Raw genomic sequence first — 43,973 nt, 5'->3', positions numbered from 1 at the left:
GTTGTGGCTGCTGCGAAAGCCGTGAAAGTGGGCAAAGCAGCAGCCACAACTCCATGATCGGCGCGTGCAGACCAGGGCGGGTGGCGGACCCTGCCTCGCGGTCCGGTTGAGGCAGCAGGATCAGGGATGTTGTGCGGATCTTTCCGGCCCGGGGGACACCGGCGAGCAGGGTCGGGCAGGTGAGGGCGGTCGGCCGGGCGGACACCGCGGGGCGTGGGCGGCCGGACGATCGCCCCTGGTCGGCGTCTGCGCCAGGTCGCCGGACCCGCCATGGACGTGTGGTGGCGGGGGGTCGGTCGGGGGAGGGCGGGGAGCGCGGGGGGCTGTCAGGATTGGCCCATGGTCATCCGACGGGTTGTCGCACCTCGCATCGACTTCGGCGGGCTGCGTCGTGAGTTGGGGCTGCCTGAGGCGTACCCCGAGCAGGCGCAGCGGGAGGCCGACGAGGCGGTCGCCGCGCCGCCCCGGCCGGCGGTGGACCGGACGGATGTTCCGCTGGTCACGGTGGACCCGCCGGGCTCGCGGGATCTGGACCAGGCGATGCACCTGAGCCGCCGTACGGGTGGCGGGTTCCGGGTGCGGTACGCGATCGCGGACGTGGCCGCGCACGTACGCCCGGGTGGTGCTCTGGAGGAGGAGACCTGGCGGCGGGGGCAGACGGTCTACCTGCCCGACGGCAACGTGCCGCTGCATCCGCACAGCCTCGGCGAGGGGGCGGCGAGCCTGCTGCCGGAGGTGGACCGGGCGGCGGTGCTGTGGACCATCGACCTGGACGCCGACGGCGCGACCACGGGGGTCTCGCTGGAACGGGCGCTGGTGCGCAGCCGGGCGCAGTTGGACTATCCGAGTGTGCAGGCCGACGCGGACGCGGGTCGGTTGCCGGAGCCGATCGCGTTGTTGCCGGAGATCGGTGCGCTGTTGACCGCCCGGGGTCTGCGCCGGGGTGCGATCAACCTGCCGATACCGGAGCAGGACGTGGAGGCCGACGGCGACGGGTGGCGGCTGGTGCTGCGGGCTCCGGTGCCGATGGAGGAGCACAACGCGCAGATCTCGCTGCTGACCGGGATGGCGGCGGCGGACCTGATGCTGGCCGGCGGGATCGGCCTGTTGCGGACGATGCCCGCGCCGAAGCCGGAGGCGGTGCAGCGGTTGCGGGCGGCGGCGGGGCCGCTGGGCGTGCACTGGCCCGAGGACATGGGCGTCGGGGAGTTGCTGCTGGGGCTGGACCCGGCGCAACCGAGGGCCGCTGCCTTCGTCGACCAGGCGGCGGAGCTGATGCGGTCGGCGGCGTACACGGCGTTCGACGGCGAGGTGCCCGAGCAGCCGGCGCACGGTGGGGTGGCGGCCGCGTACGCGCATGTGACGGCGCCGCTGCGACGACTGGCCGACCGGTACGCCACGGAGGTCTGCCTGGCCCTGCACGACGGCCGGACGGTGCCGGACTGGGCCCGGGAGGCGTTGCCCCGGCTGCCGGCGGTGATGTCGACGACGGACCGCGCCGCGTCGGCGGCGAGTCGGGGCGCGATCGACCTGGCCGAGGCGGTGTTGTTGGCGCACCGGGTGGGGGAGACGTTCGACGCGGCGGTGCTGGACGTCGACGCGCCGTCGAACGGCAAGGGGCGCGCGAACCGTCCGCCGGGCGGTGCGGTGGCCCTCGACGACCCGCCGGTACGGGCCCGGTGCACCGGCGAGTTGACGCCCGGCACCCGGGTCCGGGTCAGGCTGGTCACGGCCGACCCGACCACCCGTACCGTCACGTTCGACCTCGCCTGAACCGGCCCGGCCGTCGGCCGACGCGCGCGACAGCACGAACGGTTCAGGTCGACAGGCGCGGCGGTGCGTAGTCGAGGCGCTGCGGGCGGTCGTGGACGGACCCGCCCAGGGGAGTTTGTCACAGCTCAGGGCGCTGCTGCGGGGCCGCTGGATTTGCGAGGATGGCGACCATGGCATATGACGCGAGCGACCTGCCCGACGTTTCCGGGCTCACCGTCGGCATCATCGGTGGCACCGGTGACCAGGGCCGGGGGCTCGCCTACCGGTTCGCCCGGGCCGGTCAGACGGTGCTCATCGGATCCCGGTCCGCGCAGCGCGCGGCCGAGTCGGCCGCGGAGATCGCCGCCCTGCCCGGAGTGCCGGCCGAGGGCAGCGTGACCGGGGCGGACAACGAGGAGGTGGCGCGCCGCAGCGACGTGGTGATCATCGCGGTGCCGTGGGACGGGCACGCCGCCATCGTCGCCGCGCTCGCCGCACCGCTCGCCGGCAAGATCGTGGTCGACTGCGTGAACCCGCTCGGCTTCGACAAGCAGGGCCCGTACGCGCTGCCGGTGGCGGAGGGCAGCGCCGTCCAGCAGGCCGCCGCGCTGCTGCCCGACTCCCGGGTCTGCGCGGCGTTCAACCACGTCAGCGCGCCGCTGCTGGCCGACCCGGAGATCGACCGGATCGAGCTGGACGTGTTGATCTGCACCGAGGAGCGGGAGCTGGTCGGGGTCGTCGGCGCGCTCGCCGCCCGCATCCCGGGCATGCGGGGCATCTACGCCGGTCGGCTGCGCAACGCGCACCAGATCGAGGCGTTCACCGCCAACCTGATCGCGATCAACAAGCGCTACAAGGCGCACGCGGGCGTCCGCGTCACCGACGTCTGAGCAGACCGTACGAAGCAGCGGCCCGCCGGATCCCCGGCGGGCCGCTGACGTACGCAGGGTCAGAAGACGACCTCGACACCGGCCTTCTTGCAGGCGGCGGTCAGGTCCTCGCCGGCCTTGGTGAAGGTCGGGTTGTCGGCGGCGGTGGCCGGATCGGCGGCGGCTGCCGCCCGACCCGCCTCGGTGCTGAACTTGCCGAGCGCGGCGGCCACCTTGCTGTCGCCACCACCGGTGGCGGCGAGCGTGGTCATCTCCTTCTCCAGCCCGCCCAGGATCTTCTTGAACACGGCCGGGGTCGGCTCGCCGCCGGACTGCATGGCCTTGACGAGTTCGGCCCGCATGCCGTCACTGGCCTTCTTCGCCGACTGGCACAGCTTCTTGTCGCCCACCACGTCGGCGGCGCTGGCCGTCGACGGCGCGGAGGCGTCGGGGGCGGGCGGGGTGGCCGAGGACGGCGCGGCCGAGGAGGGCGGTACGACGGACGGGGCGGTGTCGGCGGCGGTGTCGGTCGAGTCCCCGCCGCAGGCGGTGAGCGCCAGCAGGCAGGCGCACGCCAGGGTCAGGACGGAGGTGTGCAATCGCTTCACGGGCCGGTACGTTAGCCGCCTTCCCACGATCTCGCTGCCCGGTTCCGACCGGCACCGCCGGAGGGCCGGGGCAGGTCAGCGCGCGTCACGGCCCGCGAGTGCGCCCCACGGGCCGTGACGACGCGCTCAGAAGGTGTGTTCGGCGCCGGGGAACTCCCCGCCGCGTACCTCGTCGGCGAAGCGTCGGGAGGCGTCGCCGAGCGCGCCCGCGAGGTCGGCGTAGCGCTTGACGAACCGGGGCGTCCGGCCGGTGCGCAGCCCCGCCATGTCCTGCCAGACCAGCACCTGGGCGTCGGTCTCCGGGCCGGCGCCGATGCCCACCGTCGGGATGCTCAGCTCGGCGGTGATCCGCTTGGCGACCTCGCCGGGCACCATCTCCAGCACCACCGCGAAGGCGCCCGCCTCGGCCACCGCCCGCGCGTCGGCGAGCACGTCCTCGGCGGTGTCGCCCCGGCCCTGCACCCGGTAGCCGCCGATGGTGTGTTCGCTCTGCGGCGTGAACCCGATGTGCGCCATCACCGGGATGCCGGCGCCGACGACGGCGGCGATCTGGTCGGCACAGCGCCGGCCGCCCTCCAGCTTCACCGCGTGGCAGCCGCCCTCCTTCATGAACCGGACGGCGGTGCGCAGGGCCTGGGTGGGGCCCTCCTCGTACGAGCCGAACGGCAGGTCGCCGACGACGAGGGCCTGCCGGGTCGCCCGGACGACGGCCCGGACCAGCGGCAGCAGCTCCTCGGCGGTCACCGGCAGGGTGGTCTCGTAGCCGAACACGTTGTTGGCGGCCGAGTCGCCGACCAGCAGCACCGGGATGCCGGCGGCGTCGAAGATCGAGGCGCTGTACTGGTCGTACGAGGTGAGCATGGGCCACTTCTCGCCGCGTTCCTTGGCGGCGATCAGATCGCGGGTGCGGACCCGTCGGGTGGCCGGGCCGCCGTAGAGGGCGGTCACCTCGGCCGGGCTGGACTCCACCATGACTGTCTCCTTCCTCGAGGCCGCGTACGCGGTCCCCGGGCTCTGCCGCGATCGTCGCACCGGCGGCCCCGGTCGCGGCAGGGCGCAGTGGAGGATGTCACTCGCCGGTGGTCAGCCGTCCTCACGCCAGCGGTTGGTGATCGGCAGACGGCGGTCCCGTCCGAACGCCTTCATCGAGATCTTCGCCCCGGGCGCGGACTGTCGGCGCTTGAACTCGGCGGTGTCCACCAGCCGGAGCACCCTGTCCACCGTCGCCGGGTCGTGCCCGGAGGCGACCAGGCCGTCGCGGCCCAGGTCACCGTCGACGTAGCCGATCAGGATCGGGTCGAGAACGTCGTAGTCCGGCAGCGCGTCGCTGTCGAGCTGGCCGGGGCTCAGCTCGGCGCTGGGCGGCTTGCCGATCGAGTTCTCCGGGATCGGCGGCGTCCCGCCCCGCCGGGTCGCCTCCGCGTTGCGCCAGGTGGCCAGCCGCCAGACCAGCGTCTTCCAGACGTCCTTGATCGGGTTGAAGCCGCCGACCGAGTCGCCGTAGAGGGTGGAGTAGCCGACCGCCAGTTCGCTCTTGTTGCCGGTGGTGAGCACCAGGTGGCCCTCCTGGTTGGACAGGGCCATCAGGATGACCGCGCGTACCCGGGCCTGGAGGTTCTCCACCGCCACCCCGGACAGCGACATGTTCGCCAGGAAGGTGTCCACCATCGGTTGGATGGGCTCGACCCGGTAGTCCAGGCCGGTGCGCTTGGCCAGGTCGGCGGCGTCGTCGCGGCTGTGCTCGGAGGAGTGCTGGCTGGGCATGGAGAGGGCGACCACCCGGTCGGGACCGAGGGCGTCCACCGCGATGGCGGCCACCACCGCCGAGTCGATGCCGCCGGAGAGCCCGAGCACCACCGAAGGGAAGCCGTTCTTGTCGACGTAGTCGCGCAGGCCCAGCACCAGGGCCTGCCACACCTCGGCCTCGTCGGCGACCGGCTCGATGGTCCCGCCGTGCACCGGCGGGCCGTCCGGTGTCGGGGGCAGGCCGTCGATCGCGCGCCGCACCATCCGCAGCCCGCCGGTGAGTTCCGCGCCGTCGCGGGCGCCGCCGAGGGTGGCGCCCGGACCGGTGCCCGTCTCCGGCAGGTCCACGTCGTGTACGAGCAGGTGCTCGACGAACTGGGGTGCCCGGGCCAGCAGCGTGCCGTCCGCCGCGACGATCATCGAGTCGCCCTCGAAGACCAGCTCGTCCTGGCCGCCGACCATGTTGACGTACGCGATGGTGGCCTCGGCCTCGGCGGCGCGTCGGCGGACCACCGGCAGCCGCAGGTCGTCCTTGTTCAGCTCGTACGGCGAGCCGTTGATGGTGACCACCAGCCCGACCCCGGCGTCGCGGGCGGCGGCGAACGGGCCGCCGGCCTGCCACAGGTCCTCGCAGATGGTCAGTGCCACGTCCACCCCGCCGAGCCGCACCACGGTCAGCGTGTCACCGGGCACGAAGTAGCGGTCCTCGTCGAAGACGCCGTAGTTGGGCAGGTGGTGCTTGAAGTAGGTGACCACGACCTCGCCCCGGTGCAGCAGGGCGGCGGCGTTGCGGGCTCCCCGGCCCGGCTCGGCGTCCGGGCTGACCTGGGGCGGACCGTCGGCGTCGAGGTAGCCCACCACGACCGGCAGGTCGCCCAGCCCGTCGGCGGCCAGGTCGGTGGCGAGACGGCGCAGCGCCGCCTGTGAGGCGGCGACGAAGGACCGCCGGAACACCAGGTCCTCGACCGGGTAGCCGGTCAGCGCCAGCTCCGGGAAGAGCGCGATCCGGGCACCGGCGTCGGCGGATCTCCGGGTCCACGAGCGGATCATCTCGGCGTTGCCGGTGATGTCGCCGACCCGGGGGTTGACCTGGCACAGAGCGAGACGCAGGGTGGGCATGTCCTCATCTTGCCCACGGTGGGCGGCCTCGACACGTGGTGTCCGTGCAGACCACACCACCCGGCGACCGTGGGTCGGGACTGGGCGGGACGCGATGGCCGCGGGTCGGTTAACGTCTGCGTAATCGGGTCGGTGGAGACTGGTCGGTCAGGTCGGGTAATCACCGTCCGAAGCCGGACATAGCGTGTCGCGGAAGGTTGGGGCAGTGGACCGTCAGCAGGAGTTCGTCCTCCGCACGCTCGAAGAGCGCGACATCCGTTTCGTCCGGCTCTGGTTCACCGACGTGCTCGGCACGCTCAAGAGCGTGTCCGTCGCCCCCGCCGAACTGGAGGCCGCCTTCGAGGAGGGCATCGGGTTCGACGGCTCGGCGATCGAGGGCTTCGCCCGGGTCTTCGAATCGGACATGGTCGCCATGCCCGACCCGACCACCTTCCAGGTCTTCCCGTTCGAGGGCGGGGTCAGCGGCGAGAGCGCCCGGATGTTCTGCGACATCCTGCTGCCCGACGGCGGGCCCTCCTGGGCCGACCCCCGGCACGTGCTGCGCCGGGCGTTGTCCCGGGCGGCGGAGAAGGGCTTCACCTTCTACACCCACCCGGAGATCGAGTTCTTCCTGCTGGAGAACGGCCCGATGGACGGCAGCGTGCCGGTGCCGGTGGACAGCGGCGGCTACTTCGAGCACACCACGCACGCGGTGGCCCGCGACTTCCGCCGCCAGGCGGTGCTGTCGTTGGAGCGGATCGGCATCTCGGTCGAGTTCAGCCACCACGAGGTCGCCCCCGGCCAGCAGGAGATCGACCTGCGCTACGCCGACGCGCTGACCACCGCCGACAACATCATGACCTTCCGGCACGTGGTCAAGGAGGTGGCGCTCTCCACCGGCGTGCAGGCCACCTTCATGCCCAAGCCTTTCACCGACCAGCCCGGCAGCGGCATGCACACGCACCTGTCGCTGTTCGAGGGGGAACGCAACGCGTTCCACGACGCGGGCGACCCGATGAAGCTCTCCAAGGTGGCCCGCGCGTTCATCGCCGGGCTGCTGGTGCACGCCCGGGAGTACACGGCGGTCACCAACCAGTGGGTCAACTCCTACAAGCGGCTCTTCCCGCAGGCGTTGCCGGACCGGGTCACCGAGAGCCCGGCGTACGTGTGCTGGGGGCACCTGAACCGCTCCGCGCTGGTCCGCGTCCCGGCGTACGGCAAGCCGAACTCGGCCCGGGTGGAGGTCCGCTCGCCCGACTCGGCCGCCAACCCTTACCTGGCCTTCGCGGTGCTGCTCGGTGCCGGGATGAAGGGCATCGAGGAGGGGTACGAGCTGCCGCCGGGCGCCGAGGACGACGTCTGGTCGCTGACCAGCGCCGAACGCCGCGCCATGGGGTACGAGCCGCTGCCGGAGAACCTCGCCGAGGCGATCGACGTGATGGCCGGCTCGGAGCTGGTCGCCGAGGTGCTCGGCGAGCACGTCTTCGACTTCTTCCTGCGCAACAAGCGCGCCGAGTGGGAGCAGTACCGCCGCGAGGTCACCCCGTACGAGCGCCAGCGGTACCTGTCGCTGTAGGACCGCCACCACCGCCCGGGTGGGCGTTGCGCGGTGCCGCTATCGTCTCGATCACCGTGCCGGCGCCCGCCGGCCGCAGACGGTGGGGAGGCAGTCGGTGCTGGAGGATCTGCTCAGCGGAGCCTGGCAGAGCGTGGTGTTCGGGGTGGTCGGCGTCGGGCTGATGGCCGCCGGTTTCGTCCTGGTCGACCTGCTGACCCCGGGCAAGCTGCGGGACCTGATCTGGATCCGCCGTAACGCCAACGCCGGTCTGCTGCTCGCCGCCAACCAGCTCGGCGTCGCCGGGATCGTCTTCACCGCGATCCTGACCAGCTACAGCGACTTCGCCAAGGGGCTGGCCTCGACGATCCTGTTCGGAGTGATCGGCCTAGGCATCATGGCGCTGGCCTTCTTCGTGCTGGACCTGCTCACCCCCGGCAAGCTGGGCGAGGTGATCTGCTCCGACGAGCCGCACCCGGTCGCCAAGGTCAGCGCCGCCACCCACTTCGGTGCCGCGCTGATCGTCTGCGCCTGTATCGCCTGAGTCGACCCATGCGACCGCGGGGCGGCATCCGGACGGATGCCGCCCCGCACGGTGTCACTTCCCGGGGGTCCCAGCGGGGCCGCCCCGGCCGGCCCAGCCGCCCGGCCCGCCGAACACGCCCGCCTCGACGGCCGCGGTGATCGCGTCGGCCTGTTCCTGGGTGAGCTTGCCGTCCTCGACCGCCTGCGCCAACCGCTCGGCCAGCGCCTCCTTGCGGTCCTCGGGGGAGCCCTTCGGCCCCCGGTCCCCATCGGGACGCTCGCGGCCCTCGCCGTCCGGGCGGCCCTGCGGCTTGTGCTCCTCGCGGAGCTTCTCCAGCGCGGCGGTCACCTTCTCGGTGGGTACGCCCAACTCCTCGGCCAGGGCCTCGGCGAACTGCGCCCGGTGCGCGCCCCGCTCCGGCCGCTTGTCGTCCTGCTGCTCGGCGCTCGCGCTGGCGCTCGGGGTGGCCTTGTCGTCGGCGAGCGCCACCGTGGGGGCGGCGATCCCCACGCCGAGCAGACCCGCGGCGGCCAGTCCGGCCAGCAGGTGCTTCTTCGAGATCGTGCGGGACATCGGTCCTCCAACTCGTCGGTGATGCGATGACGTCACCGACAGTGACCAGCCTGGCTGGGGTCGAGCCGTGGCGAACCTGTCAGCGAGCTGGCAAAGTCAGCAAAGATTCGGGACGAAACGGACGTTCGGCCGGTTCAGCGGACAGCCGGCTCCACGGTCACCGTGCCGGCGTCGGCGTCGAGGACGGCCCGGGTGCCCACCGGCACGCTGAGCTGACCGGGCCCGTGCCCGATCGGCAGCCCGCCCAGCACCGGCACGCCCAGGTCGCCGAGACGTTCGGTGAGCACGTCGGCGACGCCCACCGGCCAACCGTCGGCGCAGTCGGTGAACTGGCCGACCGCCACCCCGGCCAGCCCGTCCAACGCACCCGCCCGGCGCAACTGGGTCAGCATCCGGTCGACCTTGTACGGCGGCTCCTGGACGTCCTCCAGCAACAGCACCGCGCCGGTCAGGTCCGGCATGTCCGGGGTGCCCACCGAGGCCACCACCAGGCACAGGTTGCCGCCCAGCAACCGGCCGACCGCCCGGCCCGGAACGCGTACCGGGAAGGTGTCCTCGTGCTCGACCGCGCGCACGGTGACCGGTGCGGTGCTGGTCAGCGCCGCGTGCAGGGACTCGGCGGAGGCCAGCGGCGTGCGCTCGTCCCGCCAGGCCGCCCCCGGCCCGTGCACCCCGGCCAGCCGGGCGCCCCGCCACAGCGCCAGTTGCAGCGCGGTGATGTCGGAGAACCCGGCCACCACCTTGGGATCGCGGCGCACCGCCGCCATGTCGATCGCGTCCACCACCCGCTGCGCGCCGTACCCGCCCCGGGTGCAGATCACCCCGCGTACCGTCGGGTCGCCGAAGGCGGTGTTCAGGTCGGCCGCCCGCAGCGCGTCGGTGCCGGCCAGATAGCCCTGCCGCGCGTAGACGTGCGGGGCGGGCACCGGCCGCAGGCCCCAGCCGGTGAGCAGCTCGATGCCCCGGGCCACCCGTTCCGGACGGGTCGGCCCGGACGGCGAGACCAGCATCACGGTGTCGCCGGGGCGCAGCGCCGGTGGGCGTACGACGGGATCAGGTGCGATGTGGTGGGACACAGCGGCAGAGCCTAGTCCCGCGCGCCGGGCCGGTCGGCGAGACCGGATAGCCTCGACGGCGTGGCAACCGCGTTGGTGATCGAGAACGACCCGACCGACGATGCGCGACGGCTCGGCGAGTGGCTGACCGAGGCCGGTCTGGAGCTGTCCGTGGCGCGCCCGCACGCGGGCGACCCGCTCCCGGCCGACCTGGACGGGTACGCCGCGCTGGTGGTGCTCGGCGGCGACCAGCAGGCCTTCCCGTACCCGGACGGCAAGCCCGGCGCGCCCTGGCTGCCGGCGGTGGAGGGGCTGCTGCGCAAGGCCGTCCGGCACCGCGTCCCGACACTGGGGGTCTGTCTCGGCGCGCAACTGCTCGCCACCGCGCACGCCGGCACCGTCGAGCGCAGCACCTCCGGGCCGGAGGTGGGCCCCGGGGTGGTCGGCCGGCGCGACGCCGCCGAGAACGACCCGCTGTTCCGGTACGTCCCGCTGATCCCCGACGTGCTCCAGTGGCACACCGACGAGATCACCGAACTGCCGGCCGGGGCGACGCTGCTGGCCGCCTCCACCCGCTTCCCGCACCAGGCGTTCCGCCTCGGTGACCGGGCCTGGGGTCTGCAGTTCCACATCGAGTGCGACGCCGAGATGATCGCCGAGTGGGCGACCGACTCGGCGGTCCTGGCCGAACTCGACTACGACCCGGAACTGGTCGTCGCCGCCTGTGCCGAGGTGCTGGCCGACGTGGAGGACGTCTGGCAACCCTTCGCCGCCCGGTTCGCCGCGCTGGCCCTGGGTGAACTGGACGACAGCGGGTCGCGCCGCAGCCTGCCGCTGCTCGGGCACTGATGGGCCGCCCGAGCGCCACCGGCCGGCTCGCCCGGTACGGCTTCGGCATCACCGACGACGACGCCGGTGCCCGCGCCGCCGACCTGCTCGGCCCGGACGGGCTCGACCTGTGGCGGGCGCAGACCCAGGAACCCACCGGTGAGAAGGCCCAGGAACTGCTCACCGCGCTGTCCCGGGCCGCCGACCCGGATCTGGCGCTGCGCCAACTGCACCGGATGGTCGAGGCCGAGCGCCGTGCCGTGGCCCGCCCGAACGGCGGCACCGGCCCGGCGGCGCGTCAGCGCGGCGCCGGCCCCGGACAGGCCACCGCCGCCGAGGGCGGCCCGGTGGCCGCCGCACCGACCGGTGGCATCGGCGTCGGGTCGCCCCTGCTGGCCGCGCTGCACGACGACCCGGGACTGCGCCGTCGACTGATCGCCGTGCTGGGCGCCTCCTCGGCGCTGGGCGACCACCTGGTGGCCAACCCGGACCAGTGGGCGGTGCTGCGCACCGAGCCGGACGGGCTCGCCCCGACCGCCGACGGGCGGCTGGACCTGACCGGCGAGGGCAACCCGGTGGCGGTGCTGCGTCGGGCGTACCGGCTGGCGTTGCTGCGGGTCGCGGCGGCCGACCTGACCGGCGGGCGCGGCCTGGAGCAGACCATGGCGGCGCTCTCCGCGCTGGCCGACGCCACGCTCTCCGCCGCCTACGCGACCGCCGTGGCCGAGCTGCCCGAGGGCACCCGCAAGCCCCGCCTGGGCGTGGTGGCGATGGGCAAGTGCGGTGGCGGCGAGCTGAACTACGTCTCCGACGTCGACGTGATCTTCGTGGCCGCCGAGGACGACGACCTGGCGGCGGCCACCACCGTCGCCACTCGGCTGATCCACATCTGTGGGCTGGTCGCCTGGCCGGTCGACGCCGCGCTGCGCCCCGAGGGTAACCGGGGGCCGCTGGTGCGTACGCTCGCCAGCCACCTGGCGTACTACCGGCGCTGGGCCCGCACCTGGGAGTTCCAGGCGCTGCTCAAGGCCCGTCCGGCCGCCGGTGACCTGGCGCTCGGCCGGAAGTGGATCGACGAGCTGGCACCGCTGCTCTGGCACGCCGCCGAGCGGCCCGAGGCGGTCGAGGACGTCCGGGCCATGCGTCGGAAGATCATCGACAACATCCCGCCCAAGGAGCAGGAACGCGAGATCAAGCGCGGCCCCGGCGGCCTGCGCGACATCGAGTTCGCGGTGCAGTTGCTGCAACTGGTGCACGGCCGGGGCGACGAGTCCCTGCGCGTACCCGGCACCATCCCCGCCCTGCGGGCACTGGTCACCGGCGGTTACGTCGGCCGGGCCGACGGGGAGGCGCTGCTACGCGGCTACCGCTTCCTGCGCGGCGTCGAGCACCGCCTGCAACTCCAGGGCCTGCGGCGCACCCACACCGTGCCGACCGAACCGGGCGCGCTGCGCTGGCTCGCCACCGCGCTCGGCTACACCGCCACGCCGGGCCGCAGCGCCGTCGAGGAGTTCCGCGCCGAGTGGGTCACCCACGCCACCGAGGTACGCCGACTGCACGCCAAACTGCTCTACCGACCGCTGCTGGAGTCGGTGGCCCGGGTACCCGCCGACGGTCTGCGGCTGACCCCGGAGGCGGCCCGCAACCGGCTGGAGATCCTCGGCTTCGCCGACCCGGCCGGGGCCCTGCGTCACCTCCAGGCCCTCACCGGCGGGGTGAGTCGCACCGCCGCCATCCAGCGCACCCTGCTGCCGGTGCTGCTCAGCGAGTTCGCCGACGCCCCGGAACCCGACCGTGGCCTGCTCAACTACCGCCAGGTCTCGGACTCCCTCGGCAGCACCCCCTGGTATCTGCGGCTGCTGCGCGACTCCGGCCCGGTGGCCCGCCGGCTGGCCCGGGTGCTCTCGTCCTCCCGGTACGTCGCCGACCTGCTGACCCGGGAACCCGAGTCGCTGCGTCTGCTGGCCGAGGAGAGCGAGCTGACCCCCCGGCCCCGTGAGGTGCTCGGCGACGGGTTCGCCGCCGCGGCGGCCCGCCACACCGACCCGGTCGAGGCGATCCGGGCGGTCCGGGCGCTGCGCCGCCGGGAACTGCTCCGGCTCGCCTGCGCCGACGTGCTCAGCCACGCCGGTTCGCTGACCCCCACCCGCCCCGACACGGACCGCTCGACGCTCGGCGACGTCATCACCGTCGGCACCGCGCTGGCCGCCGTCACCGACGCCACCCTGGCCGCCGCGCTGCGGACCGCCCGCGCCGCCCAACCGACCATGCCCGACCTGAAGTTCGCGGTGATCGGCATGGGCCGCCTCGGCGGGTACGAGTCCAACTACCTCTCCGACGCCGACGTCCTCTTCGTCTACGAGGCACCCGAGGGCGTCGCCGAGAGCGCGGCGAGCGCCGCCGCCCACGCCATCGCCGAGGAGCTGCGCCGGTTGCTCGGCATGCCGGCACCCGACCCGGCGCTCGGCGTCGACGCCGACCTGCGCCCCGAGGGCCGGCAGGGGCCGCTGGTCCGCAGCCTCGCCGCCTACCAGCAGTACTACGCCCGCTGGTCCCGGGTGTGGGAGGCGCAGGCGCTGCTGCGGGCCCGCTGCGTCTGTGGCGACGCCGACCTGGGCACCCGCTTCGAGCAACTGGTCGACCCGGTCCGGTACCCGGCCGACGGCCTCACCCGGGAACAGGTCGTCGAGATCCGCCGGATCAAGGCCCGGGTGGAGACCGAACGACTGCCCCGGGGCGCCGACCCGGCCACCCACACCAAACTGGGCCGGGGCGGCCTCGCCGACGTCGAGTGGGCGGTGCAGTTGCTCCAGTTGCAGCACGCCGGTGCCCACGAGTCGCTGCGCGGCACCCGTACCCTCGACGCCCTCGCCGCCGCCCGCGACGCCGGGCTGATCGACCCGGTCGACGCCGAGGCGATGACGGCCGGCTGGACCCTGGCCGCCCAGGTCCGCAACGCCCTCATGCTGGTCCGGGGCCGGGCCGGTGACCAACTGCCCCGACACGGCGTGGAACTGGCCGGCGTGGTCCGGCTGCTCGGCCGCGACGACCCGGGCGAGTTCCTCGACGAGTACCTGCGCACCGGCCGCCGCTCCCGCACCGCCATGGAACGCGTCCTGGAGATGTAAGGAAGGGCACCTTATTAACGCCTGCGGTAGAGCCGGGGTCCCCTGCTAACGACCCGTCGACCGCAGCGCCCGCTCAACTGCCGAGGGTGTACGTGCCGGCGCGCGGCACCGTGACCGCCGTCCAGTCCCCGTCGGCCGAGACGGTGGCGCCGCCGGACGCGGTCAGCCAGCGGCTGTGCCGGACCCGGACCGGCACCGTACCCGCGTCCGAGATGCGGAAGGTGACCGAGGCGCCGCTCGCGTGAACCAGTTCGGCGGGGGCACCGACCAGGGGAGTCGGGTCGGTCACCGCGTACAGCCGCCAGTGCTCGTCGGACCAGACCTCGGTCAGGTACGGCAACCCCGCGCTCACCAGCTCGGCCTCGGCTCGGCCGACCCAGGACAGTGGCACGTCGGGCACCGCGATGTACTGCACCGCGTACTCGTCGAGCCAAGCCCGGTAGCTGTCGACGGTCAGCGGTACGCCGGTGCCCGCCGCGCCCGGCACGCTGGTGAAGAAGATCGGATTGCGGTCGATGTCCGCCTGCCGCAGCCAGCCCCGGGCCAGCGGCACGTCACCCATCCGGGCGGCCTCCCAATAGTTGCGGGTCGGTGGCACCTCCACCCGACCGGTCAACCCGCGCCGGTCGAGTTCGGCGCGCAGCGGGGCGAAGTAGCCGGGCGCACTGGTCGGGTCGCCGATGCTGCGCAGGTCGGCGGAGACCACCGGTGGCTGCCACCAGCACACCGCCGCCAGCAGCACGGCGAGTGCCACCGCCGCCCCGCCCCGCCGCCTCGGCCGCGTCGATGCTGCGGGAGGCGCGGTGTGGTCGGGCGGGGCCGGGGGACCGGCCTGGACCGATCGGCCGGGCTCGGTCGGGGCGGCGGATCGCGGTGCGATGCACAGGTGGCGCGCCGAGCGGGCCAGCCAGGCGGGGGGACGGGCGGCGGCGGCCAGGAGCGGCAGGGCGAACATGGTCGCCAGCCGGGTGGCGTTCAGCCCGACCGGGGTGTGCACCAGCGCCGCCGCGACGACCCCGCCCGCTGCCAGCACCGCACCCGACCGCACCGGGCGGTAGCCGACCAGCACGGCCACCAGCAGGGCGGTTACCGTCGCCCGGATCGTGTCGGTGCGGCTGATGTTCATCCAACCGCCGTCACCGAACAGCAACGCGGTCACGCCCAACGGCACCGCCGCCGCCACCGCGACGGTCAACCCGTCGGCGTACCGGCGGGACAGCACCAGGGCGACCCCGGCGAGGCCGACGAACAGCCCGGCCACCGGACTGGCCGCCGACGCCAGCAGCGCCGCCACCCCGGCCACCACGAGTGGTCGCCAGGCGCTGCCAACGCTCGCGCGGAAGCCGACACCTCCGGCGCGGGCTGCCCCGTCGGAGACGGACGAGCGGGCAGCCGGTCCGGTGTGCCAGGTGAGGGCGAGCAGGGCGGCGAGGCCGAAGGCCACCCCGAGGCCGTACGTCACCCGGCCGGAGACCAGGTTGCCGGTGATGGTGACCACCCCGACCAGGCTGCCGAGCAGCGGCCGGGGCACCCCGGCGCGGACCAGCAGTGCGGCGAAGAGGGCCGCTGCGGCGACCACCGCGATCACGCCGGTGAGGCGTACCCCGAGCAGGGCCATCACCGGCTGGGTCAGGAGGCTGTAGCCGAACTGCTGGACCCCGGCGTACCAGCGCAGGTCGACCGGGGTCGCGCCGTGGGTGGCGAAGAAGTCGGCCCGGGCCACCTGTGCCGCCAGGTCCGAACCCATCGCCGGGAGGATGAGGTACGCCACACCGAGCGCCCCGGCGCACGCGGCGGCCAGCGCCACCACCCGACTGCCCCGCATGCCCACCTCCGTACCGCGCTCACGGTACTGGCAGCATGTCGGACGTGCCCCATCACCTCGTGCGCTGGACCGGACTGGCCGGATCGATCATGCTCGCCGTGGCGGCGTTCCTCGGCGGCGCCCTGCCCGACGGCGACCTGCGGCCCACTCCGCTGCGCATCTGGCAGGGGCCGTACGGGCCGCTGATCATCGCGTTGTGGCTGTTCGGTACCGCCGCGATGGCGTTCGCGTGGTGGACGTTGCGGGACCGGGTGCCGTCGGCGCGGTGGGCACTGGTCACCGCCGGGCTCTGGCTCGTGCCGTTCCTGTTCACGCCGCCGCTGGGCAGCCGGGACGCCTACGCGTACGCCTGTCAGGGGGCGAGCTTCGCCAACGGCATCAGCCCGTACGAGTACGGCGTCTCCACGCTGCCGTGTCCGTGGCTGGACACCATGTCCTTCATCTGGCGGGACACCCCGGCGCCGTACGGGCCGCTGTTCGTGGTGCTCTCCGGCGCGATCGTCGCCGCGACCGGCTCGTTGATCGCCAGCATCGCGTTGTTCCGGGTACTCGCGGTGGCCGGTGTGCTGCTGACGGCGGTGAGCCTGCCGGTGCTGGCCCGCCACAGCGGGGTACCGGTCGGCCGGGCACTCTGGCTGGCGCTGGCCGGTCCGCTGGTGGGCGTACACCTGATCTCCGGGGTGCACAACGACGCGTTGATGGTCGGGTTCATGGTGGCCGGCCTGGCCATCGTGGTCAGTCGACCGGCCCGGCCGTGGCCGCTGCTGGCCGGTGGCGTCGTGCTCGGCCTGGCCGCCGGGATCAAGGTGACCGCACTGGTGGTGGTCCCGTTCGCGGCGCTGCTGGCGATCGGTGGCGGGTTCTCCCTGCGTGGGCTGCTGCGCCACGGCACCCCCGTGGTCGGCGGGGCGGTGGCGACGCTGATCGCGGTGACCCTCGGCGCCGGACTGAACCTCGGTTGGATCACCGGGCTGTCGCACGGCAACGAGGTGATCGCCTGGACCTCGCCGGCGACCGCCGTCGGGCAGACCGTCGGGTACGTGCTGCTGCCGTTCGGCCTGCACGTCGACGCGCTGCCGGTGACCCGGGGGATCGGCATGGCCGTGCTCGCGGCGCTGCTGGTGTGGCTGTGGTTCCGGGCGCGTCACCGGGAACCGCTCTGGCACGCCGCGCTGGCGCTGACCGCCACCGTCGCCCTCGCGCCGCTGTTCCACCCCTGGTACTGGTTCTGGCCGCTGGCGCTGCTCGCCGCCACCGCCCACCGCACCTGGTGGTTCAGCGCGGTGACGGTGTTCGCGGCGTTCCAGGTGCTGGCCGACGGCACCGGCCTGCCCCGGTACACCAAGACGGTCGGGGCGCCGCTGATGACGCTGTTCGTGATCTGGGTGGCGGTCCGCTTGGTACGGTCGGCTCGGGCGGCCCGCCGCCCGGTTCCCGTCGACTGAGGAGAGGCACGCCGGTGACCGAGACCGGCGTCCGACCCGCCTCCGCCCGGGACCGCCACGCACGGTACGTCGGCCTGCTGGGGGCGGTGGCCCTCACCGTCGCCGCGTACACCGGCGGTGCCCTGCCCGACGCCACCGCCCGGCTCTGGCACCCCGTCCCGACCGTGCTGCTCTGGCTGCTCGGCACCACCGCCATGGTGGGTGCCTGGTGGTCGTTGCGCGAGGACGCCCCGTCGACCGGGTGGGCGTTGCGGACCGCCGCGCTGTGGACCGTGCCGCTGCTGTTCAGCGCGCCGCTGGGCAGCCGGGACCTCTACTCGTACGCCTGCCAGGGCTGGGTCTACGCCGACGGCGGTGACCCGTACGCCACCGGGGTGGCCGAGGCGGGATGCCCGTGGCTGGACGCGGTCGCCCCGGTGTGGCGGGACACGGCGGCACCGTACGGCCCCTTCTTCGTCCTCCTCGCCGCGCTCGCGGTGGTCCTCGGCGGCAGCCTGGCCGGCACGCTGGTGGTGCTGCGGGTGCTGGCGGTGGCCGGGCTGCTGCTGGCCGCACTCTGTCTGCCCGGCCTGGCCCGGGCGGCGGGGGTACCACCCGCACGGGCGACCTGGCTGGTGCTGGCCTGCCCACTGGTCGGGGTGCACCTGGTGTCCGGCGCGCACAACGACGCGGTGATGCTCGGCCTGCTCCTGCTCGGCCTGCTGCTGCTCGTCCGACGCCCGGACCGGTCTGCCGGTACGCTGCCCGGCGCTGCTCGGTGGCCGGTCGGGGTGGTGCTGGTCGCCGGGGTGTTGCTCGGCCTGGCGGTCTCGGTGAAGGCGACCGCCGTGGTGGTGCTGCCGTTCGCGGCGCTGGCGGCGGTCCGTGGCCGGTACACGGTGGCGGCGCTGCTGCGTGACGGTGGCCTGCTCGCCGCTGGTGTGCTGGGTGCGCTACTGGTGTCCTCGCTGCTGTCCGGTCTCGGGCTGGGCTGGATCGGTGGACTCGGCAGCAGCGGCGACACGGTGCAGTGGACGTCACCGCCGACCGCCGTCGGCATGCTCGTCGACTATCTCGGTGCGGCGGTCGGGTTGCCGCCCGTCGGTGTGCCGGTGGCCCGGATCGTGGCGCTGATCCTGCTGGCGGTCCTGCTGGTGCTGCTCTGGTGGCGCACCTGGTCGTCGCTGCACGGCTCCCGCGACGCTTCTTCGCCCAACTCGCCTGGTGTCGGTCCGCCGCCCGGCGTCGCCGTGTCCGGCACCGGCCCGGACGTCGGCCTGCGTGAGCCTGGAACGCCCAGCGTGGCGGCGACCGGCGCGGCGGAGCCCAGCGTGGCGGCGACCGGCGCGGCGGCGACTGGCATGGCGTCGGTCGATGTCGGTGCGGACCGCATTCGGGTGGAGCTGCTCGGAGCCGGGCTGGCGCTGGCCCTCACCGTCGTGCTCGCGCCGGTGTTCCATCCCTGGTACGCGACCTGGCCGCTGGCGCTGCTCGCGCTGGCGGCGACCCGGACCACCTGGTTCCTGGTGCCCGTCGCGGCGGCGTCCTTCCTCGCCCTGCCGGACGGCACCAACGTGGCCCGGCTGGTGAAGGCGCCCGGCGCGGTGGCGATGACCCTGTTGGTGATCGTGCTGGCGGTCCGGTTCCTGCCCCGGCAGCGCCGGACCCGCAAGTCACACTGAGCCCCGTTGCCGCGAAGCCGGGTCGCACACCGCCCGGCGGCCGGAGGTGGGTAGATTTGTTGTCGCTCCAGCGACAACAAATCTACCCACCTCCCTGCGGACAACGTCAGCCCCACCGGCTGCGCCGCCACAATCTCTTACGACGGCCCCGGCGTGGCCCCCCGCACGGCCCCGGCGTGGCCCCCCGCACGGCCCCGGCGTGGCCCCCCGCACGGCCCCGGCGCGATGCCCGCGAGGCCTGGCGCGATGCCCGGCGCGATGCCCGGCGCGAGGCCACCATCTCCGCCCAGGCAGGCAACCAGCCCGGCCACCCACACCGCACTGTGTGGCACGCACGGGCGTAGGGGCAGAAGGGCGGAGGGTTCGGACAGAGAGGGCGGGCAGGGATCAGCCGTGTGCGTCGCGGTTCGGGCAGGAACACGCAGGCGTGGGGGTCGTTTGCCCGTAACACGTTCGGGCCGGCCCCGCGGTAGCGGAGCCGGCCCGAACGACGCTGACCGGAATCAGCAGTCGAAGTACATCGCGAACTCGTGCGGGGTCGGGCGCAGACGCACCGGGTCGACCTCGTTGGCGCGCTTCCAGTCGACCCAGGTGGAGATCAGGTCCGGCGTGAAGACGCCGCCCTCCAGCAGGTAGTCGTGGTCGGCCTCGAGCGAGTCGAGCACGGCCGGCAGGGAGCCGGGGACCTGCTTGACGTCGCCCCACTCCTCCGGCGGGAGGTCGTAGAGGTCCTTGTCGATCGGCGCCGGCGGCTCCATCTTGCTCTTGATGCCGTCCAGGCCGGCCATCATCATCGCCGAGAAGGCGAGGTAGACGTTCGCCGACGGGTCCGGTACCCGGAACTCGACCCGCTTGGCCTTCGGGTTGCTGCCGGTGACCGGGATGCGGGTGCAGGCGGAGCGGTTGCGCTGCGAGTAGACCAGGTTCACCGGTGCCTCGTAGCCCGGCACCAGGCGACGGTACGAGTTGACCGTCGGGTTGGTGAACGCCAGCAGCGACGGCGCGTGGTGCAGCAGACCACCGATGTACCAGCGGGCGGTGTCGGACAGACCCGCGTAGCCGGTCTCGTCGTAGAACAGCGGCTCACCGCCGAGCCAGAGGCTCTGGTGGGTGTGCATGCCGGAGCCGTTGTCGCCGAAGAGCGGCTTCGGCATGAACGTCGCGGTCTTGCCGTTGGCCCAGGCCTCGTTCTTCACGATGTACTTGAAGAGCTGCAACTGGTCGCCGGCGTGCAGCAGGGTGGAGAACTTGTAGTTGATCTCCGCCTGGCCGGCGGTGCCGACCTCGTGGTGCGAGCGCTCCACGGTGAAGCCGGTGTCGATGAGGCGACGCACGATGCTGTCCCGCAGGTCGGCGTAGTGGTCGACCGGGGGGACGGGGAAGTAGCCGCCCTTGTACGCGGTCTTGTAACCGCGGTTGCCGCCTTCTTCTTCGCGGCCGGTGTTCCAGGCGCCCTCGATCGAGTCGATGTAGTAGAACGACTGGTGGGCGGAGGTCTCGTGGCGGATCGAGTCGAAGATGTAGAACTCGGCTTCGGCACCGAAGTAGGCGGTGTCGGCGATCCCGGACGCGGCGAGGTAGGCCTCGGCCTTCTTCGCGACGTTACGGGGGTCGCGGGAGTATGCCTCGCGGGTGAACGGGTCGTGGATGAAGAAGTTCAACGCGAGGGTCTTCTGCGCCCGGAACGGGTCGATGAAGGCGGTGGCGACGTCCGGGAGCAGGAGCATGTCCGACTCGTGGATCGCCTGGAAGCCCCGGATCGACGACCCGTCGAACGCGAGACCATCAGTGAAGAAGTTGTCATCGACGGACTCCACCGGCAGATTGAAATGCTGCATCACACCGGGCAGATCACAAAACCGTACGTCGACGAACTTCACGTCCTCGTTCTTGAGGTAACGCAGGAGTTCCTCGGGATTGGCGAACACTCGTCCTCCTGGCACGTCCACGGGGTAGCTAGGCTCCTGGCGACGCTATGGCCGTGCGGTTGCCCGGCCATGTCTCCAGTGTTTCTGCCGTGTTACGTCCCTCGCGTTGCGTCATGTTCCCTGGTGGGGTGGACGCGATACGCGACGGACTGGTCCGGCTAGGCCAGTCTAGTGAAAATTGCTGCGATTGACCCTTTTCGGTATCACGTGCCGGACCTGGGCCGGGCGCGTACCGGCGTGCTGGCTAGTCTTGTCCGCTGTGACGACCGAGCCACACCACGCGCCGCCGCCCGCCACCGACCCCACCTTCGTCCCGGCCGACCTGGGGCGGCGGTTCGGGGCACTGGTCATCGACTGGGTGCTCTGCCTGCTCGCGTCGGGCCTGTTCGCCAGCCCCACCGGAGACCCGTGGGCGCCGGTCGTCGTGCTGATCGTGATGTACGGCTTCTTCCTCGGCCTGTTCGCGCAGACCCCCGGCATGTACATCACCAGGATCCGCTGCGTGGCCTGGGCCGACGGCGGACGGATCGGACTGGTCCGGGCATCGTTGCGCGGCGTACTGCTGGCGCTGGTCGTCCCGGCGTTGCTGATGGACCAGCACCGTCGGGGCCTGCACGACCGCCTCAGCGGCGCGGTCGTCGTCCCGGCCGTACGCGTACGCGCCGGGCGCTGACCGCCCGACCCGGCCTCAGCGGCCCCGGCTCTGCCGGAAGGCACCGCGCGGCGGGCGCAGGTTCTTGGGGATCGCGCCCTTGGGCATCTGCGGCCGGGCGGTGAGCGCCTTGAGCCGCTTGTCCAGCGAGTTGACGTCCTTGCCGCTGAGGTTGCGCGGCAGCCGCATCAGCGTCATCCGCAGCTTGCGGATCGGCAGCTCGCCCTCGTCCTGGCCGATGACGTAGTCGTAGAGCGGCGCGTTGCCGATCACCTTGGCCAGCCGGCGCTTCTCCTGGCCGAGCAGTCCGCGTACCCGCTGCGGGTTGCCCTCCGCCAGCAGGATCACGCCCGGCTTGCCGATCACCAGGTGGACCATGTCCATCTGGGTGGTCGAGCTGACCGCGGGGGAGACCCGCCAGTCGCCCCGCATGCTCTCCATGATCTGCGCGGCGGCGCCCGGCTGCCCCTCGGCGGCGTTCATCATCGCCCGGTTCGACCGCAGGTTGAGCACGATCAGCAGGGCGAGCAGGGCGAGCAGGATGCCCAGCGGCAGCCACAGCCAGCCCCAGATCATGACCGCGACCACGGTCAGCGCGAGCGGGATGAGCACCGCGCCGGCCGCCAGTGGCGCGAACCACTTGTCCTGCTTGGCGGTGAACCGGAACACCAACCCGATCTGCTTCAACCGCTGGCCGAACGAGACCTTCTCCTGGGGCTTTGCCATGGGTGCAAGTCTAGTGGTCGCCCGCCGTGCGGTTGATCCCCGTCCGGCCCTGCCCGTCGAGCACTGCTCGCCGACCCGTCCTGACCACGGTCCGCGCGGTCGGCCGTCGGCTCAACCGGCGGCCGACGACAGGAACGCGCCGGCTCAGCCGGCGACGGCGACGCTCTCGCGGGCGGCCAGCGCCTGCTGGTAGAGGCGGCCGGCCCGGTAGGAGGAGCGCACCAGCGGCCCGCTCATCACCCCGGCGAAGCCGATCTCCTCGGCCTCCTCGCGCAGCTCGACGAACTCCTCCGGCTTGACCCAGCGCTCCACCGGGTGGTGCCGGGGGGAGGGACGCAGATACTGCGTGATCGTGATCAGCTCGCAGCCGGCGGAGTGCAGGTCGCGCAGCGCCTGGGAGACCTCGGCGCGCTCCTCGCCCATCCCCAGGATCAGGTTGCTCTTGGTGACCAGCCCGGCGGCGCGGGCCTGGCTGATGACGTCCAGCGAGCGCTCGTAGCGGAACGCCGGCCGGATCCGCTTGAAGATCCGCGGGACCGTCTCGACGTTGTGCGCCAGCACCTCGGGTCGGGCGCCGAACACCTCGGCGAGCTGCTCGGGGACCGCGTTGAAGTCGGGGATCAGCAGCTCGACGCCGCAGCCCGGTTGCAGGGCGTGGATCTGGCGGACGGTCTCCGCGTACAGCCAGGCGCCGCCGTCGGGCAGGTCGTCCCGGGCGACGCCGGTGATGGTCGCGTACCGCAGGCCCATCGAGACCACCGACTCGGCGACCCGGCGCGGCTCGTCGGCGTCGAACTCGGCCGGCTTGCCGGTGTCGATCTGGCAGAAGTCACAGCGGCGGGTGCACTGGTCGCCGCCGATGAGGAAGGTGGCCTCCCGGTCCTCCCAACATTCGTAGATGTTGGGGCAGCCGGCCTCCTGGCACACGGTGTGCAGCCCCTCGCGCGAGACCAGCCCGCGCAACTGGGTGTACTCCGGGCCCATCTTGGCCTTGACCTTGATCCACGGTGGTTTGCGCTCGATCGGCGTCTCGGCGTTGCGGGCTTCGATCCGCAGCAGTCGCCGCCCCTCGGGGGCGGGCGTCGCGGTACGCGCGGCCTGGCCGGTCGTTGGCGCGGAGTGCTCGATCGTCACAAAACGAGCCTACGCCGGATGGTGGCCGTCGATGAACAGGGGCGACGGCCGTCACCTCGGAAATCCTGTGACGCCGGACACCGAGGGCGAGAATTGTGCGTCACAGGAAGGCGCGGGCGGGTGCTAGCGTTGCCGTTCGAGAGCGACGACGGAGCCGAGTAGCGCCCCGATCCGCCAGTTGAAGAGAGCCGCCGGTTGCTGCGAGGCGGTCTGGTGTCGGGCCGTGAAGACCCTCCCGAGCTGCGGGAAGAACGGCATGCGCGGTGCAAGGAAGGGCACCCTGCCAACGCCTACGGCAGAGCAGGGGACCCCGCCTCACACCCACGCCCAGTAGAGCCCGCCCGGCTGGCCCCGGTGAAAAGGCGACGAATGAGGCTCCCGTCTCGACGGGGGCGAAGGTGTGGTGGCACCGCGAGGTTCCCGCTCGCCCACACCTCCCGGGGATCGCGTTGCGATCGACGAGGAGGTAACCGTGCAACGCATCCTGTCCGACCGACTCACCCCGCACACCGGCCGTACCGTCCGGATCGCCGGCTGGGTCCACCGCCGCCGACTGCTCAAGTCGGTGGCCTTCCTGATCGTCCGGGACGCCGCCGGTCTCACCCAGGTGGTGGTCACCGACCCGGCGGTCCGCGCCGAGATCGAGGCACTGCCCGAGGAGAGCGTCGTCTCCGTCGAGGGCACGGTGGTCGCCAACGCCACCGCGCCCGCCGGGGTCGAGCTGACCGATCCGGTGGTACGCCCACTCGGGCCGCCCGCCGTACCGCCGCCGTTCGACCTGTACCGGCCGACGCTCACCGCGACCCTGCCCACCCAGCTCGACCACGCACCCGTCGCGTTGCGCCACCCGAGCCGCTCGGCCGCGCTGCGCGTCTCGGCGGCGGCGGTGGCCGGGTTCCGGGCCACGCTGGACGCCCAGCGGTTCGTCGAGATCCACACCCCGAAGGTCGTCGGCTCGTCCACCGAGAGCGGGGCGAACGTCTTCACCCTCGACTGGTTCGGCCGCCCGGCGTACCTGGCCCAGTCACCGCAGTTCTACAAGCAGCTCATGGTCGGTGTCTTCGAGCGGGTCTACGAGGTCGGGCCGGTGTTCCGCGCCGAGCCGCACGACACCGTACGGCACCTGGCGCAGTACACCAGCCTCGACGCCGAACTGGGCTTCGTCACCGACCACCGGGACGTGATGGCGGTGCTGCGGGACACCCTGGCCGGCATGATGGAGACGGTCGACGACCGGGCCGCAGCCGCGCTGGCCACCCTCGGCGTGCCGGTGCCCGCCGTACCGGCGCAGATTCCCGACGTGCACTTCACCGAGGCGCTGCGGATCGCCGGGGCACCCGCCGACGAACCCGACCTGGCGCCCGCGCACGAACGGGCGCTGGGCGAGTGGGCTCTGCGGGAACACGGGTCGGACTTCGTCTTCGTCACCGGGTACCCGATGGCGAAGCGGCCCTTCTACACCCACCCCGATCCCGAACGGCCGGACTACTCGAACGGCTTCGACCTGCTCTTCCGTGGCCTGGAACTGGTGACCGGCGGGCAGCGGCTGCACCGGCACGCCGACTACCTGGCCGCACTCGCCGCCCGGGGCGAACCGGTCGAGCCGTACGCCGGATACGTCGACGCCTTCCGGCACGGCATGCCGCCGCACGGTGGCTTCGCCATCGGTCTGGAACGCTTCGTCGCCCGGCTGACCGGAGCCGCCAACGTCCGCGAGGTCACCGCCTTCCCCCGCGACCTCCACCGCCTGACCCCCTGACCGGCCCACCCTCCTGACCCACCCACCGCCCCGCCGCCTGCGGTCCGCCGTCCGATCGCGTCGATCATGGAGTTGTGGCAAGGGAATCGCGGATGTAATTCCGTTTTGCCCCGACCACAACTCCATGATCGCCGGGGCCGGGGCCGGGGCCGGGGCCGGGGCCGGGGCGGGGAGGGGGCGGGGGGACGGGTCAGGTCAGGTGGCGGAGCTTGGCGCGGGCGGCGCGGCGGGCGAGCGGGCCGAGGTCGTCGATCACCTCGACCAGTACGGCGAGCCGTTCCAGGGCGTCGAAGGCGGCGCGGGCGCCCTCCGGGTCCACACCGTCGTAGAGTTCCAGGCCGATGAAGGCGGCGCTGACGGCCCGGGCCAGCCCGGCGGGGTCGACGACCGGGGCGACCGGCGAGCCGTCGAGCAGTCGGTGCAGCACCGACTCGATCTCCACCGTCCAGATCCGCAGGGCTGCTGCGGTGGACTCGGCGAGTGTGGGGTCGTTCTGTGCGCCGGCCAGCAGTTGGGCCAGCACCGCCAGGTTGCCCTCGGCCTGCTCCTGCAGGTGCAGGGTACGTCCGACGTCGAGCAGTTCACGCAGGGACGAGACCTCGGCGAGGCGGGTCCGGTACACGGCGACCCGGGCGGTGGTGACGCTCCGGCACGCCTCGGCCAACAGGTCGTCCACGCTGCCGAAGTGATAGAAGACGAGGGCCTGGTTGACCCCGGCCGCAGCCGCGATCGTTCGCGCCGACACACCGGCGATGCCGTGTTCGCGGATCGCGGCGATGGCACCGTCGATCAGTTTGTCCCGGGTGGCCATGGTGTCCTCTCGTCTACTCCCGGGGATTCTCGCGCAGCGGTCGTACGGCGGCGGGCACCGGTGCCCGGTGTGACGGGACGTGGTCGACGGTGAAGCTGCCCTGGTAGCCGAAGAGCGGGCCGAACCGGCGATTGGTGACCCGGACCTCGATGCGGAACCGGTCGGCCCGGTCGTCGTACCACTCGCGTACCCGTGCCTCGCCGGTCAGCGCGGCGGGGCAGGGCAGCCCGTTCGGGAACCGCTGGACCCCGCTGCGGATGGTCAGCCCGCCGGCGGCGTCGACGGACGGGTGCAGATCGACCGCGAGGTGCTGGTGCGTACCGAGATAGTCGACCAGGACCCCGCGACGGGCGCTCCAGACCATGGTGGCGTCGAAGCGTCGCCGTCGGTGCGGGGTGACCTGGAAGGTGCGGACGAAGGTCAGCGTGGGGCGGCCGTACGTGTCGGTGTAGGCGTAGTTCTCGATGGTGAACGGGATCTGCCGGCCGGTCTCCGGGAACAGGATGTGCCGCAGGGCGCCGAGGCGCAGGAACGGCCACGTGAAGGCGCCGCCGCGCCACACACGGTCCATCGTCCCGGTGCCGACGCAGCCGAGGTCGGTTTCGCCGTCGACCGCGAAGCGGCGGCGCAGACGCGGGTGCAGACGGTCGAAGTCGGCACCGAGGGCGTGCTGGAAGACGGAGGTCACAGGCGCTCCAGGAGGCGAGGTGGCCGGGCGGCGAGGCGGTCCGGCGGGCGGCGTCGGCAGCGTCGGGCCGCCGGGGTGTGCGGGTGCGGGGGTACCAGACAGGCGAGCGACGCGGCGACGACGAGTGCCGCCACGGCCGCCGTCCGGCCGGCGGTCCCGGCCGCCGCGGTCGCGGTGACCACCGCGAGCAGCCGGAGGGCGACGTCGCGGACCGCGTTGGCCCGGGCGCGTTCCGGTGGTACGCCCGCCGTCAACCAGAGCCGGAGCCGGTCGAACGACCACGCGGTGGCCCAGCCGAACAGCGGCCGGAAGGCGAGGTCGGCGAGCCGACCCGCGAGACCCCACCGAGGGGTGTACGAGTAGCCGGTCAGGAACCGGACCCCGTGCGGCCCGGGCAGGTATCGCCAGTGGCCGGAGCCGGCGGCGACCAGTGAGCGTGGATCGTCGGAGCCGAACCGCAGCGCCGAGGTGCGGGTGCCGTCGGGTCGCTGGCGCTCACCGGCGTGTACGCCCCACCCGCGCACGCTGAGCCCGGGCAGGAGGGTGGTGGCGTACCGGAATCGGGCGGGCCGGCTGCCCGGCACCGGATCGATCCGGCTGAAGCGCAGGTCCCACCGGCGATGCTCGGCGGGATCCTGGGTCACCCGCCACACCTGCTCGATCGGCGCGTCGATCGAGGTCTCGACATAGACGGATCGCATGTCCACCCCCGGCATTTGAGCGACTGCTTAAACGTAGCCGAATTTGAGCACTCGCTCAAGAGGGGGTGCGGAGAGTCCGCCGGTGTGCGACGGCTCCGGCGGTCAGATGGTGACGATGGTCGGCAGGTGGCGCTCGACGACGGGGAGCACCTCGGCGACGGTGACCGGGCGGCCCAGCTCGGCCGAGAGCGAGGTGACTCCGGCGTCCCGGATGCCGCACGGCACGATCCGGTCGAAGTGGGTCAGGTCGCAGTCGCAGTTGATCGAGAACCCGTGCAGGGTCACGCCCCGGGCGACCCGGATGCCGATGGCGGCCACCTTGCGGTCCGGCCCCCGCTCGTCGGCCGGCACCCAGACGCCGCTGCGTCCGTCGACCCGGGTGGCGGTGAGGCCGAGTTCGGCGCACACGTCGATCAGCAACCGCTCGACCCGCCGGACGTACGCGACCACGTCGACCGGGTCGGGCAGGCGCAGGATCGGGTAGCCGACCAGTTGCCCCGGACCGTGCCAGGTGATCTTGCCGCCGCGATCCACGTCCACCACCGGGGTGCCGTCCATCGGCCGGTCCCACGGCTCGGTGCGCTTGCCGGCGGTGTAGACGCTCGGGTGCTCCAACAGCAGCACCGTGTCGCCCTGCGCCCCGGCGACCACGGTTTCGTGCAGGCGGCGCTGCTCGTCCCAGGCGGCGGTGTAGTCGAGGACGCCGGCAGGTACGGCCGTCAGGCCGGAGGTCGTCGCGGTCACGCTCACCAGCCTAGACCCGTACCCGCTGGTCACCTTCGGTGAGCCGGCTCACGGACCGGGCGGCTCACCGCTGCCCGACCCGCCACAGCCAGACGTCCTCGACCCGTTCCGGCTCGCCGAAGAGCAGGGTCAACGTCCGGCGTACCGCCTCCTCGTCGACCGGCCACTTGGCGCCGTGCACCTCGTCGGGGAGCACCACCGTCTCGATCCGCCAGTGCTCCAGGTCGGCGCGTACCTCCTCGCGGGTGCCCTCGGTGACGATCGGCGGCAGGCCGCTGCGCGCGGCCTGGTCGAGCAGCGCGCCGAACGGACGCGGCACCGGCCCGATCCGGCCGCGGCCGTCAGGCCCGCCGGGGCCGAGGAAGAAGCCGGACGGGATGGCGAACTCGCCCTGCCGGTTCGCCAGCGCGTACGCCTGCCAGCGCTGGCCGTCCGGATAGACGTCGAGGGCCAGCGGCGCCGGGGTCAGCACCCCGCCCGGGGAGACGTAGTCGCGCCATGCGCCGGAGGTGATGAAGCGCGGGATCGGCTCCCGTTCGATGGTGAGCAGCGGCGTCGGGAACAGCGGCACCAGCGCCACCGCGAAGGCGGCCGTCCAGGCCAGCGCCGCCGCCCGCCCCGGCCGGTGGTCGCGGAGCCGGTCCACCGCGAACGCCAGCAGCAGCCCGATCACCGGCGTCACCACCAGCGCGAGTCGCGCGGGCAGCGCCGCGTTCACCACCGGTAGGTGCCCGAGCAGGTCGAACGGCATGGGCAGGTCGGTGCGGTGCCCGTTGACCTTCGCCACCGGCCCGAAGGAGAGGGCGGTGAAGACCACCGCGAGTACGCCCAGCCCCCACAGCGTGGCCCGGCGTCGCGGTGTGGCCGACCGCCACAGCAGGACGAAGCAGGCGACGGAGAGCAGCAGCAGGGGCAGCCCGAAGAAGGAGTTCTCCTCGGTCGGGTTCGGCGCCAGCGAGGTGCCCAGTCCGGCCTCGCCGGCCAGCGAACGACGCGGGTAGGCGGCGTACGCGGCGATGTCCTCAGAGTGGATCACCGAGTCGAAGCCGGTGCCGTGGAAGCGCTGCGGACCGGCGAAGTGCAGCCAGAGCGGGTACGCCAACAGCACTCCGGCGACCACGGCGGTCATCGCGAGGCCGCGCAGGAACGACGGCAGGACGGATCGGGCCTCGACCCGGTTGGCCGGATGCAGCGCCCAGACGGCGACGAACAGGCCGAGCGCCAGCGCGGTGAAGAACAGCCCCTCGGCGGCGATGGAGAAGGAGATCGCGACGAGGACGCCGAGGATCGCCCCGTCCCGCAGCGGGTGCGCCGACCGGCGCAGCACGAACAGCCGCCACACCAGCAGCGGCACCAGCCAGCCGGCGGTCCAGTTCAGGTGGGCGTTGGCGTGCGAGACCATGCCGGGGGAGAAGCCGATGAACAGTCCGCCGACGGCGGCGGCGAGTCGACTGCCGACGAGGTGCCTTGAGAGCAGCCAGTACCAGGCGACGGCGGTGGCGGCCAGGTTCAGCGTGAGGATCACCAGGAAGGTGGCCGGCGGCCCGATCAGGTACGTCAGCGGGGCGAAGACCACCGCGTACACGGTGATCGAGGTGTTGACCGCGAGGTTGACGCCGTCCGGGACGTTGATCAGGTACGTGAAGAACGGGTTCTCCCCGTGGCTGACCGTGTGGCCGCCGAAGGCGAGCAGCCACTCGAACAGCGCCTGGTCGCTGGAGTTGACCGTGATCGCGCGACCGTTCGGGTCCCGCCACAGCCCGCTGGTCACCCAGACGGCGAGCGCCAGCGCGATCAACGCGACCAGCAGGTCGGCACGGCGGTCACGGGTGACGCGCGGCGGCGAGGTGGTCAGGGACGCCGAGGACGGGGAGCTGGGCACCTAGCGGACGTTACCAACCGCACCGGACACCTCAGGTCAGACCCGTAGTTTGTAAGGAAGGGTCCCCTGCTAACGCCTGGTGTAGGTAAAGGGGCCCTTCCTTGCATCGGGTCAGTCGTGCAGGGCGGCGTGCAGGGCGGTGGGCAGGTCCGGGTGACGGAAGGTGAAGGCGGCCCGGTTGAGTACGCCCGGCAGGACCCGCGTACTGGTCAACGCCTCCTGGGCGAAACCGCCGAGAACCGCCTTGAGGGCCAGCGCCGGGATCGGGATGATCGCCGGACGGCGCAACTGGCGGGCCAGCTCCCGGGTGAACTCGGCGTTGGTGACCGGTGCCGGGCCGACCGCGTTCACCGGGCCGCTCAGGTCGGCGCGGGCCAGCAGGAACGTGACCGCGCGCAGCCAGTCGGTCATCGAGATCCACGGGATCCACTGGCGTCCGCTGCCGAGTCGACCGGCGATGCCCAGCTTGAACGGCAGCAGTTGTGGTTTGAGCAGCCCACCGTCGCGGTGCAGCGGAAGTCCGGTGCGCAGCCGCACCACCCGTACCCCGGCGTCCTCGGCCGGCCGGGTGGCCGCCTCCCAGACCCGGGCCACGTCGGCCAGGAAGCCCTCACCGGCCGGCGCGTCCTCCTCGACCACGCGGTCTCCGGTGTTGCCGTACCAGCCGATCGCCGAGGCGTTCAGCAGCACCTCGGGCCGGTCGGACTCGGGCAGGCCGGCGATGGTGATGGCCAGGGTGCTGGTGGTGTCCACCCGGCTGGAGCGGATGAGCTGCTTGTACTGGTCGGTCCAGCGGCGGTCGCCCACCCCGGCGCCGGCCAGGTTGACCACCGCGTCCGCCTCCGCGACCAGCGCCGGGTCGAGCTGCGCCGCCGACGGGTTCCACTGCCGCTCGTCCGGGCGGCGCGGTGGTCGCCGGACCAGCCGGGTGACCTGGTGCCCGTCGGCCACGAGCAGGTCGACCAGTCGGGTGCCGAGGAAGCCGGACGCGCCGGCCATCAGGATCCGCATACAGACATCTTCGGGTACGCGCAGCCGTCCGGCTGGGTCGAGTCGGTCACGCCGATGTCTCGGCTGACCCGACGCGGACATGTCACGGGTGTGGGTCGGGTGGGTTCTCGTGCCAGCGGGCGCGGTAGGCGGCCTCGGCCGCCTCGTGGGCGGTGCGCTCCTCGAAGACCGCCGCGCGCAACGCGTGCCGCCCCTCGGACATCACCACCACCTCGATGACGATCATGCCGACCAGGATCACGGCGAGCACGCCGAGCGCGAGCAGTCCGGGCAGCGGCATGGTGATCGGGATGGCGAGCGCGAGCAGGACCACGGTGCCCAGCCGCAGCCAGGACAGGGTGCGCAGGGTGCGCCATTGGAACAGCATGTTCCCGGCCAGATAGCAGAGCACCCCGGAGAAGAGCAGCGGTACGTCCGGCCCGTGCGCCGGCTGGCTGATCGGGACACCGGGCTCGGCGATGTCGTGCACGATGCTCTCGGCGCCGAGCGCGAACAGCAGGATGCCGGAGATCATCGGCAGATAGAGGTAGGCGTACGCGTCCCGGGCCATCAGCACCCGGGGGCGGCCCTGGCTGGCGTGCAGCGCGATCCGTGCGGCGGGACCGATCACGTCGTAGTGGATCCACCACATGGCGGCGCTGAAGACGATCCCGAGTACGGCGGCGGTCACCCCCGGCAGGGTGGGCGGTTGGCCGAGCAGGTTGCTGCCCAGGCCGATGGAGATCACCGACTCACCGAGCGCGATGATCAGGATCAGGTCGTACCGTTCGGTCCAGTGCTCGGCCGAGGTGACCCCCCAGCCCCAGGTGCGGGCCAGCAGCCCGGTGCCGTACTGGAGCAGCACGACGCTGATCCAGAGGCCGTCCCGGAGCAGGGCCGCCCTGCCGTCGTTGGACAGGTGGCCGGGGAGCAGGGCGGCGACGAGCAGCAGGGCGGTGCTCAGGGTCAGTTCGGGGGCGTACCGGAGCAGTTGACGGCGTTCCACCGGGTCGTCCCGGACGGCGCGCAGGAACAGCGCCAGGTGCACGGCCCGGATGACCACGTAGCTGACCGCCACCACGACCGGCCCGGCCTCGGTGCCGCCGGAGTCCATGAACGCCTGGGGCAGCGCGAGCGCGAAGCAGAACAGCGCGGCCATCCCGACGATCATCAGGACGGGTACGAAGCCCTCGCCGATGCGTACCCGGGTGGCCACCACCGTGTGCACCACCCAGCACCACCAGAGCACGGCGAGGACGAGCAGGGCGTGCAGCAGTTGCCGGTCGGTGATGTTGGCGGCGGTGGCCCGGGCGATGTTGAAGAAGGAGAAGACGAACACCAGGTCGAAGAAGACCTCGAACTTGTCGACCCGGGCACCCGGTGCGATCTCGACCGCCGGTCCCAGCCGGTGCCGTCGGCCCCTCTCGTCCACGGCCTGAGTTTCGCAGCGGCGCAGGTCACCCGGGGCGCGTTTCGGATCAGCCCGCCGGGCGGTGGCGCAACCCGTCCATCAGCAGATCCAGCAGTCGTCGTGCCTGGTCACGCTGGTCCCGACCACCTGAGGCGAGACTGACGCCGCTGAGGCCGACCAGGACGTCGGCGGGGTCGACGTCGGCGCGTACGGTGCCGGCCGCCGCCCCCGCCTCCAGCAGCAGGCCGATCGCGCCGAGGAGGCGGTCGCGGCTCTGGGCGTACGGGTTGGCGCCGGCGGCGATCACCAGCCGGAGCGCGTCGGCCATCTCCCGTTTGGTGGTGAGGTAGTCGATGAACCGGTCCATCCACTCCCGGATCGCCTCGACCGGGGGCAGGCGGTCGTGCAGTTCGGTCGCCGCGTCGCAGAGTTTCGCCAGCTCGTTGCGGTAGGCCGCCTCGACGAGCGACTCGCGGGTGGGGAAGTGCCGATAGAGGGTGCCGATGCCGACCCCGGCGTCCTTGGCGATCGAGTCGAGGGTTACCTCCGGGCCTGCCTGGGAAAACGCCCGGACGGCCGCGTCCAGCAGCCGCTCGCGGTTGCGCTGGGCGTCGGCGCGGAGCGGTCGGGGACCGGTCTGCGGCACGTCTCCTCCTGAACTGGGCCTGGACCCGGGTGGCAAGCGGAGGATCCTCCGGTTAGTGTGGTGGTAACGGAGGAGCCTCCGCTTCTCATCGTAGCGACGGTTCACGTCCGCCGCGCCTCTGTCGACAAGGATGGATCATGACCATCGGCACGCCTGTCAGCACCCCGTTCACCGCGGAGTCCACCGCGCTGGAGGTCGTCGCGGGCATCGACCTCACCGGCCGTCGGACCGTCGTCACCGGCGGCGGATCGGGCATCGGGGTCGAGACCGCCCGCGCGCTCGCCGCCGCCGGAGCCGACGTCACCCTGGCCGTCCGCCAACCGGACCAGGGCCACCGCGCGGCCGAGGAGATCACCCGTACCACCGGCAACGACCGGATCACGGTGGCCGCCCTCGACCTGGTCGACCCGGCCTCGGTCGCCGCCTTCGTGGCGAACTGGGACGGCCCCCTGCACATCCTGGTCAACAACGCCGGCATGATGGCCTCGCCCGAGATGCGGACGCCGCAGGGCTGGGAGATGCAGTTCGCCACCAACCACCTCGGCCACTTCGCGCTGGCCACCGGGCTGCGCCCGGCCCTGGCCGCGGCCGGTGGCGCCCGCGTCGTCTCGGTCAGCTCGGCGGCACACCTGCGCTCACCCGTCGACTTCGACGACATCCACTTCGCGCGGCGCGAGTACGAGCCGTGGACCGCGTACGGACAGTCCAAGACCGCGAACGTCCTCTTCGCCGTGGCGGCGAGCCGCCGCTGGGCCGACGACGGCATCCTGGTCAACGCGCTGCATCCCGGAGGGATCCGCACCAACCTCCAGCGGTACGTGGACGAGGCGGAGCTGGCGCGGATGCGGACCGCCAGCGGCCCGTCCGCCCCCTGGAAGACGCCCGAGCAGGGGGCCGCCACGTCCGTGCTGGTGGCCACCTCACCGCTGCTCGACGGGGTCGGCGGGCGCTACTTCGAGGACTGCCAGCAGGCCGGACCACACGAGCCCGGCACCCGCACCGGCGTCGCCGCGTACGCCGTCGACCCGGAGGCCGCCCAGCGGCTCTGGCAGGTCAGCGAGCAGACCCTGGCCGGTTGAGCCCGCAGGCGTTGCAGGTCGGGGTGCCGGCAGGTGCCGGTGGCGACCCGGTCGGCCGCACCGACGAACGAGGGCGCCCCGGTCAGGTGACCGGGGCGCCCTGTCGTGCTGCTGGCGGCGGTTACAGGCCCAGCTCGGCCTCGAAGTTGCCGGCCTCCAGGCGCTCCTTGACCGCGACCAGGAAGCGGGCCGCGTCGGCACCGTCGATCAGTCGGTGGTCGTAGGAGAGGGCCAGATAGATCATCGACCGGACCGCGACGACCTCGCCCAGCTCCGCGTCGTTGACCACGACCGGACGCTTGACGACGGCACCCGTGCCGAGCATCGCCGACTGCGGCGACGGCACGATCGGGGTGTCGAACAGCGCGCCCCGGCTACCGGTGTTGGTCAGCGTGAACGTCGCACCGGCGATCTCGTCCGGGCTGATCTTGTTGGTCCGGGTGCGCTCGGCCAGGTCGGCCACCCGCTTGGCGATGCCGCCCAGGTTGAGGTCACCGGCGTTGTGGATGACCGGCACCAGCAGGCCGCGCTCGGTGTCCACGGCGATGCCGAGGTTCTCGGCGTCCGGGTACGTGATCGTCCCGCCGTCGAGGTCCATCCGGGCGTTGACGATCGGGTACGTCTGGAGCGCCTCGATCGCGGCGAGGGCGAAGAACGGCAGGAACGACAGCTTGACGCCGTGCCGGGCCAGGAACGAGTCCTTGGCCTGCGCCCGCAGCTTGGCGATCTTGGTGACGTCCACCTCGATCACGGTGGTGAGCTGCGCCATCTCGTGCAGCGACTGCTGCATCCGCTTGGCGATCGCCGAACGGATCCGGGGCAGCTTCTCGGTGGTGCCACGCTTGGCACTCGGCTGCGGCTTGGCGGCCGGCTTGGCCGCAGGCGCGGCGGCGGCCGGCTGGGCCGCGGCGGGCGCGGCCTGGGCGGCCTTGGCCTTCTCGGCCGCGTCCAGCACGTCCTGCTTGCGGATCCGACCACCGACACCGGTGCCGTTGATCGCGGCGAGGTCGACGCCGTGCTCACCGGCCAGCTTGCGGACCAGCGGCGTCACGTACCCGGCCGCCTGCTCGCCGCCGTTGGACGGTGCCGCCGCGCGCTGCGGGGCGGGGGCGGCCGGCTGGGCGGCCCGCTCGACCTTGGCCGGCTCCTTGGCCTGCTCGGCCTCTGGCGCGGGCTCGTTGTACGAGGCACCCGGCGTCGGCTCGGTGACCTCCTGCTTCGGCTCGGGCTTGGCCTCGGCCTTCGGCTCCGCCTTGGGCTCGGGCTTCGGCTCCGGCTCGGCCTGGGCCGGGGGGGCACCGGCCGCACCGACCACGGCCAGCGTGGCGCCGACCTCGGCGGTCTCGTCCTCGGCGACCTTGATCTCCAGCACGGTGCCGGCGACCGGGGAGGGGATCTCGGTGTCGACCTTGTCGGTGGAGACCTCCAGCAGCGGCTCGTCCACCTCGACGGTCTCGCCGACCTGCTTGAGCCAGCGGGTGACCGTACCCTCGGTGACGCTCTCGCCGAGGGCCGGCATCTGCACCGGGGTTCCCTCGCCCGACGGCGCGGCGGCCTGGGCCGGCTGCTCGGCCGGCTCCTCGACGGCCGACTGCTCCGCCTCGGCCTGCGGCTCCTCGGCCGCCTCGGCGGCCTGCTCGGCGGGGGCCTCGTCCTGCTGCGGGGCGGACCCGCCGCCGGCCGACTCGCCCTCACCGGAGATGACCGCCAGCTCGCTGCCGACCTCGGCCGTCTCGTCCTCGCCCACCACGATCCGGGTCAGCACGCCGGCCGCGGGCGACGGGATCTCGGTGTCGACCTTGTCGGTGGAAACCTCGAGCAGGGGCTCGTCGACCTCGACGGTCTCACCCTCCTGCTTGAGCCAGCGCGTGACGGTGCCCTCGGTGACGCTCTCGCCGAGCCGGGGCATGGTGACCGATACCGGCATGTTCTCCAGACTCCTTCATTTCCCTGGTGGGGGGATCATCGCCCGTCGCCGGACGCCGCGGGTTGTCGTGGTCAGGCGTGCGCGTGCAGCGGCTTGCCGGCGAGGGCCAGGTGCGCCTCGCCCAGGGCTTCGTTCTGCGTCGGGTGGGCGTGCACGAGCTGCGCCACCTCGCCCGGGTACGCCTCCCAGTTGTAGATCAGCTGCGCCTCGCCGACCAGCTCGCCGACCCGGGCGCCGACCATGTGCACGCCGACCACCGGGCCGTCGTCGACCCGGACGAGCTTCACGAAGCCGGCCGTCTTGAGGATCTGGCTCTTGCCGTTGCCGCCGAGGTTGTAGTTGTAGGTCTTGACCTTGTCGGCGCCGTACTGCTCCTTGGCCTTGGCCTCGGTGAGGCCGACCGAGGCCAGCTCCGGCTCGGAGTAGGTGACCCGGGGGATGCCCGCCTCGTCGATCACGGCCGGGTTCTGGCCGGCGATCTCCTCGGCGACGAAGATGCCCTGCTGGAAGCCACGGTGGGCGAGCTGGAGGCCGGGCACGATGTCGCCGACCGCGTACACGTTCGGCACGCTGGTGCGCAGCCGCTCGTCGGTCAGCACGTACCCACGGTCGGTCTTGACGCCCTGCTCCTCGTAGCCGAGGTCGGCGGTGTTCGGGCCCCGGCCGACGGCGACCAGCAGCAGCTCGGCCTCGACCGTGTCGCCCCCGGCGATGGTGACCTTGACGCCGTTGTCGGTCTTCTCGACCTTCTCGAACGGCTTGCCGACCTTGAAGTTGATCTTCCGCTTGCGGAAGGCCCGCTCCAGCGCCTTCGACGACTCCTCGTCCTCGGCGGCGACCAGGCGGGGCAGCGCCTCGATGATGGTCACGTCCACCCCGAAGGACTTCCACACGCTGGCGAACTCGACGCCGATCACGCCGCCGCCGAGCACGATCGCCGAGCTCGGGACCCGGTCCAGGGTCAGCGCGTGGTCGCTGGTGATGACCCGCTCGCCGTCGACCTCCAGGCCGGGCAGGCTCTTGGCGTACGAGCCGGAGGCGAGCACCACGTTGCGGCCGGTGTACCGCTTGCCGTCCACCTCGACCGCGTTCGGGGCGACCAGCTTGCCGGCCCCCGCCACGAAGGTGATGTTCTTGGAGCCGCCGACCAGGCCCTGCAGACCCTTGTAGAGGCGCGAGATCACGCCGTCCTTGTACGCGTTCACCCCGGCCATGTCGATGCCGACCAACTCGGCCTTGATGCCGAACTGCTCCGACTCGCGGGTCTGGTCGGCGATCTCGGCGGCGTGCAGCAGCGCCTTGGTCGGGATGCAGCCGTTGTGCAGGCAGGTGCCGCCCAGCTTGCCCTTCTCGACCAGCGCGACGTTCAGGCCCAACTGGGCGGCGCGCAGGGCGGTCGCGTAGCCGCCACTGCCACCTCCGAGGATGACGATGTCGAAGGTTGCGTCGTTCGGCTCGCTCACGTCCAACTCCCAGGTCGCGTCGCTGCATCGGGGGTCACGGCGGGGTAACAGGGGCACACCCCACCTCGGCCATCTTGTCACCACCGTGCGGAAGCCGCGTACCGAGGTGCCCAACGACACGTTGTCGCCACGTACCCTTGGCACTGCCTTCGACGACGGACGCGTGGGGAGACGGCTCGGTGGGACTGTTCCGGCGACGCAAGCAGGCACGCGCGGTTGACTCCGACCGTACGGCCAATCGCGCCGATCTGGAGCACTTGGAGAACTTTGTCCGGACCCGTAAGGGTGTCGAGGCGTTCATCGAGCCCCGCACCACCGTGACCGAGACCACCGTCATCCTGATCGCCGACGACGGCGAGTGGACCCGGCGTCGCATCGACGGGCCGGACGGGGCACGCCGCTTCGCGTACCGGGTCGGCATCCCGGTCTACGACATCGCTTTGATGGGCTACCCGCAGCGGATGCGCGACTACAACGAACGCCGCAAGCGCCGCCCCGAGCAGTACTGAGCCGACCCCGTCCGCCGCGCGCGGCATCTCGGGCTCCGTGCGGCTCCGGCTGGATGTAAGGAAGGGTCCCCTGCTATACGCCAGGCGTTAGCAGGGGACCCTTCCTTACCCGAAGCCCTGCCCGATCAGCCGTTCGCGGTCACGTCGTCGATCAGGTGCAGCAGGGTACGCACCGGGACGCCGGTGCCGCCCTTGGTCCAGTAGCCGGTCGCCTCGCCCGAGTGGTACGACGGACCGGCGATGTCGATGTGCGCCCAGGCGACGTCGTCGGTGACGAACTCGCGCAGGAACACACCGCCCTGAAGCATGTGACCGGCCCGGTCCATGCCGGCGTTGACCTGCGAGATGTCGGCGACGTCCGAGTCCATGCCCTTGCGCACGTCGTCCGGCAGCGGCATCGGCCAGGCCGGCTCGCCGACCGCGTCACCGGCGTCGCGGACCCGCTCGCACAGCTCGGCGGTGCCCATCAGGCCGGAGATCCGCTTGCCCAGCGCGACCACCTGCCCGCCGGTGAGGGTGGAGGTCTCGAAGAGGTAGTCGCAGCCGTCGGCGCAGGCGCGGGCCATCGCGTCACCGAGGATCATCCGGCCCTCGGCGTCGGTGTTGAGCACCTCGACCCGCTTGCCGTTGAACATGGTGATCACGTCACCCGGCCGGTACGACGTCCCGGACGGCATGTTCTCCGCCATCGGCACGTACGCGGTCACCGTCACCGCCGGCTTCAGCTCCGCGACGGCCAGCATGGTGGCGGCCACCGCCGCCGCCCCGGCCATGTCAGACTTCATCTCCCACATGCCCTGCGCGGGCTTGATCGAGATGCCGCCGGTGTCGAAGGTGATGCCCTTACCGACCAGCGCCACCCGCTTGCCGGTGCCGCCGCCCTCCGGGGTCCAGGTCAGCTTGACCAGGCGCGGCGGGGCCTCCGAGCCCTGACCGACCGCGATGATGCCGCCGTAGCCGCCCGCACGCAGGGCGACCTCGTCGAGCACCTCGACCTCCAGACCGGCCGCGCGGCCGGCCTCGGCGACCGCGTCGGCGAAGACCGGCGGGCGCAGCTCGTTCGGCGCCACGTTGACCCAGTCCCGGGTCTGCCGGACCGCGGCGGCCACCGTCCGGGCCCGGGTCACCTCGGCCTGTGCGCCGGAGTCGGCGGCGTCCGGCACCGCGACCAGCACCTCGGCCACCGGCTCGCGCCGGGTCGGCTGCGGGCGGGTCTTGTAGCCGGCGAAGCGGTAGCCGCCCAGCAGTGCCCCCTCGCCGACCGCGCGCAGCGCGGCGGGGCCGTCGGCGTCGTCCGGCAGCGGCAGGGCGAGCGCCACCCGGGAGGCGCCGGCCAGCGCCCGTACGGCGGCCCCCGCCGCCCGCCGCAGGGTCTCCGGGGCGGGCGCCGCACCGGTGGGCTCCGGGCCGAGGCCGACGGCGGCGACCAGCGGGGCGGTGACGGTGCCCAGGGTGGCCAGTTTGATCACCTCGCCCGGTCCGCCGGTCGCGCCGAGCAGTGCCAGCGTCTCGGTCAGCTTGCCGTCGAAGGCGGCGGCGATGCTCTCGGCGCCGCTGGCGAGCAGCAGTGTGCCGGCGAGGCCGCTGGTGGCGTCCTGCGCACCGGTCGTGCTGTGCACGCCGATCACGATCGCGTCGACGGCGAGTTCGGCGGGGTCGGTGTCGACCAGGCTCAGGGTGGTGCTGGGCGATGTCACGGAAGCTGCTCCCGGGCGGGCCGGGCCGGCCGCGTGTGGCGTACCGGCGGTTCGGTTGGTGCCGGCGGATGAGGTACCCGTCGGACGTCGGTGCTGCCCCGCCGGTTCCTCCGGTGGGTCCCGCCGATGCTAACCAGACCGGTCCGCCCCGGTAAGTTCCCACCCATGACCGACGTGACCACCGACGCCGCCGAGACCCGGCTGCGTCGTTCCCCGCTGGCCGAGCGACACTCCGCACTCGGTGCCAAGTTCGCCCCGTTCGGCGGCTGGGAGATGCCGCTGGAGTACGCCGGTGGCGGGGTGCTGCGGGAACACACCGCGGTGCGGACCGACGTCGGCGTGTTCGACGTGTCGCACCTGGGCAAGGTACGGGTGACCGGGCCGGGCGCGGCGGATTTCGTGAACTCCTGCCTCAGCAACGACCTGGGGCGGATCGGTCCCGGACGGGCGCAGTACACGCTCTGCTGCGACGAGGCCACCGGCGGCGTGGTGGACGACATCATCGCCTACCTGTACGCCGACGACCACGTGTTCCTGATCCCGAACGCCGCGAACACCGCCGAGGTGGTGCGCCGGCTGCGCGCCGCCGCGCCGGAGCAGGTCACGGTCACCGACGAGCACGAGGCGTACGCGGTGCTGGCGGTCCAGGGACCGCGTTCGGCGGCGCTGCTGGCCGGGCTGGGTCTGCCCACCGAGCACGGGTACATGAGCTTCTCGCCCGCCGCCCTCGACGGGGTGGCGCTGACCGTGTGCCGCACCGGCTACACCGGTGAGCTGGGCTTCGAGCTGGTGGTCCCGGCGGCCGACGCGGTCACCGTCTGGGACGCGCTGTTCGCCGCCGACCCGCCGCCGCGCGCCTGCGGGCTGGCCGCCCGGGACACCCTGCGCACCGAGATGGGGTACCCGCTGCACGGGCAGGACCTGTCGCTTGAGATCAGCCCGGTGCAGGCCCGCTCCGGCTGGGCGGTGGGCTGGGACAAGCCGGCCTTCTGGGGGCGGGACGCGCTGCTCGCGGAGAAGGCCGCCGGTCCGACGCGTACGCTGCGCGGACTGGAGGCGGTCGACCGGGCCATCCCGCGCCCCGGCATGGCGGTGTACGACGGGGACACCCGGGTCGGCACGGTCACCAGCGGCACGTTCAGCCCGACCCGCAAGCAGGGCATCGCCCTCGCGCTGGTGGACACCGCCCCGGCCCTGACCGACGGCACCGAACTCCAGGTGGACGTGCGCGGTCGTCGCCTGGCGGTCCGGCTGGCCCGGCCGCCCTTCGTCGACCCCTCCGTGACGTGACGGCCGGCCCTGCGTCACGTGCCGGTCGCCCCGGCGTGGCGTGACGGTCGCGCCCCGGGTGCGGTGACTCAGGAGCGGGGCGGCTCCCCGGCGTCCAGGACGGCCTGGGTCCAGCCGCCCTCGACGACGCCGGAGGTGTCCAGGACGGCCCAGTCGACGACGTCGGTGGTCTCGACCTCCACCGGCGAGCCGATGCGGACCGAGGGGTCGGTGTTGGCGTCACTGGCGCTGGCGCCGACGATCCGCTCTGGCGTGTCCCACCCGGTCACTCCGGCCCAGACGTACTCCGGGCCGTCGTCGCCCGGCAGCCCGTACTTGACCACGAGCTGGGTCTGCGGCGGGAGCTGGCCGGCGCGGAAGCGGGCCCGGATGTCGCCCAGCCCGGCGCGGGCGGTGGCCACCGCCCGACTCATCGCGTCGCCGGAGCGCGCGTACCGCACGTCGGGCTGGATACCGGCGAACAGGGTGCCGCAGGCGGCGGCGAAGTAGCGCCCGTCCGGGCCGGGGTGCCCGGCGGGTGGGCGCAGACTCAGGAACGAGTCGGCCTCCGGGTCGGTGGCCGGGTCCAGTTCCAGCCGCAACAGCACCGGCGCGGTCGCCCCGTGCTGCTCCGGATTGCCGTACGCGACGGCGATGTCGTGCCCGGTGACCGTGGCCAGCACCGGCAGCGGCACGAACGCCGGCACCTCCTCGCCGGCCAGCCCGTCGGTCCAGTCCCGCAGCAGCCGACGGGCGGCGCCGGTCATCACCGCGCCCCAGGCCCGGGTGAGGTGGTCCGGCACGCCCTGGGTCTGCAACTCCAGCAACCCGAAGCGGCGCAGCCCCTTGGTGGTGAACCAGAGCCCCTCGGCGTCCGAGGAGTACGGCACCAGCACCCAGTCGACCAGTCGGACCCGACCCTCGGCGTCGGGCAGCGAACGCAGCGCCGCCGCCGGGTCCAGGAACTGCAACCCGAACACGTCGACCACGTCGCCGCCGACCTCCTCGGCCACGGCGGCGGCCACCGCCCGGGCCGCCCACTCGTGGGCCGGCGGCCAGCCCGGCCGGTACTCGGCCTGCACCACCACCAGGTGACTCGCGGCGGCCAGCCGGTCGAGCTGCTCCTTGCTGGCCCCGAACGCGGTGAGCAGGTCCGGCGGCAACTCGGGGAACTCGCCGATCGGGCGGATGTCGACGCTCATCAGCGGGCTGTCCAGCATCTGCTCGGCCAGCCCGTGCACCGGCTCGGCCAGCCGACCGGCCAGGCCGCGGACCGCCGTGCGGGCGGTCACCGACGGCAGCCCCACCGTCGGCACCAGATAGGTCGCGGTGAGCGACTCCGGGACCGGTACGGGCAGGAAGTCGTCGGTGATGAGCATGTCGTCCCCAGGGTGGCCGCGCCGGTGCTGTCGACAAGGAACGCTACCCGCCGACGGCCGCACCGCTCAGCCGGACAGCACCAGACCCAGGTAGACCAGCGTGGTGACCAGCTCCACGGTGGCGCCGAGCACGTCGCCGGTGATGCCGCCGAGGCGGCGTACCACGTGTCGCAGCAGCCCGGCCGCGACGGCCAGCGCGGCGAGCACGACCAGCGGTCCCTGCCAGGGGCGGTCCGGCACGGCGGGAACCGCCGCCAGCGTCACGGCGACCGTCGCCACGGCCAGCGGGACCGGCCCGACGGTGCCGGCGACCAGCGCGCCGAGCCCGTCCGGGCGGGCCGCCGGGACACCCCGACGGCAGGCCAGCGAGACCCCGAGCCGACCGGCCGCCACCGCCGCCAGCACCGCCGCGAAGGCCGCCGGCCCGGACCGACCGACCACCTCGGCCAGCGCCGCGGCCTGCACCAACAGGACGAGCACCAGGGCGACCACGCCGAACGGCCCGACGTCCGGCTTCTTCATGATCTCCAGCGCGGCCGGGCCACGCCGGTACGACCCGAGCGCGTCCACCGTGTCGGCCAGCCCGTCCAGGTGCAGGCCCCGGGTGAGCAGCGCGCCCGCCGCGACGGTCACCCCGGCGGCGACCAGCGGTGCGGTGACCGCGCCGAGCGACAGCAGCAGAACGCCGAGTGGTACGGCCAGCAGCGCACCGACCACCGGGGCGAGCGCCATCGCCGTACCGGCCGTGGTCCGGTCGATCCGGCCGGTGCGTACCGGCAGGATGGTGAAGGTGGTCAGGGCCAGCCGCGCCCCGTCGCCGAGCCGGGGCTCAGCCGGCACGCGTGCCCTGCTCCGCCGGTTCGGTGCTGGTCGGCCCCGGGCCTGCCGGCTCGGGCTCGCGGAAGTCCGGCTCGTCGGTCTCGGCCGGCGGCTCCGGCTCGTCGGTCTCGACCGGCTCCGGCTCGTTCGCGCCGTCGGGCGACGGGCGGGGCGGCAGCGCGGCGGCCAGCGCCAGCACCGAGCGCAGCAGCGGCAGCACGGTCAGCGCGTTGGCGCCCTCGCCGAGGCCCAGGCGAAGCTGGGTGAGCGGGCTCAGGCCGAGCACGTCGGAGGCCAGCTTGACCGCCGGGTGCCCGCCGTGGTCGGCCAGCATGCACCAGTGCCGGGCCTGTCCGGCCAGGTCCCGGCTGACCAGGCCGGCGGCCACACCGACCGGTCCGTCCAGCAGCACCGGAGTGCGGCGCGCGGTGGCACCCAGCAGGATGCCGGTGGCCACGGCGATGTCCCCACCGCCGAGCTGGGCCAGCACGTCCTTGGCGTCCCGGGAGGCCCGCCGGGTGCGGTGCAGGGCGTCCCGGACGGCCGCACAACGGGCCATCCAGGCCACGTCGTCGATCTCGCCGTCCGCGGTGACCACCCGGCCGAGCACGGCGGGCGCCTCGGCACCGGCCGTCGCGGCCAGCACCGCCGCCGCCGCGGCCTCGGTACCGGCGCCGCACGCCGCCACCACCAGCAGTTGTACGCCCGAGTCCACCGCCTCCTCGGCCAGCCGCCAGCCGTACCGCAGCGCGGCGTCGACCTGCTCGGCGGTGAGCGCCGGGCCGTGCTCGATCGCGGCGGCGGTGGGTGCCGGGACCACCTGCAGGCTCGCCCCGCTCTCGGCGGCCAACCGGGCGAGTACGCCCTGGCCGGCGCGGGCCGCCTCGGCACGCCGGGCCGACTCCCCGGCCGGGGTGCCGGCGGCGCTCCCGCCGTCGTGGTCGCCGTGCAGCAGCAGTACCCGGACCGACTGCCAGGGTGCCGGCGTCGGCGTGCCCTGGGTGGCGGCGGCGAACGAGACGACCTGTTCCAGGACGCCGAGTCCGGCGCCCGGCACGTCGAGCGTGGCCAGCCGCTCCACCGCCTGCGG

36 protein-coding genes (1 of these 36 running past the window's edge) are annotated in these 43,973 nt (G+C 73.1%); 13 read left to right on the top strand and 23 right to left on the bottom strand.

What is annotated here, in order from left to right; genetic code table 11:
- The first annotated feature begins 339 nt into the window (after positions 1-339).
- Positions 340-1,773, top strand: coding sequence for an RNB domain-containing ribonuclease (locus tag ACIBMZ_RS13240; RefSeq protein WP_396693268.1), 1,434 nt, complete (start codon positions 340-342; stop codon positions 1,771-1,773).
- Between the two features lie 170 nt (positions 1,774-1,943).
- A complete protein-coding gene (gene npdG, locus ACIBMZ_RS13235) occupies positions 1,944-2,642 on the top strand; it encodes an NADPH-dependent F420 reductase (protein WP_396693266.1) in 699 nt (232 codons plus the stop codon).
- A 59-nt stretch (positions 2,643-2,701) separates the two neighbouring features.
- Here the strand turns inward: npdG and ACIBMZ_RS13230 are convergent, their stop codons facing one another.
- The 3 genes from ACIBMZ_RS13230 to ACIBMZ_RS13220 form a co-directional block, all read right to left on the bottom strand.
- Entirely contained in the window at positions 2,702-3,229 is a 528-nt protein-coding gene (locus tag ACIBMZ_RS13230; RefSeq protein WP_396693264.1) for a hypothetical protein, read from the bottom strand.
- A 126-nt stretch (positions 3,230-3,355) separates the two neighbouring features.
- Positions 3,356-4,201 (bottom strand): 3-methyl-2-oxobutanoate hydroxymethyltransferase, encoded by an 846-nt coding sequence (panB, locus tag ACIBMZ_RS13225; RefSeq protein ID WP_396693262.1) that lies wholly within the window; start codon positions 4,199-4,201, stop codon positions 3,356-3,358.
- A 111-nt stretch (positions 4,202-4,312) separates the two neighbouring features.
- Positions 4,313-6,094, bottom strand: a complete 1,782-nt coding sequence (locus ACIBMZ_RS13220; RefSeq protein ID WP_396693260.1) for an NAD+ synthase — start codon at positions 6,092-6,094, stop codon at positions 4,313-4,315.
- 205 nt (positions 6,095-6,299) lie between these two features.
- On the opposite strand from ACIBMZ_RS13220, the gene glnA (ACIBMZ_RS13215) reads away from it, so the two are divergent.
- Complete coding sequence (glnA, locus tag ACIBMZ_RS13215) at positions 6,300-7,649, top strand: type I glutamate--ammonia ligase (RefSeq protein WP_131054872.1); 1,350 nt, start codon at positions 6,300-6,302, stop codon at positions 7,647-7,649.
- A gap of 97 nt (positions 7,650-7,746) precedes the next feature.
- Positions 7,747-8,172, top strand: coding sequence for a DUF350 domain-containing protein (locus ACIBMZ_RS13210; protein WP_396693257.1), 426 nt, complete (start codon positions 7,747-7,749; stop codon positions 8,170-8,172).
- 54 nt (positions 8,173-8,226) lie between these two features.
- Here the strand turns inward: ACIBMZ_RS13210 and ACIBMZ_RS13205 are convergent, their stop codons facing one another.
- Entirely contained in the window at positions 8,227-8,727 is a 501-nt protein-coding gene (locus tag ACIBMZ_RS13205) for a hypothetical protein (RefSeq protein ID WP_396693255.1), read from the bottom strand.
- Positions 8,728-8,861: 134 nt separating this feature from the next.
- Complete coding sequence (locus tag ACIBMZ_RS13200) at positions 8,862-9,737, bottom strand: LD-carboxypeptidase (protein ID WP_396693528.1); 876 nt, start codon at positions 9,735-9,737, stop codon at positions 8,862-8,864.
- Between the two features lie 126 nt (positions 9,738-9,863).
- Between ACIBMZ_RS13200 and ACIBMZ_RS13195 the strand changes: the two genes are divergently transcribed.
- Positions 9,864-10,631 (top strand): type 1 glutamine amidotransferase, encoded by a 768-nt coding sequence (locus ACIBMZ_RS13195; RefSeq protein WP_396693253.1) that lies wholly within the window; start codon positions 9,864-9,866, stop codon positions 10,629-10,631.
- Entirely contained in the window at positions 10,631-13,738 is a 3,108-nt protein-coding gene (locus ACIBMZ_RS13190; protein WP_396693252.1) for a bifunctional [glutamine synthetase] adenylyltransferase/[glutamine synthetase]-adenylyl-L-tyrosine phosphorylase, read from the top strand. The genes ACIBMZ_RS13195 and ACIBMZ_RS13190 overlap by 1 nt, the downstream gene beginning before the upstream one ends.
- Before the next feature lie 73 nt (positions 13,739-13,811).
- Here ACIBMZ_RS13190 and ACIBMZ_RS13185 read toward each other — a convergent pair whose 3' ends face one another.
- The gene (locus tag ACIBMZ_RS13185) at positions 13,812-15,563 is read right to left on the bottom strand and encodes a hypothetical protein (protein WP_396693250.1); all 1,752 of its coding nucleotides are present in this window, start codon (positions 15,561-15,563) and stop codon (positions 13,812-13,814) included.
- 35 nt (positions 15,564-15,598) lie between these two features.
- On the opposite strand from ACIBMZ_RS13185, the gene mptB (ACIBMZ_RS13180) reads away from it, so the two are divergent.
- A complete protein-coding gene (gene mptB / locus ACIBMZ_RS13180; protein WP_396693248.1) occupies positions 15,599-17,008 on the top strand; it encodes a polyprenol phosphomannose-dependent alpha 1,6 mannosyltransferase MptB in 1,410 nt (469 codons plus the stop codon).
- 14 nt (positions 17,009-17,022) lie between these two features.
- Complete coding sequence (gene mptB, locus ACIBMZ_RS13175; RefSeq protein ID WP_396693246.1) at positions 17,023-18,669, top strand: polyprenol phosphomannose-dependent alpha 1,6 mannosyltransferase MptB; 1,647 nt, start codon at positions 17,023-17,025, stop codon at positions 18,667-18,669.
- A gap of 503 nt (positions 18,670-19,172) precedes the next feature.
- Here the strand turns inward: mptB (ACIBMZ_RS13175) and glnA (ACIBMZ_RS13170) are convergent.
- Positions 19,173-20,597 carry a type I glutamate--ammonia ligase gene (gene glnA, locus ACIBMZ_RS13170; RefSeq protein WP_396693244.1) on the bottom strand — a complete coding sequence of 475 codons (1,425 nt, stop codon included), beginning with the start codon at positions 20,595-20,597 and terminating at the stop codon, positions 19,173-19,175.
- A gap of 259 nt (positions 20,598-20,856) precedes the next feature.
- Between glnA (ACIBMZ_RS13170) and ACIBMZ_RS13165 the strand changes: the two genes are divergently transcribed.
- On the top strand, positions 20,857-21,270 hold the full coding sequence (locus ACIBMZ_RS13165; RefSeq protein ID WP_396693242.1) for an RDD family protein: 414 nt from the start codon (positions 20,857-20,859) through the stop codon (positions 21,268-21,270).
- Positions 21,271-21,285: 15 nt separating this feature from the next.
- On the opposite strand, the gene ACIBMZ_RS13160 is transcribed toward ACIBMZ_RS13165, so the two are convergent.
- On the bottom strand, positions 21,286-21,975 hold the full coding sequence (locus ACIBMZ_RS13160) for a DUF4191 domain-containing protein (RefSeq protein WP_396693241.1): 690 nt from the start codon (positions 21,973-21,975) through the stop codon (positions 21,286-21,288).
- A gap of 144 nt (positions 21,976-22,119) precedes the next feature.
- Entirely contained in the window at positions 22,120-23,109 is a 990-nt protein-coding gene (gene lipA / locus ACIBMZ_RS13155) for a lipoyl synthase (protein ID WP_131055717.1), read from the bottom strand.
- A gap of 472 nt (positions 23,110-23,581) precedes the next feature.
- Here lipA and aspS point away from each other — a divergent pair, with 472 nt between their 5' ends.
- Positions 23,582-24,868, top strand: a complete 1,287-nt coding sequence (aspS, locus tag ACIBMZ_RS13150; RefSeq protein ID WP_396693239.1) for an aspartate--tRNA(Asn) ligase — start codon at positions 23,582-23,584, stop codon at positions 24,866-24,868.
- Between the two features lie 190 nt (positions 24,869-25,058).
- Here the strand turns inward: aspS and ACIBMZ_RS13145 are convergent, their stop codons facing one another.
- The 8 genes from ACIBMZ_RS13145 to ACIBMZ_RS13110 form a co-directional block, all read right to left on the bottom strand.
- Entirely contained in the window at positions 25,059-25,679 is a 621-nt protein-coding gene (locus ACIBMZ_RS13145) for a TetR/AcrR family transcriptional regulator (RefSeq protein WP_396693237.1), read from the bottom strand.
- 13 nt (positions 25,680-25,692) lie between these two features.
- Entirely contained in the window at positions 25,693-26,367 is a 675-nt protein-coding gene (locus tag ACIBMZ_RS13140; protein WP_396693236.1) for a DUF4166 domain-containing protein, read from the bottom strand.
- Positions 26,364-27,068, bottom strand: a complete 705-nt coding sequence (locus tag ACIBMZ_RS13135) for an SRPBCC family protein (RefSeq protein ID WP_396693234.1) — start codon at positions 27,066-27,068, stop codon at positions 26,364-26,366. The genes ACIBMZ_RS13140 and ACIBMZ_RS13135 overlap by 4 nt, the downstream gene beginning before the upstream one ends.
- Before the next feature lie 102 nt (positions 27,069-27,170).
- Positions 27,171-27,812, bottom strand: a complete 642-nt coding sequence (lipB, locus tag ACIBMZ_RS13130; protein ID WP_396693232.1) for a lipoyl(octanoyl) transferase LipB — start codon at positions 27,810-27,812, stop codon at positions 27,171-27,173.
- Positions 27,813-27,876: 64 nt separating this feature from the next.
- Positions 27,877-29,694, bottom strand: a complete 1,818-nt coding sequence (locus tag ACIBMZ_RS13125; RefSeq protein WP_396693230.1) for a DUF2079 domain-containing protein — start codon at positions 29,692-29,694, stop codon at positions 27,877-27,879.
- Positions 29,695-29,805: 111 nt separating this feature from the next.
- Complete coding sequence (locus tag ACIBMZ_RS13120; protein WP_396693228.1) at positions 29,806-30,705, bottom strand: TIGR01777 family oxidoreductase; 900 nt, start codon at positions 30,703-30,705, stop codon at positions 29,806-29,808.
- An 82-nt stretch (positions 30,706-30,787) separates the two neighbouring features.
- Positions 30,788-32,116 (bottom strand): low temperature requirement protein A, encoded by a 1,329-nt coding sequence (locus tag ACIBMZ_RS13115; RefSeq protein WP_396693226.1) that lies wholly within the window; start codon positions 32,114-32,116, stop codon positions 30,788-30,790.
- A 46-nt stretch (positions 32,117-32,162) separates the two neighbouring features.
- Positions 32,163-32,741: a TetR/AcrR family transcriptional regulator gene (locus ACIBMZ_RS13110; protein WP_396693224.1), complete on the bottom strand. Its 579-nt coding sequence runs from the start codon at positions 32,739-32,741 to the stop codon at positions 32,163-32,165.
- A gap of 137 nt (positions 32,742-32,878) precedes the next feature.
- Between ACIBMZ_RS13110 and ACIBMZ_RS13105 the strand changes: the two genes are divergently transcribed.
- On the top strand, positions 32,879-33,820 hold the full coding sequence (locus ACIBMZ_RS13105; RefSeq protein ID WP_396693223.1) for an SDR family NAD(P)-dependent oxidoreductase: 942 nt from the start codon (positions 32,879-32,881) through the stop codon (positions 33,818-33,820).
- Between the two features lie 121 nt (positions 33,821-33,941).
- On the opposite strand, the gene sucB is transcribed toward ACIBMZ_RS13105, so the two are convergent.
- Together sucB and lpdA are read right to left on the bottom strand one after the other, a co-directional pair.
- The gene (gene sucB / locus ACIBMZ_RS13100; protein WP_396693221.1) at positions 33,942-35,747 is read right to left on the bottom strand and encodes a 2-oxoglutarate dehydrogenase, E2 component, dihydrolipoamide succinyltransferase; all 1,806 of its coding nucleotides are present in this window, start codon (positions 35,745-35,747) and stop codon (positions 33,942-33,944) included.
- 71 nt (positions 35,748-35,818) lie between these two features.
- Complete coding sequence (lpdA, locus tag ACIBMZ_RS13095; protein ID WP_396693219.1) at positions 35,819-37,210, bottom strand: dihydrolipoyl dehydrogenase; 1,392 nt, start codon at positions 37,208-37,210, stop codon at positions 35,819-35,821.
- A 179-nt stretch (positions 37,211-37,389) separates the two neighbouring features.
- On the opposite strand from lpdA, the gene ACIBMZ_RS13090 reads away from it, so the two are divergent.
- Positions 37,390-37,719, top strand: coding sequence for a hypothetical protein (locus ACIBMZ_RS13090; RefSeq protein WP_396693217.1), 330 nt, complete (start codon positions 37,390-37,392; stop codon positions 37,717-37,719).
- Between the two features lie 125 nt (positions 37,720-37,844).
- Here ACIBMZ_RS13090 and ACIBMZ_RS13085 read toward each other — a convergent pair whose 3' ends face one another.
- Positions 37,845-39,416 (bottom strand): leucyl aminopeptidase, encoded by a 1,572-nt coding sequence (locus ACIBMZ_RS13085; protein WP_396693215.1) that lies wholly within the window; start codon positions 39,414-39,416, stop codon positions 37,845-37,847.
- Between the two features lie 165 nt (positions 39,417-39,581).
- Here ACIBMZ_RS13085 and gcvT point away from each other — a divergent pair, with 165 nt between their 5' ends.
- Positions 39,582-40,706 (top strand): glycine cleavage system aminomethyltransferase GcvT, encoded by a 1,125-nt coding sequence (gene gcvT / locus ACIBMZ_RS13080; RefSeq protein ID WP_396693213.1) that lies wholly within the window; start codon positions 39,582-39,584, stop codon positions 40,704-40,706.
- Positions 40,707-40,774: 68 nt separating this feature from the next.
- Here the strand turns inward: gcvT and ACIBMZ_RS13075 are convergent, their stop codons facing one another.
- The 3 genes from ACIBMZ_RS13075 to cobU all read right to left on the bottom strand — a co-directional run.
- Positions 40,775-42,064 carry a DUF2314 domain-containing protein gene (locus ACIBMZ_RS13075; protein WP_396693211.1) on the bottom strand — a complete coding sequence of 430 codons (1,290 nt, stop codon included), beginning with the start codon at positions 42,062-42,064 and terminating at the stop codon, positions 40,775-40,777.
- Between the two features lie 66 nt (positions 42,065-42,130).
- Positions 42,131-42,904 (bottom strand): adenosylcobinamide-GDP ribazoletransferase, encoded by a 774-nt coding sequence (locus ACIBMZ_RS13070; protein WP_396693210.1) that lies wholly within the window; start codon positions 42,902-42,904, stop codon positions 42,131-42,133.
- Positions 42,894-43,973: the 3' portion of a bifunctional adenosylcobinamide kinase/adenosylcobinamide-phosphate guanylyltransferase gene (gene cobU / locus ACIBMZ_RS13065; protein WP_396693208.1), read on the bottom strand. Its footprint extends 828 nt past the window's final position; 1,080 of the gene's 1,908 nt are visible here — the last part of the coding sequence; the start codon falls outside the window, past its right edge — the gene reads right to left on this strand; the stop codon is at positions 42,894-42,896. Before cobU ends, ACIBMZ_RS13070 begins: the two co-directional genes overlap by 11 nt.

It is taken from the genome of Micromonospora sp. NPDC049900, from assembly GCF_044461025.1.
Lineage (GTDB): Bacteria > Actinomycetota > Actinomycetes > Mycobacteriales > Micromonosporaceae > Micromonospora.
The sequence above is the reverse complement of the archived record's forward strand: the minus strand, read 5'-3'. Positions and strand labels throughout refer to the sequence as shown.

Coding starts and splice junctions, on each gene's coding strand:
- ACIBMZ_RS13185 (WP_396693250.1), bottom strand. CDS start 15,563: ATGCGGGGCAGTCGGGTGGTGGCGCTGGCCGCCGCGTGCGCCGGGGCG.
- ACIBMZ_RS13205 (WP_396693255.1), bottom strand. CDS start 8,727: ATGTCCCGCACGATCTCGAAGAAGCACCTGCTGGCCGGACTGGCCGCC.
- ACIBMZ_RS13160 (WP_396693241.1), bottom strand. CDS start 21,975: ATGGCAAAGCCCCAGGAGAAGGTCTCGTTCGGCCAGCGGTTGAAGCAG.
- ACIBMZ_RS13135 (WP_396693234.1), bottom strand. CDS start 27,068: ATGCGATCCGTCTATGTCGAGACCTCGATCGACGCGCCGATCGAGCAG.
- ACIBMZ_RS13240 (WP_396693268.1), top strand. CDS start 340: ATGGTCATCCGACGGGTTGTCGCACCTCGCATCGACTTCGGCGGGCTG.
- mptB (WP_396693248.1), top strand. CDS start 15,599: ATGTCGGACGTGCCCCATCACCTCGTGCGCTGGACCGGACTGGCCGGA.
- ACIBMZ_RS13190 (WP_396693252.1), top strand. CDS start 10,631: ATGGGCCGCCCGAGCGCCACCGGCCGGCTCGCCCGGTACGGCTTCGGC.
- ACIBMZ_RS13105 (WP_396693223.1), top strand. CDS start 32,879: ATGACCATCGGCACGCCTGTCAGCACCCCGTTCACCGCGGAGTCCACC.
- ACIBMZ_RS13145 (WP_396693237.1), bottom strand. CDS start 25,679: ATGGCCACCCGGGACAAACTGATCGACGGTGCCATCGCCGCGATCCGC.
- npdG (WP_396693266.1), top strand. CDS start 1,944: ATGGCATATGACGCGAGCGACCTGCCCGACGTTTCCGGGCTCACCGTC.
- ACIBMZ_RS13075 (WP_396693211.1), bottom strand. CDS start 42,064: ATGCTCATCACCGACGACTTCCTGCCCGTACCGGTCCCGGAGTCGCTC.
- gcvT (WP_396693213.1), top strand. CDS start 39,582: ATGACCGACGTGACCACCGACGCCGCCGAGACCCGGCTGCGTCGTTCC.
- sucB (WP_396693221.1), bottom strand. CDS start 35,747: ATGCCGGTATCGGTCACCATGCCCCGGCTCGGCGAGAGCGTCACCGAG.
- ACIBMZ_RS13200 (WP_396693528.1), bottom strand. CDS start 9,737: ATGCTGGTCTCGCCGTCCGGGCCGACCCGTCCGGAACGGGTGGCCCGG.
- ACIBMZ_RS13220 (WP_396693260.1), bottom strand. CDS start 6,094: ATGCCCACCCTGCGTCTCGCTCTGTGCCAGGTCAACCCCCGGGTCGGC.
- ACIBMZ_RS13120 (WP_396693228.1), bottom strand. CDS start 30,705: ATGCGGATCCTGATGGCCGGCGCGTCCGGCTTCCTCGGCACCCGACTG.
- panB (WP_396693262.1), bottom strand. CDS start 4,201: ATGGTGGAGTCCAGCCCGGCCGAGGTGACCGCCCTCTACGGCGGCCCG.